This is a genomic window from Salinibacillus aidingensis, from assembly GCF_055393355.1.
In genome coordinates, this window is sequence record NZ_AP043759.1 from 1,716,660 (window position 1) to 1,774,330 (window position 57,671).

Consider the following 57,671-nt stretch of genomic DNA (forward strand, 5'->3'; position numbering starts at 1 on the left):
GATTTCCCCATCATACTCTTGGATAACATTGGCAATAATTTTCATTAAGGTAGATTTCCCAGCCCCATTAGGACCAACGATACCGAAACACTTCCCCTTGTCAAAAGTTAAACTAACACTGTTTAATGCCCTGGAATTTTTATATTGCTTTGAAACCTCCTGAACAGATAACATTTAAAGCACCACCTTTTAAAACGGATTAACTTCATTGTAGGAACATTCCCAAAATAATGGTTTTAAAGAACATAACATGTGATTATATTGGAGTCAGATGCTAATTTTGTTGTGTAAGATTTTGCCGTTATCGTTTATTTTTTATCCCGGTTCGTCTTCAATAATGTAATCTTTTAAGAAAATAAAAAAGCAGCCCATTAAAAATTTATAAAACGGACTGCTTACACTATTTTAGACCTGAAATTCCATGGTTATGAAAGCCGGTAAAGAAGATGAAATCATTCGGTATATAATGTTAGATTTTCAACATTTTCCAACCACTTTTTATGGTTCGTACCATCACGATCTGCTACCCATACATTTTTATCTGTATCAGTCAGGGACTTTCCTCTGAACCAAACAAACATTTGTTTGGAATCCAAGTACATTGGTTTATAATCTCCCAAATTCTCTGGTGGCTCTGTGATTGTTTCCTGTTGTTTGTTTGTTATATTTATGCGATGCAGCTTTGGCAATGGGTGTCTGCCGGGTTCATTTGACCATTCCCTCTCCTCCACTCGGGATGTCACCAGCGATTCGTTATCGATCCAGGAGAAATCGAGTTCGGCATAATCGTCCGGAGTAAATGTTTGGTTCACAGGCATTTCTTTAACCTTCAAGTCTTTATCCTTAAATCCTAATACAATTCTGCCTCCACCTGCAATATAGGCAAGTCGGTCTTTATCGGGAGCCCACTTCGGTTTTCCGACACCCAGAATGACCTCATCAAGCACCTTAAAAGTAGAGCCATCATTTGTCATGACGCTCACCATATTGCTGTCCATGGACCAGGAGGCGGTTGGTGAAATGATAAAGGAAGTCCATTTTCCACTCGGGGAAAAAGAAAAGTGACCAGCACCAATGGATAAAATAGAGGTCTCCCCTTTTTCGACTTCTTTCGGAATCTTAAGAAGTCGCTGGACATTCTTATGCAGTTTGACATCACTTAAAGGCGCGGTTATGGTTTTTCTATAAAGAATTGGACTTGTCCACCCATCAGGTAGCAAATCAGCCTGAGAGGACAAAAGAAAGCCACTCCCATCAGGCACCCACTGATAGCTGTTTACACCAAGCTCAACATTATAGAATCTATCCAAATCAGATATGTTTAGAACTTCATCGCTTTGAAAGGCCACGAGATTTTTTTCCGGAGACCATTTTGGATTACGTCCATTATAGAAGATTTTTTTCTTCTCCCCTGTTTGAACATGATAGACCCATATTTCCGTTTGTGCCTTTTTATAATCTCCTGGTTCAACTTCTACGTTTTTCTGATAGAGCAGCCATTGACCATCATGAGACCATTGTGGTGCAAACACATCCCCTTCTTTCGTTATTTGTATTTCTTCCTGGTTCTCATATATCCATAAGTCTCCATCACGAATAAAAGCGGCCTTCATATCCTTAAGGGCTGTTTGCTCAACAGCAAGAACAGGTGCTGAATTAAAAAATAGAAAGACAGCTGTCAGCAAAAAGATACGTACAGACAAAAAATCACCACCAATGTCGATACTCCCTATCAGTATGTATCATTGGTGGTATGTTTAACCTTCCTCTATCGTACTTTTATAAATATAAAGCGCCGTAAACCAACGCTCCTAAAATCACAAAAGCAGGATGAACCTTAACTTTTTCCAGTAAAACCAGACTGACAATGGCTAAAAAAAGTGTATGCCAGACGCCGGAACCTTCATAAGCTGTTTGAAAAAAATCAAAGGCCATAACCCCAAGAAGAATGGCAATCGTCGGTAAAATCAAGGCTGTCAGTCTTTTAACACGCGGGGAATCCTTAAATTTTAATAAAACCTTTAGTAAGGTAATCATTAAAATAAGAGATGGGGCAACGATGGCGAATACCCCAACAAGTGCTCCTAAAATTCCTCCCTGTTCAAACCCAATGAATCCGGCCATTTTTGTGGCTATAGGACCAGGCAATGCATTCGCCATGGCCAGCATCTCACTGAAATCATTGACTGTCATCCAGCCAAACCGATCGACCACTTCATTTTCCACCAGAGGTATGGAGGCTGGACCACCTCCATAACCGAGGATACCCGGAATGAAAAAGGCAATAAATATTTCCCAATAAATCATCTATGATTTTCCTTTCTCTCGTGTACCATTTTCAGCAGTGGTGTTTTTAACCACATGTTCCTCTTTACCTGACTGATCATCAGGAACAGGCTTAATCAGTGCATAAAGCAGGATTGCAGCAATTAATACAGCCGGATGTACACTGAACCATTCGATTAAAAGTAAGGATGCAGCTAACAAAACAATCGTAATCAGCCAGCCATTCGCTTTGTGAGATTTTTTTACAAAACCATACGTTAATAGAGCAAGCATTACTCCGACCACAGGAACAACAGCCTCTGTCATGCCATTTACCCAACCTAAATTACTAAACGAACTTAAGAAGGTTAATAAAATAATGATTAGTACTATAGTCGGGATGATGGTAGCCAATACCGCATTAATCATCCCAGGAATTCCGGATACTCTGTGACCAATATAACCGGCCATTTTAGTTGCAATTGGTCCAGGAAGTGAATTTCCCAATGCAAGAATATTACCAAATTCTTCATCGTCCAGCCACTTATACTTTTCAACCACCTCTTTTTGTACAAGAGGGATCGAGGATGGGCCTCCCCCGTAGCCGAAAATTCCTACTCGGAAAAAGGCTAAGAAAAGGTGCCAATGTGTCATATCTATAACCTCCGCAGGGAACTTGTCTGTCCAAATATATTATATTAGTAAGAAGATATTGCGCCATCTGTTCTTGATTCTGTTCCTCCATATAACGTACCTGTCTCGTGATCCCGCCAAATGATTTGTCCTCGCCCGAACTCACCTTTTTCTAATTCAGTTTGTATATCATGCCCTTTTCTAACCAAGCCCTCAGCAATGTAAGAAGGGAATGTTGATTCTACAGCAATTTCCTTACCTTTCCGCCACTGCCACCTGGGCGCATCAAGGGCCGCCTGTGGGTTAAGCTTAAAATCAATCATATTCACTAAGACCTGGACATGACCTTGGGGCTGCATAAAACCACCCATGACTCCAAATGGACCTATAGGTATATTATTTTTCGTTAAAAAGCCTGGTATAATGGTATGGTACGTGCGTTTTCCTCCCTTTAAGGCATTGTCATGGGAAGGATTAAGAGAAAAATTATGTCCCCGATTTTGCAGAGCAATTCCCGTACCAGGTACGACCAGCCCAGAACCAAATCCCATATAGTTACTTTGGATAAAGGATATCATATTTCCGTATTGATCTGCGGTTGCTAAATAGACCGTTCCCCCTTTTGGTGGTTGACCTGGCTTTGGTGTTAAGGCTGTATCATGTATGCAGTTTCGTCTTTTTTGCGCATAGGTATCAGAGAGGAGCTGCTCTGTTGAATGTCTCATGTCCTTCTTATCTGTAATATAGGTTTGGCCATCTGTAAATGCCAGTTTCATCGCTTCCATTTGTTTATGATATGTATCTGCAGATTCCTTTTCTGAAAAAGAAAATCCCTTTAGCATATTTAATGTCATGAGTGCAACGAGCCCCTGACCGTTAGGCGGGATTTCCCAGACATCATAACCGCGATAATTTACTGATATGGGTTCTACCCATTCCGGCCGATAAGTCTCCAAATCTTTTTTCGTTAAAAATCCATCATATTGAGTCGAAAAACGGGAAATTTTCTCAGCAATCTCCCCTTCATAAAAGGACTTTGCCTTTGTTTCAGCAATAGATCTCAACGTATCTGCATGATCTGTTGATTTCCATACTTCCCCTATTTGCGGTGGCCGTCCATGAGGTGCAAATGTATGGAACCAATGTTTGAATTCATCACCATCGAGTTCTTCCTTATATTTTTGATACGCTTTTGTCCAGAAACGACCAAGTGTTGGAGATACGGGATAGCCATTTTCCGCATAATCTATCGCAGGCTTTAACAGCTCTTTAAATGGCAGCTTTCCAAATTGATCTGATAATTCCGCCCATGCGCCTGGAGCTCCCGGTACTGTGACTGGAATCCATCCATGAACAGGAATATCATCATACCCTTTGGCCCTCACTTTCTCTATGGAAATGGAGTCTGGTGATGGGCCACTTCCATTTAAACCATACAGCTTCCCTTTTGTCCATACTAATGCAAAAGCATCACTGCCAATGCCATTAGAGGTTGGTTCCACTACCGTTAACGCAGCTGCAGTGGCAATGGCCGCATCAACAGCATTTCCTCCTTGTTTTAACATATCAAGACCAGCCTGTGCGGCAAGAGGCTGGGATGTTGCGACCATACCACGATTCGCAATGGATACCATCCGCTGCGAAGAATAAGGATAATCTAAATAATCAAAGGACTGCATTTTAAATTTTCCCACCTTCATGAAATGTTATATCTATATATATTTCACGAAAAACAGCAAAAGTCCTGTTAAAAACTCTTTTAGATATAAAAACTGCCTGGTTAAATAACCAGGCAGTTATGTTAGATCTTTTCCTCAGCCAGCTCCCTCATCGTCCCGTTCTGCTTAAAATTCGTATGCCATGATAAGGCTTTTTCCAGCACATGCGGTGTCTGACCACCTCGAGACAGAGCTTCATAATAATATTCTCTTAATTGATCGCGATAGATAGGATGGGCGCAATTTTCAATAATGAGTTCAACACGTTCTCTAGGTGCTAAACCACGTAAATCGGCGTACCCTTGCTCCGTTACTAAGACATCGACATCATGTTCCGTATGATCCACATGAGAAACAAATGGCACTACACTTGAAATATCGCCACCTTTTGCGATCGACTTAGTGACGAAAATAGCTAAACGGGCATTTCTGGCAAAATCACCAGATCCCCCTATGCCGTTCATCATTTTTGTACCTGTAACATGTGTAGAGTTGACATTCCCATAAATATCAAACTCTAATGCGGTATTAATAGATATAAGGCCGAGTCGGCGGATGATCTCAGGATGGTTCGATATTTCCTGCGGTCGCATAATTAACTTATCACGGTAGTCCTCAAAGTTATCAAAGACTTTTTTCATTTTTTCTTCTGATAGCGTAATGGAACAGCATGATGCCATGTTGACTTTACCTGCATCAATGAGATCAAAAACAGCATCCTGAAGGACCTCGGAATAGACTTCTAAATTCTCAAATTCTGATTGAACCATTCCGTGCAGAACAGCATTTGCCACTGAGCCTATACCCGATTGTAAAGGAGCAAGGCTTTCTGTAAGACGTCCAGCTTTAATCTCATTTCGTAAAAAGGTCATTAAATGATCTGCCATGATTTGGGTTTGATCATCAGGTTCAACGATTGTTGATGGCGAATCCGTCTGACTGGTGAAGACAATTCCCTTTACCTTTTTAACATCGATAGGAATTCCTGCTGTACCGATTCGATCGCTTGGATCAGTTAGCGGAATAGGTGCACGTTCTCCCTGCTTTTCTAAGCTATATATATCATGAACCCCTTTTAATTTTTCGGATTGTGCAAGGTTAATTTCTATTATGATATTCCTCGCCTTTTCAGCAAAAATTTGTGAATTCCCAACCGATGTTGTAGGTATAATCATTCCATCCTCTATCGAAATCGCTTCCAAAATAGCATAATCTACAGCCTCTATTACATTCCCCCTAAGTAATTCAGCTGTATGTGAAAGATGGTGGTCGACAAAAAAGTGCTCTCCCTGATTAATTTTCTTCCGCATAGTCGGATCAGCTTGGAAAGGGAGACGTTTTTGAATGATTCCGGCTTCTGCAAACATTTTATCAATATCTGAACCCAATGATGCACCCGTGAATACATTCACTTTAAACGATTCGTTTTCCGCACGTTTAACCAGCGCAGTCGGAACCGCTTTCACATCACCGGCACGAGTAAAACCGCTCAGACCAAGTGTCATTCCATCCTGAATCCATGCAGCCGCTTCCTCTGCCGAAACAACTTTTTCTTTCAGCTGTGCATCCTTAATGCGGTCGTAGTTGTTCCCCACAATGTAACCCCCTTCATCTTAACTTTAAGAATATTTTAACTTATGAAAGGGCTTTAACTGGAGATTATGAAGACAAACAGAAAAATCGTGTGTGAAAACCTGAAAAGATGATGTAAAACAGAATAATCAGAATCCCAGCAGCTTTCTGAAATAACTGGAATAAGATTGACTGACGGGAATAGTTGCACCATTTTTCATTTCCAGCACAAATGTAGAGTGCGTGTCGGGAAAAATCTCACGAATATGATGGACATTTACTATAAAAGAACGATGACAGCGAATGAAAATTTCCCTCGGAAGAATGTATTCGAATTCCTGTAATGCTTTATTATGGGTTCCGGCAAATTCGTCTGAATAGACATAAGTTTTGCGGTCTCGCACCTCTACGAACATAACATCATGGAAAGGTATGGGCTTCCATCCATCCTGACTTTTTACGGTAATGACAGATTTTCCTTCTGTCAGTGCCGGATAGATGGCGGTTACACAGCCTTCAATCTGGTCATTGTCGAAATATGGAACAGCCATACCGTGATAGGGAATCCCAAAAACATTCCGGTCGATAAACTCTGAAACCTTTTGCCCCGATTGAAAAGCTTTATCTGCAATGGTCCCCTGTTTAATCGGGTCCCCTGGCTTTATTTTTAAATCGATTCGTTTACTGGGACGATAATAAATATATTCTCTTGTATTGGATATCGCAATAGATACTTCATCGGAAAAAAGCTCTCCAAACACATCTAATAGTGAATCCATTGTCAGCTTCTCCATAAATGCTCCTCCCCAAAAGATGATTAAACGAAAGAATTTGTCGAATTCATTTCTTTTTCAATTATAACGTAAAATACAGAGATTTTGGGGAACTTTAACCAATAAGGACTACGCTAAAAGGAGTCGATAAAGAATGCGATATAACGAAGAAATTCCTCATGAGGAGGGGATGGACCACAGTATTGCTTTACTTCAGGAAGGCTATCTGTTCATAAAGAATCGTGCCGACCAATTTAAAACAGATCTATTTGAAACGAGAGTGCTTGGAAAAAAAGTAGTCTGTATGACTGGTCCGGAAGCGGCAAAGATCTTTTATGATCTAGACCGTTTCCAGCGTAAGTGGGCAGCTCCTTACCGTATACAACAATCCCTGTTCGGAGTAGGGGCAATACAGGGAATGGATGGACAAGCCCACCATCAACGCAAGCAGCAGTTTCTATCTCTTATGGATAAACGTAATCAAGAACGGTTAGCCGAAATGGTTACAAATGAACTCAAACACTCCATTCCCCAATGGGAGAAAGAGGAACAAGTTCGTTTCTTTAAGGAAATAAAGAACGTTCTATGCTGGGTAGCCTGTCAATGGGCGGGTGTTCCTGTTAAAGAGGAAGATATCCCTGACCTTGCTGATGATTTAATATCCATGGTTTATGCTTTCGGCAGAGTGGGTCCTGAGCATTGGAAGGGAAGAACGGCCAGAAATCGAACAGAAGGCTGGATGGAAAATATCATCGAGGATGTACGTTCCGGAAACATACCTGCAGATGAATCGTCTGCTTTATATGTAATGGCATTTCTTAAGGATGAGAAAGGTCAGCATTTGCCTGCAAAAAAAGCAGCCATTGAACTTATAAATGTACTTAGACCCATCGTTGCGATTTCAACCTATATTACATTTGCGGCTGTAGCCCTGCATGAACATCCAAAGACTAAGGAGCCGCTAAAAGAACACAATAGCAGAAATCTTGAAATGTTCGTAAATGAAGTCCGGCGCTTTTATCCTTTTGGCCCTTTTCTCGGCGCAAGGGTGAAAGAGGACTTTACCTGGAATAATTATACTTTTAAAAGAGGTACACTAGTTTTATTAGATATTTATGGGATGCATCATGATGAAAGGTTTTGGGAAACTCCTAATCAATTTGACCCGAATAACTTTAAAAACCAGGACAGGAATGACTACTCATTTATTCCTCAAGGAGGCAGTGATCCTGGAAAGGGACACCGTTGTCCGGGAGAAGGAATTACTGTGGAAGTGATGAAAGCAACGGTGGACTTTTTAGTAAATAAAATGGACTATGATGTTCCTGCTCAGGATTTCAATTATTCATTAGATGAGATGCCGACTTTACCTAAAAGCGGCTTCCTCATGACTAATGTAAAAAGGATATAAAATGAATGGCTGGCTTATCAAAAGATGCCAGCCATTCTGAACTATCGAAACTCACTCATTACCCATTTTCCTATATCATGAAAGCCTAACCGTTTATAGATCTTTCCTGCTTCAGGATTATCATAAAAGAGGCACAGATGTTTTCCTTCACTCAACAGCTCTTTGCATAATGCTGTCATACACGCACTGGCATACCCTCTTTTTTTATACTCCTCCAATGTACAGACGCCTATAATCATTGCTGAAAGACTGTTTTCAGCGGTGGTCATTGCCGAAGATACCATTTTTTCTCTATCTTCAATATAAAAGGTACGTGATACACCTTCCTCCATATTTTTCCGAATACTTTCCCCCTCAGGATCACGATTCGTAAAATCTGCAATATTCCGGTGAAGCTCAACAATACGTGGAATATCCGGGATTTCAGACTTTTTCACTTGAACATCGGGAATTTGTATATCATTTAAGGACTCACATTTTGCATAGTAGGTTTCTCTTACTTTTTCAGGTTTATGGGTTAAGTGGGAGAGAACCTGGTGAACAATGGTTGATATACCTGAGACCATCTTTTCCTCTCGTTTATCCTGATCTATAATAGCCGCGATTCCTTGTCTGTCAAAAGAATCCGGAGCATAGATAATGTAATTTTGGCGATAACGTAATAATACAGCACGAAAATATCCCTGTTCGTCAAAATCACCCCAGACGTCCTGGAAATCTTCCTCAACACCATAGGCCTCCAAATCGCCAATCAGAAACAGGTTTTCTGCCGGGCTTTTTTTAATAAATTCCATACAAGCATGAAGATCTGCTTTTGACAGTTCCCGAATCATGTAATCCCCTCCCCTATAAAATTTTGAAATTGTGTATATATTACCAGAATTCATATATTTTACAAGAAGAAATTTATATTTTCTGTTTTTGGAGTATAAGTAGAAGAATTCTACAAAAAATAAATGAAAAAAATTACCTTAATGAGGGAAGAATAATGAAGGAACTAATTATTGCTATCAATTTTTCACTCCTGCTTTTCATTGCGTCGATAAGTACGAAGAAAACATTAAATGTACTGGAAAACAGTTTTATGTATTTAGTCCTTGTATTTTTTGTGACAGGATATACAGCCGTTTATTATATTAATTTAAAGCTCTGGTCAGTTGCTGATGATCCCCAATTGTTTCTGATTTTGCGGTTATATGAATTGATAATGATTCCGTTATTATGTTTATGGTACTTTAACCTGGTAGAAGTTTGTAAAACCTGGCTATCGAGGATTGTGTTAACGATTTTAATGACAGGCATTCTGGGAATTGTCCAATTGATAATGACTTATTGGGAGGTCATACAGTATAAAAACTGGCAATTCTGGCAGTCAATTGTGACGTTTGTCGTCCTGTTAATAGTCGTGCGCTTGCTGCATGTATGGTTTCAATCAAAACTGCAAAAGGAAGGAATCAAATGACTTTACCAGAACATTTCGATCACAATGAATGGTTTGTACTTACAGGAGTTATCCTGTCTTATTTGCTGGTCTTTTTATTGCCCAGGCGTTTTCCCTTAAGTGTTATTTTGCTGGTTATGCTATGTGCCATTGTCTTTGCACGTGTTCTCGACCATATGATGGCCTCGCCTTCCCTTGATTTATATGACATTATGGATAAGGGCAACTATGAGTTGTTTGATTTAGTGCTCTATTCCTTTTACGCTCCCTTTGCCTACTTATATATCTACTTATTTGATAAGTTTAATGTAAAAGGAATTTGGACGGGGCTGTATATCCTTGTATGGTCTCTAATCGCAATTGGTTTCGAGAGGGTTAATGTGTATTTTGGTGTATTTAATTACCATGGGTGGAAGGGAGCGTATTCTTTTCCTGTATATTTGGCTGTTCAGAGTTTTACATTGCTGTTTTTCTTATATATTCAGCATCATTATAACCATCTGAAATCAACACAGGATGAACCCTAATCGATTCCGTTTGGTGAAATTACCTGAAAAAGTATATTTGTTTTAGTAAGATAATATGGTAAAAACAAAGGGCTCTGCTCATGCAGGGCCACTTTGTTTTACATACCTAATTCGTTTGTTCTATTAATTCCAGGTGATAATCCCCAACCTCACCTTCATGATATAAATTGGTGATAGATGTTGAGTACGTGGAAATCGAAGCCTGAAATTGCAGATTTTCGTCTGGGATTTTTACCGTAAAGTCATTTTCATAAAGCTTAGTTGTTACCTGATGATAATCATCACTCGTTACTTTGAAATCAAAAATAACTTTGCGAAGCCGTTTATCTTCTTTAAGAATCCATTCATGCTGTAAATATTCAGCCTGTATTCTTAAATCATCAAGTATAATTTCCGGCATAATTCTTCACTCCTATCTTATTAGTAAATTATAAGTTGTTTAATAATACATCACAAACAAAAGACTGACCCGAAAGTAAATCGGGTCAGTCTCTGTTTTATTGCACAACAATTTCATGATCTATTACTGTGACAGTAAGCTGGTCAGATTCTTCCTCTTCAAGTAACACGTCAGCTATTTTATCCTCTAATTGTTCCTGAATGACTCGGCGTAATGGACGGGCACCAAAGGCTGGATGGTAGCCAAGCTCAATTAGTTTTTCTTTGGCCGCCTGATCAATCTCTATATTGATATGCTGTTCCTCAAGCTGATTTCTCACATCTGTCAGCATTAAATCAAGAATATCTAAAAGATGATCCTTTTCTAATTGGTTAAACTCTACGATTGAGTCGAAACGGTTAAGGAATTCAGGTTTAAAGTAAGAACCAAGAGATTCGAGAATATGACTTTCCTTTTCCATATCTTCGCCTACTGTATTAAAGCCAACGGTAACCTTTTTATCCGTTACACCCGCATTACTGGTCATAATTAATACAGTATCCTTAAAGTTTACGGTTCTTCCCTGACTATCTGTCAGACGACCGTCCTCCATAATTTGCAGGAACATATGCTGCACATCTGGATGAGCCTTTTCAATTTCATCAAGCAGAATAATACTATATGGGTTGCGACGAACTTGCTCTGTTAATTGTCCGGCTTCATCATGGCCAACATATCCAGGAGGTGAACCGATAAGTTTTGAAACCGAGTGTTTCTCCATATATTCACTCATGTCCAGTCGAATCATTGAATCTTTAGATCCAAAGATTTCTTCAGCCAGAGATTTTGAAAGTTCCGTTTTACCAACCCCTGTTGGACCAACAAACAGGAAAGAACCAATAGGACGATACTGGGATTTCAATCCTGCACGACTACGGCGAATAGCTTTGGCCACTTTTTGTACAGCCTCATCCTGACCAATTACTTTTGACTGTAAATTCTCTTCAAGATGCTTCATCTTTTCTTTCTCATTTTCCTGAAGCTTACCTACCGGGATACCTGTTTTGGCTTCAATCAGACTCGTGATAAAGGCCTGATCAACAACACCAGCTTCTTCTTTTCCATCTTCAAGCTGTCTTTCCAGTTTTGCTTCCTGGTCACGTAATTTTGCAGCATCTTCATAACGTTCTTCATTTGTTGCCTGATCTTTTTGTTTACGGATAGCATTTATTCTCTTTTGAATAGCTGTTTTTTCTGTTCCTTCAGATAATAAATTCACCTTAGATCCAGCCTCATCTAACAAATCAATTGCTTTATCCGGGAGGAATCGATCCTGAATATAACGATCAGAAAGCTTCACACTGGCTTTCAACGCTTCATCGGTAAATTTAACCTGATGATAATCCTCATAACGGGATTTGAGACCATTTAATATTTCCATAGTCGCCTCAGGAGTCGGTTCCTCTACCATAACTGGCTGGAATCGTCTTTCAAGCGCTGGATCTTTTTCGATTTGCCTGTATTCTTTCAGGGTTGTTGCTCCGATTACTTGCAATTCTCCACGGGCAAGTGCAGGTTTCAGGATGTTACCTGCATCCATGGATCCTTCAGCTGAACCGGCACCAACAATCTGATGTACTTCATCAATAAACAAAATGACATTTTGCCGGGATTGCAGCTCCTGAATGATGGATTTCATTCGTTCTTCAAAGGAGCCTCGAACTCCTGTACCAGCAGTCAGAGAGGAAACGTCCATAACATACACTTCCTTATCCAATAATTTTGAAGGTACGTCTCCTTCTGCCATTTTTAGGGCGAGTCCTTCTGCAATCGCTGTTTTACCTACACCAGCTTCACCGATAAGAACAGGATTATTCTTGTTACGTCTATTTAATATTTCAATCACACGTTCGACTTCTTTGTCTCGTCCAATTACCGGATCAATGTTCCCATTTCTGGCCTGATCGGTCACATTACGGCCAAATTGATCAAGAACGCCATTTCCACCAGTACTCTGTGTTTGTGTATGGGTTGGCTGTTTCATACCAAAGGCCGCCCCATTCTCCTGACCTATTCCCTTGAATAGATCATCAAATGGGAATCCCATTCCTCCACCAAAGTCGGATGGAATATTGTGTTTCGCTTTTTCCTGTTCAAAACATGATGTACACATTTTAATATTTTTCTTTTCATTATTCATTTGGGTATAAACATTAATTTTTGCCTCATTTTGCTGACATATATCACAAAGCATCCATAAAACCTCCTTTTGAGATTTTTATTCTTTGACCTTTTTTGACCTTACACTTTTATTATAGTTTGACCTTCTTTGACTTTCAAGATATTTGTTTATGGAAATTTCTGTAGACTAAACGATTGGATATGAAAAATCAAGCAGCTTTTAATAAACTGATTTTTTAGAAGAAAACTAGTGTAAAGACAAATGGGCCTGTGATACGATGATATAGGTTATCAGTTAAGGAAGAGGGTTTTAAGTAATGACTTGGGAGATTTTTAATGCGATTGGAACCATAGCCTTTGCCATAAGTGGAGCTATCGTAGCATTAGAAGAGGATTATGATATTTTAGGAGTTTATGTCTTAGGCATGGTTACGGCTTTTGGAGGCGGAACCACCCGAAACCTGTTAATCGGTGTACCGGTATCGGAAATCTGGGATCAGGGGCCACTTTTTATGATGGCTATTTTTATTATAACGATTGTATTTTTGTTTCCTTCAGGGGCACTGAAACATTGGGGAAGGTGGGGCACATTCACGGATGCCATAGGCCTTTCCACTTTCGCGATTTTAGGAGCCATGCATGCAACAGAGATGAATCATCCGTTAAGTGCAATTATTATGGCTGCATTACTTACAGGAAGTGGTGGCGGGATTATCCGTGATTTACTTGCTGGAAGAAAACCATCTGTACTAAGAGAGGATATTTATGGTGCATGGGCTATGCTTGCAGGCTTACTGATCGGTATAGATCTGGTAAACCAGACTTGGGGGTTATACCTCTTATTTGTCGCGGTTGTTACACTCCGAATGCTTACAGTAAAGTATGGGTGGAAGCTCCCCCACAGACAGTTTACAGATCAAAAGAAGGCACATATGTAGTGAAGCTTGATTCTTGGATGAATCAAGCTTTTGCTTATACTAAATTTCTTTTATATCAAACGACACAACCCGGTCTGTGTTTGGGTTATAGACAACTGTACCACGAACGGTTATCGATTCCTGTGGGGACTGTAAAAAATAATCATATACTTCTCTCGTTTGATTATTCGTTACCGACGTTTTTTCCACGGATTGATATTCGGTTACTTTATAGTTTGGATAGGCCGTCTGCGTTACTTCTAACAGATACTTTCCCCATTTTTCCTGTTCCAGTTGAGGTGAAGGTGTGATTTGAATGTTCAGAACACCTATCTGAGGATTTACTCCTAAAGCCTCAAATGCTCTCCTGTGAAGATTAATACGATTAGGTGGATATCCTTGAACAGTATCCACTACAGTTACGATAATCTCCCTTTGATTATTGGGGTTCGTAATTTTTAACATTTGACCACAACGGTAAGGGGCATTCAGACTGACAGATGCAGTCATATATTCATTTGTGGACCATGGAATACCACACTTGGTAACCTGTCCCCCCGTTGTCCAGGTTGCCTGACCCTGTATGCTTTGCTGTCGATATGCATCCACAGCTGGAAACTGTGAATTCGGAAGTGGGTTGTACGTATATGGATGAAACGAGTAGAAGTTTTGCCCATACCCATAAAAATCGTTTGTAAACATACGCTCTCCTCCTGTCATAAGTCTCTCACTCATTGATAGTGTATGTACCCAGGAGGTTAAATCGTGATTGGAAATTAGCAAGGAACACAAAATCGACAGCTGGACGTGGCTGTATTTGGTTTAATTTAATCATTCCCCAGACGATCATTACCCAGATACAAGGCATGTACCTGGGTAATGATCATGTTATTCACTCATAAAGTTTTGATATTCTTCTTCTATTTCATTTAATGTCTGATCAAATTGCTCGCCCCAATGGTCATTCTTCGTTTGAAAAATAACATTTCCGTCCGAATCCAGCATTCCATAGCCGCGATACGCAATATCACCGTTTTTCATGCCCATTTTATCAATCACTTTTAACTCAGGATCAGCAAGAATTGGGAGACTTTCGCCAAACACTCGCTTAATTTCATCGTATAAAATCTTTTGTTCCTCAACCGTGTCCTTACTTATAATATAAGTATCAACGTTCAGGTTAAGGTCCTCCAGCGTGTCTAAATTCTGATGCAACTGAACCAGTTGCTGCTGACAAATACTTCAGGTGTAAGTGGTAATAAAAAAGAACAGGACAGGTTTTTCTCCAGGTATATTTACCTCTTCTCCTGCATGATTCTGCAGGGTAACCGGCTCATCTGCCGCTGGAGAACAAGCTGTCAGCATTACCCCAAATACGAGTAACAGGGTAACAACTTTAGACTTCATAAATAGACTCCTTCCTGAAAAAGCTTATTCATATTCCTTTTCAAATGTTTTTGTGCTTCTTACTGTATCAATCGGTCGTACCATGTCTTCAATTTCTTCCCGTTTCGCTTCTAAAAATGGAGGTAAAGATAACTTTTCCCCTAAAGTTTCATATGGTTCATCGCCCATAAAGCCGGGGCCATCTGTTGCAAATTCAAATAAAATTTGAGGTGCCACATTCGCATACAATGATTCAAAGAAGAAACGGTTGACGTATCCAGATGTCCGGAAGCCAAACTTAGCCATCCGCTCAATCCACTCTTCCAATACATCACGATCTTCTACGCGAAAGGCTGCATGGTGAACGGTACCAAACCCCTGTCTTGCCTGAGGAAGGATTGTGTTATATTCTACAATAACCCGGGCACCGTTTCCACCTTCTCCTACTTCAAACAGATGCAGGGAACCTTCCTGATCAATTTCTTTGAACTGAAGTACCGTTTCCATCATTTTTTTAAAGTAGTCAAAGTTGTCCACACGAACATGAATAGGTCCTAGGCCTGTTATAGCGAATTCTAATGGGACAGGTCCTGTTTTCCACGGAATCCCTGCCTTCACCCCATCAAGATTCTCATCTGAGATCAACTGATATTGCTGATCATCAAAATCAACAAAAGACAGGGTGTTAACACCGAATTGTTCTTTAATTCCTGAATGCTTTACTTTAAGTCTATCAAACCTTTTTTCCCAATACTCCAACGCTTCATCACTCGGTACACGGAAGGATGTTTTAAAAATTTCATTCGTACCATGCACTCCCTTGGGAATCCCGGGAAAATCAAAAAAGGTCATATCTGTACCAGGATTGCCCTCATCATCTGCAAAGAATAAATGATAGGTTTGAATATCATCCTGATTCACAGTTTTCTTAACCAAACGCATCCCCAGGATATAGGTGAAAAATTCATAGTTTTTCTCCGCACTGCTGGTTATGGCTGTGACGTGGTGCATCCCTTTTATTCCATTCATACTTAAAGCCTCCATCCAACGTTTTATTCATCATAAAGGTTAACCTGTTAAATCAATGAATATTATCTTTAAATTATTTATCTTTAATTCGAAATAAATATATCATGATTCGTATGATCTGTCAAAATCATTCATTCTAATAAGCAAAGGATTTTAAGTCCGGGAAAAGGATATAGTAAAATATAGCTAACTTTTTAAAAGAGGTGTTTATATGAAAATTGAAGTATGGTCTGATTTTGTATGTCCATTTTGTTATATAGGTAAGCGCAGATTAGAACAGGCCTTACAAAAGTCCCCTCATATTAATGATGTAGAGTTAGAATACAAAAGCTTTGAATTAGATCCAAACGCTGAGGAGTATAATGGAAAAAGCATGGCTGAGTTAATTGCCGCTAAGTATGGTATGAGTATTGAACAGGCAAATGAGAATAATGAGCGATTGCGACAACAGGCAGAAAGTGTTGGCTTAACCTATCATTTCGATACGATGAAACCGACCAACACATTTAAAGCTCATCGGCTGGCTAAATTTGCGAAGAAGCACGGAAAAGAAAAAGAAATAACAGAAAAACTACTATATGGCTATTTTACCGAATCCAAAAATTTAAGTGACGATGATGTGCTCGCAGATATAGCTGAAAATACCGGCTTAGATCGTGAGGAGTCATTAACCATCATTAAGGATGACAATGCTTATGCGGATGATGTGCGAATGGATGAAAGAATAGCCCATCAATACGGAATATCTGGTGTCCCTTTCTTTATTCTGAATCAAAAATATGCCATTTCAGGTGCACAGCCACTGGAAACCTTTATAAGTGCATTAGGTAAGGTCTGGGAGGAAGAAAATCCAAAACCCCAATTTGAGGATTTATCAGGAGAAGGAACTAATAACGCGTTTTGTGCGGACGGAAGCTGTGCTATACCGACGGATGATAAATAAAGTTAAAAACCTGGCTATTTTGCAATAGGCAGGTTTTTAACTTTTTCCATTAATTTTTGATCTGTTTTTGATGTTCGTAACAATAAACCTTTCCATTAAAACGGTCATTCGTCAAACAGTAATTCTTCACTTTTTCTGAAACCCTCTTCTGACAGATCACACATTTATACTGTTTATCAGAGGTCTTTTTTGATTGCAGGCTCTGTACATGCATTTCTCTTAATGATGAATCCGTGATATTTTCCTGGCTTAAGGTTTCATAAATTTCTATTATATTCTTTTCTGACAGTAATGGTTCACTGTGGAGACGTTTTAAACTTCTTACTTTGCGGTTTATAAACTCAGACAATTCTAAGTCATAAATAATCAGTTCATCTGATGATATCTTTCGTAATTCAGGCTCTATTTTAAATGTACATCTTTTTGTAAAGGAAACTAGAGAAATAAAGTGATTATGGAATCCAGGGTGAATAATATTCTTTATTGCCTTAATATGACCGTAATTTTGGTGGAATGGATTCATCATTTTAAAGTTCCCATTTACAGACCATGTTTTACGATTTCGTCCTCCGTAAATGGTTCCTTGATAGTTTTTGGTTTCAAGAACAAAGATTCCATATGGAGATAGAATAATATGATCGATTTGAGAATACCCTGACCTCGAACGCGGATTTTTAATCATAATGTCACTCAGGTACTTATACTCATTAGGAAGTTGATCCAATTCAATATTAATCTTGTATTCTCCTAATTCACCTTTACGGGATGCAATTCTTTTCTGGTCTTTATTTTGCTTTATCCGTTTTTGATTTTTATCACTCTTTTTTGACGTCGCTTGTTCTTTTTTTCTAAACAGATTTAAAAATGGCATCAATTAATCTCCTTTTCCTATCAAACAAGTTCCTAAAAATACCTGGCCATATGATGGTTCGTAAATTCATAGCCCATCTTTTGATATAGATATACAGCTCGTTGATTATGAGCAAACACATGCAGGCCAATCTTCTTTAATCCAAGTTTTTGTGCATAAGTATCTAACGCACTCATACTCATTTTTCCCATTCCGTTCCCTCGAAATTGTTCGTCTATGAAAAAGTCATAGATAAATGCTTCTTTACCCAAATTGGTCCATTTAATATGTAACCATAACATCCCGATATGGTTGTTATCGTGGAAAATAGACAATAATTGATGGTTTTCTGTGTTTAATCCATCTGGAAGCAGCTTAGTGAATTGATCTTGTGCTTTCTCCAGTGCCTGACTCTTGTCTAAATTCCCTGCTCTAACAGATTCTTCTGCAAATTGTTTGATTGACTTTTCAATATAATCAGAATAAACATCTTCTGTCATAGGCTCAAACTTAATATCCATTTCCTGCTCATCCTCTCCTTTGTTAAAATTTAAATAGTTTAATAGACGATCTAGCTAAAGAATATTTTACCATAAATTTCATGTAAAAACTTATAGCTAACCCTTTCACCAAAACAAGGATGACTAAAATAAGCCATCCTTGTTATGTATCCTTTACTGCTGCTGATTATTTTGACTTTGCTGTGCTTGCTGAAGCTGCTGAGTAGCTTGCTGTAATTGCTGTTGAGCCTGTTGGAATTGCTGCTGCTGTTGTGGCTGTGCAGATGCCTGTGCCTGCTGAACTTGCTGTTGGGCCTGCTGCAGCTGCTGCTGTGCTGCCTGAATGACTTGTGGATTTGCTTGCTGAGTAGCTTGCTGTACAGCCTGCTGAGCCTGCTGCACCGCCTGTTGTGCCTGCTGTGCCTGTTGTTGATTTTGTGCGATAATGAATTCCTCCTTTCGTAATTACCTTTTTATGTTTTTTAGAATGTGGTTCTTTTATTCATGTTTCTGAGAATTGTTGCAAACATATTGTTTTTCAAATAAAAAATGCATACCAGGAAATAAATCCTGGTATGCAAATCTTTAAATAGAGTGGACTTTTATAATTACCGAAAGTTTCTATTATTTTCGATTTCTCTTGAAACCAACACATAAAAAATAGTCGATACAAGGGAAATCAGTGTTACGCATAACGTACGTTTCATGTAAGAACCCCTCCCTTATTTTGTCCCATATTAAAAGAGACTAAGCTTACCTTTTTTAAGTACAAGGCCCGGGCCACCGAGCATGAATAAGTAACGGTTATCGACAACATTTTTCATCGTTTTTGCCGGTTTTCCGAATAACTGACGATCAAATACAGTTCCAATGGCTTCAGAACCACCAAGGGATGCGACTGTACCCTTGTTTTCGAACTTATATTCCTGCATAGGTCCACCGTAAATTAAAGATGCAATGTTCTGTGCTGCTGTATCTGCCTGCTGCATGGCATTCTGCGCATTTGGCGGATAAGGACGATCATTTTCTTTATCCATTACCCAGGCACAATCACCCAAAATAAAGATATCTCTGTATCCTGGAGCACGCAGATCATTATTAACTGTTACTCTACCTTTTGTAATTTCAAAGCCTGATTCTCCAAGAATAGAATTCGCTTGTACACCACCAGTCCATACAACGGTTCCGGCTTTAATTTCTTCACCTTCCCCTACGACAAAACCATCCTCTTTGCACTCTTTAATCATTGTGCCCGTTCTGAATTCTACACCACGTGCTTCCAAAGATGACTTGGCATAGGTGACCAATTCTTCATCAAAGCCTGGCAGAATACTTGGAGCAGCCTCCACATTGATGATACGTGCCTTATAACGAGGAATATCATATTTTCGGCACAGTTTTTTAACGCTTTCAGTAAGCTCACCAACAAACTCAATTCCGGTAAACCCAGAACCGCCTACTAAAATTGTCAGCAGTTCCTCTTTATTTCCTTCTTCATTCTTATAACGGGAGAATTGATACTCAATATGGTCGTAAATTAAACGACTGGAGTCAATTGTCTGAATAGCAAATGCGTTTTCTTTCATTCCTGATATGCCAAAAGTAGCACTCTCAAACCCGAGTCCTACAACAAGAATATCATACTGTAATTCGCCATTCTCAAGTACGACTGTTTTCTCATCCTTTTTAATCTCAAGAACAGAATCCTGGATAAGGTTAACCCGGTGTTTCGTATCAATGACATCACTGATCATCATACGAACCTGATTCTGATTAATCGTTCCTGCTGCTACCTGATGCAGCCAGGTGGTTTGATAGTGATAATTATGTTTATTGACAAGTACAATTTCAGCTTGTTCTGGACGTAGGAGCTTGGTTAATTTTTTTGTTGTCATCATACCTGCATATCCGGCACCCAGGACGACAACTCTTGGTTTCTGATTACTCAAAACAAATCCCCTTCCTCTATATTTGACAGCAGAATCATGTGTCAAATAATTTTTCTTTAATTAGCCTCCAATTACTACTTTATCAATAATTGAACGGTTTTTACAGTCAAAACCATTAACTTTTCATAACCTGACTAATCATCTGACATAATAAAAGTGTAATGTAATGAATGGAGGGCAGAATGATATGTTTCGATTCTTAAAGCCTATTCTTATTTCCATATTGATTTTGTGCCTTGCCCTCTTCCCCTTTGCAACTGAAGCGAAACAGGATCAATCAGAAACGATTTCTGTGAAACTGCTCGGGGTCAACGATTTTCATGGTCAATTGGAAAGTATGGAAAAAGGAGATAAAAGGCTGGGGGGTGCGCCGTACCTCGCATCCTACTTACATCAATACCAAATGGAATCTGATGAAAATACCCTGCTTGTCCATGCAGGAGATGCGGTTGGGAATAGCCCGCCCATTTCGGCCTTTTTACAGGATGAGCCGACCATTGAATTCTTAAATCGCACTGGCTTTGATGCTGGTACAGTAGGTAATCATGAATTTGATGAAGGCTTAACAGAACTGAAACGACTGATTTACGGAGGGCACCATGAAAAAACCGGCTATTTTCAGGGGGCAGATTTTCCGTATACAGTGGCTAATGTTATTGATAAAAAAACAGGTAAGCCCATCCTCCCCCCTTATATCATCAAAAAAGTACAGGGTGTTCCAATTGGAATCATTGGAGTTGTCACAACTGACACAAAATCAAGGGTTGACGAAGAACATGTCAGAAATCTCGAATTTAAAAGTATTACGGATTCCCTTAATCAAACGGTAGAAGAATTAAAAGAAAAAGGTGTAAAAACCATCGTTGTGCTGGCGCATGCTTCAGCAAACTCAAAAAAAGATGGCTCAAAGCCTTCAGGAAAAATACCGGAAATCTCACCAGAGCTTGACGATGAAATTGATGTCATTTTTGCCGGACACAACCATAAATACGCCAATACAGTTGTAGACAATAAATTGATTATCCAGGCCTACTCAAAAGGAAAAGCTTTTTCTGAAGTAGATCTTCAAATAGATCCCCTTACCGGAGATGTCATTTCTAAAAAGGGTAAGGTAATTAAAACCTTTCATAAAGGAATAAAACCTCACCCTCAGCTGAAGGAGTTTGTCAATGAACTGAAACTTATAAAACATGTCCGATGAATCTACTCATGCCCGTTGTAACAGAATCAAACCATTTATACCTCTCATGATTTCTTTATCTGCATTTTTATAAAGAATCGGCTGTATAAGCCGATTCTTAGCCTTTATTCCACTTTTATCGGGACAATCTCTCCGTCCTCAACAGCTGCCACTCGAGTATTGATTTCAAATCCGCCATTTTCATCAATACCAGGAATAACGTATACCTTTTTATCTTCTGGTAAACCGTCTAATCCGGATTGAATATTTTCATAAATCGTTTTTGCATCCTCTGTATTACCAGCTGCTTTCATCGCCTCAACAAAAATATACATAGAAACATAATGAAATCCAGCTTCAGAACCAGGGTCCTCATCATATTTCTCATGATATTTTTTCACAAATTCTTCAGTTCCGGGATAATTCGCATTAACGAGAGGCATTGTACCAATTGAACCTTCTAATGGCTTGTAGGATCCACCAATAACTTTTTTCATTTCATCCAATTTCGCCTGATCCATAATCATAAATCCACCTTCATAACCGAGATCACGTGCCTGTTGTACCACTTTTGCTGTAGGTTCAGATGGCCCGCCAACTAGCATCACATCAGGATCGTTTTCTATAGCATTGGTGAGTAAAGTGAAGAAATCCGTGTCTTTTGAAAAATCAATTGAGGCATTATGAACGACTTCCCCTCCCTGGTCTTCCCAGTGAGGAATCAAACCCTCCGCCCAATCCTTTCCATACTGTGTAACAGGTGGTAGTGCAGCCAGTTTATTTCCGAAACGATCCATCATGTACTTCGTGAAAGGTTCAACATAACCCGCATAGCTCGGAGGTATTCGAACCGTTAAAGAATTCCCTGTTTCTGTAATGGCGGGCTCACTTGTATATGCGCCAATAATAAAATTTTCCTGTTCATTAAATACTTGCAGGGCTTTAACTCCTCCGCTATGTGGAGTAAAGATAATGGGCGTATTATGTTCTTGAACTAAACGTCTCGCATTTGCTGCTGCCTCATTAGGAAGATACTGGTCATCAAGTGTTTCAAGATTAATCGTATAGGTCGTTCCATTCACTTCAAAGCCTTCGTCATTAATTTCCTCAACAGCCATTTCCAAGCCATTTAACGTATTTTCTCCATAATAGGCAGCAGCACCACTTAAAGGTCCGGTATACCCAATGTTGACAACTGCCTCACCATTTCCTCCCGCTTCTTCTCCGGAGCAAGCTGCCAAGATGAAACCAAGAATGACAAAACTAATTAAACTAAAAAATGCTTTTTTCTTCATATTCAGCCTCCTATTTATAATATTCAGATATTTATTCGCAAAAAATATCTGATCCTGCTAAGCCCCGATATAAGCTTTTCTCACCTTTTCATTGGCAAATAACTCTTCAGAACTTCCCTCAACAACAATTTTTCCATTTTCATAAACATAACCTTTGTTGGCAATTGCTAAAGCTGCATGAGCATTTTGTTCGGCTAGTAGAATAGTAGTTCCTTCCCTGTTAATTTGCTGGATACTTTCAAACATTTGATCAACAATTAGTGGAGCTAAACCAATTGACGGTTCGTCTAACAACATAAGTTTTGGCTTAGACATTAATGCTCTTCCTATTGCCAGCATTTGCTGCTGACCTCCACTTAAGGAGCCTGCCGGATTTTTTCTTTTTTCATATAAAATTGGAAATAGCTCATAGACTTCTCTAAGTGTCTGTTTAATTTTCGCTTTTCTTTTTCGATGAACATAGGCACCCATCATTAAATTTTCCTGTACTGACATTTCAGGAAACAACTTTCGATCCTCTGCACATTGAACAATCCCTTTATTTACAATTCTATCTGGCGTTTGGTCATGAATAGGCTCATTCTCCAATTTTACACTTCCTGCTGAAGTTTTTTTCAGTCCACTTATGGTTCGAAACGTTGTACTTTTACCTGCACCATTTGCACCTAAAAGTACTACAATCTCACCCTTATCCACACGAATATTTATGTCCTCCACAGGAGTGAAATTTCCATATTTTACAGACACATTTTCTAAATCAAGCACTCGTACTCCCTCCTAAATAAGCCTTTATGACTTCCTCATTACGATTAATTTCATCAGGGGGCCCTTGAGCAATTTTTTCTCCATAGTTTAATACCATGATTTGTTCTGCTAAATTCATAATCATTTGCATTTTGTGCTCGATCAAACAAATGGTCAGGCCTTTTTCAGCCATTTTTTCAATTAACTCGGATAGTTCTGCTGTTTCATCCGGATTAATGCCTGCGGTTGGCTCATCAAGAAAGACGATTTCCGGGTCGGTAGCCAGAGCAAGTGCGAATGCGACACGTTTTTTCTCTTCTTGTGAAATATTGGCAACCCGTTGATCGACGGCATGATTGAGTCCCACGAATTGCAAAACCTGAATAGCCTTTTCTTTACATTGCTCTTCTTCACGTTTTAATCGTCTAGTCCTGAATATCGAATCAAAAAGGGTCGATTTTGTTCTTAAACGGTGCCCTACTACCACATTATCGAAAACGCTTGCCTGCTCAAATAAATTAGTCGTTTGAAAGGTTCTGGCCACGCCTAATTTTGCTACTTTATTAGCACTTAAGCTGGAAATATCCCTGCCTTTAAAGATCACTTGCCCTGCAGTTGGACGATATAGCCCACTGACTAAGTTAAAAAATGTCGATTTCCCTGCACCATTAGGCCCTATAATGGCATTGATTTTACCTTTTTCAATCGTAAAATCCACATCTTTAACTGCAAATAACCCGCCAAATTGTTTCGTTAATTGTTTAGTTTCCAGTATCATCCGTCCACCTCCTAAACCTGTTCTTCCGCTTTTGTAAACTTTGCGCTTTTCTTAAGATTTCTTTTTGCATACCACTGGGAGAAGAGTCCGGAAATCCCACCAGGTGAAAAAATAACCATCAAAGTTAATAGAGGTCCAAAAATAAGCATGCGATAGTCCTGTAAAAACTGCAGATTTTGTGAAAGCCACACAATTAATAGCGTTCCAACAATTGGACCCGACAGAGTACCAATTCCGCCTACAATCATGTAAGTCAGCAAGTCAAAGGTGATGTTAATATTTCCTATATCAGGACCAATAAAGCGAATGAAACACGCATACAAAGTCCCCGCAATCCCTGCAAAAAATGTAGATAAAACGAAGGATAATAATTTGTTTTTTGTTGTAGATATGCCTAAAGATAGCGCCAGATCTTCACTGTTTCGTATTGCAATGAAGGTACGTCCGGTTAAGGAATGAATCAGTCGATAGATCACAAGGATTACGAGTAACAAAATGGCAAAAACAAAATAGTATTGTGCCAATGGAGTTGACAGGTTAACAGGACCAATATTCGAGGGAGCCGGAATACCAATAAGTCCCCGCACACCTCCTGTAAGTCCTTCCCATTTATCAACAAGCAAGTAGATAATATATCCTACACATAGCGTGTAGATTGCAAAAAAATGTTCCTTTGTTCGAAGGGCGATTAATCCAATTAAAAAACCAACGGCTGTTGTTATCATTGGTGCTATAATAAATGCCGACCAGAAGCCAAGTCCTGCTTTTACAGTGAGTAAACCGAAAGCATAGGCCCCAATCGCAAAAAATCCTGCATGTGCTAACGATAAATATCCAGTGTATCCAGCTAGTAAATTCAATCCATAAACCGCGATCATCCAGATAAAGGCTAACGTCATGACATGAAGAAAATATTCATTTTGTGTTATAAATGGGAAGAGTATGGCTAAAAGAATTAGGCCGATGACGATATTTCGACTTTTAAAAATTGATGTCATTTAGGCTTCCCCCTTTGAAAAAATCCCCTGAGGCTTAATGGTTAGAATAATAACCAAAAGTGCAAAGGAAATAATATCACTGTAATTACTAGATAGATAAGTGGCCCCAATACTTTCACTAAACCCAATAATATAGCCACCAAGTATAGCTCCAGGAATACTTCCCATACCACCAATAATAATAATGACGAAAGCTTTTAGGATGACGAGGTGCCCCATACTTGGAAATACCAGATTTATCGGTGAGGTCAGGGAAGCACCAAGTGCAGCTAAAACACCGGCAATAAAGAACGTTAGCATTGCAACCTTATTGGTATTAATCCCAACCAAATGTGCACCTTCCCGATTTTGTGCCATGGCAATAATTGTTGCGCCTGTATAGGTTCTTTTTAGAAATAAATAAAGTAAGATCATCGCTACAACAGCCGTTATCACTATAATCAGCCTTTGCATGGTTACCGTTACACCAAATAAGTCTATAACCTGCGCAAAAGGCGTTTCCATTTGCTGATAGTCAGCTCCCCAAATCAATTGGGCCAATGATTCTAAAAATAACAACATACCTATTGCGGCAACTTTATGCTGAATGGGTGTTGAGTCTTTTAACGGATGAAATACCAGTCTTTCCATTAAAACACTTATAAACCCAACAACTATAATGGAAATAAAAAGTGAGATTAAATAGTGGAATCCTAAGGAGGACATCATGGTATAGGTAATATAGGCACCAATCATATACAAAGCGCCGTGGGCAAAATTAGGAATGTGTAAAATACCGTAAACAAGAGTTAAACCCAGAGCTACCAAACTATAAACACTTCCAACAGTTAGCCCGTTAAAAAGCTGTTGAAGGAGTACATCCAAATTCCCTCTCCCCTTTCATTGACACTTATGGAAGTGTATGGCCAGAGTCTCAAACTCTAACCATACCCATAACTGAAACCGCTTCCATTTGATTGCTGATAATGATTATTTCCCTTTAAAATTCGGCTCTCGCTTTTCTTTAAAAGCCTGAACCCCTTCTTTATGACTCTCTGTTGTTACAATGGTTGCCTGTGAAATTCTTTCAAGTTCAAGAATTTCATCCAATGTAGAGTTGTAGGACTGATTCGAAATCTTTTTAATAAATTGATAGGCTTCAGATGGTCCACTGGCAATTTTATCAGCAAATTTTTCAACCTGATCTTTAAATTCCGCCAGAGGATAGGTGTGGTTTACAATACCTAATGAGTGAGCCTTTTCTGCTGTAATAGGTTCAGCTGTAAACAATAGTTCTTTCGCTAAATACGGACCGATCAATCTGGGCAGAAAATAAAGACCTCCCCCATCTGAACTAAGCCCAACTCTCGAAAAACTTAAAACAAATTTACTCCCTTCCGCTGCTAAAATCATGTCACAGGCCAGAGCGAGATTAAATCCTGCACCAGCGGCATAGCCATGAACAGCTGCGATGATAGGTTTATTCAAATCTCTCATTGCTAAAATCAGATCATTAAGATTTCCAATATGATGATAAGTAGCCAAGGAATCAGCAGAACCCATCGTTTTGACATCACCACCGGCACTAAAACCACGGCCTGCTCCGGACAATGTAACGACACGTATAGAATCGTCGCTTTTCGCTTCCTCGATCGACTCTTTAAGACCTGACATCATTTCCGGACTAAAGGCATTTAGGCTGTCAGGCCGATTAAGCGTAAGATGCATCACCCCATTGTTTTTACTAACTAGCAAATGCCTGGTTTCAGTTTGTTCCATGAATCTTTCCCCTTTCCTTTTGATATTGTTCCGCCACCACAAACCTTTTATCTTTCACATACGGAACGATTGGAAACACATCTTTTTGAGAGACAAATTCCAGTTCCTGATCAAAACCAAACTTCATTAACATTTGACCTACACTTGACGATTGCAGGACTTCTGCACTTTTATTTTGTTTACTCTTAAAAAATTCGCAGGCAGCATATGCAGAATCGGATAATGACCAGTCAGCATGTGATTGTTCAAATAAGGCATGAATGAAATGACCAGCCCCATAAAAATCTTCTACATTAAACATTCCTGATGAGCCTGAGCATACTAAGATAATGGTTTCATTTTGATAATGTTTGAGCAATTGTTCAGCTACACGTTTAGCATTTAGCAGGGAAGCAACGAATACAAACTTGGAATGTACAGAATTACGGATCGCAACCGTACCATTTGTAGTAGATAAAATCACATTCTTATCAAAAACTTTTCCCTTTAGAGCTTTAGGATTAGGAGATTGAAAACCTTTTATAGGTAATCCCTCATATTCGCCTACCAGCAGATAGGAATCCCGCTTTTCATTACGGACAATCTGTCTGGCTTCATCCCCATTCAAAACGGGTATGACTGTACGGGCTCCATATTGAAGTGCAGTAGTGATGGTTGAGGTGGCAAGTAAAATATCAAAGACAACCACAAGTTTATCTCCTTGCAGTTTTTCTTTATTTAATTCTTCTTTTTTCAATAAAACATGTATTTTCCCCATTTATAGCACCTCAAATTTCAGATTTAAATTCGCTTACTTGCCATCTCAGACGCGTAATGAATTAAATTTTTTACAAAGAGGTCTAAGTGAGCAAAGCGCTCATCCTGCGTTTGACCTTTTTTGTAACGATAATAGATTTGCTGACAAATAACCGCCAACTTGAAATAAGCAAAAGTAAGATAAAAATTCATATTTGTCACATCACGGCCGCTTTTTCTCGCATAAGACTCCATAAATTCCTTTCTCGTCATAAATCCGGAGCGGGCTGTAATTGGCTCATCCCCCAATCCTCTTTTTAGTAAATCGGAGTCATTCGCTTCAATCCAATAGCTCATGGCGACACCTAAATCTGCCAATGGATCTCCTACGGTGGTCATTTCCCAATCAAACAGCCCTATCACATCATTAAAGTCATCATTAAACATGGAATTGTTCAACTTAAAATCATAGTGGATAATAGCTGGTTCTGGAGAATGAGGGATATTATCTGCCATCCAGCTGGTTAATTGATCAATTCCGTCAATTTCATCCGTTTTAGAACGTTCATATCGTTTAATCCAGCCATGTACCTGCCTCTCGAGGAATCCTTCTGGTTTTGTTATATCTTTTAAACTCGTTTTTGTGTAATCAATACTATGAAGGTTGACTAGTGTATCAACCATCCGTTCAGATATTTGCCTGCAGAGGTCTTCTGTAACCTGTACTCCATCTGGGAAATGTGAATCTAAAACAACCCCATGTTTTCGTTCCATAACAAAAAATGGCCGGCCAATCACATTCTGATCTGCTAATACGTATGGTTTCGGTGCGGGTGAAAAATATGGATGGATTTCTTTTAAAATAGTATATTCCCGTTCCATATCATGAGCTTTGGGGGCTACAGGTCCGAGTGGTGGACGTCTGAGAACACCTTCCCACTCCCCAATTTGTAAAGCATAGGTTAAGTTAGATCTTCCTGCACCAAATTGTCTAATCTCTAACGGAGCATTGGGTAAGTCCTGAATGTGCTTTCTTAAAAAAGTTTCAATAACTTTTACGTCCAGTTCTTCTCCCTTACGAATGGGGATTGTGTCTGACATGGTTCTCCTCCTTTAAACTTATGTTTCCCGTTCAATAATGGCTGAAATTCCTTGGCCTCCGCCAATACACGCTGTTATGAGTGCAAGCTTCCCACCGGATCTTTGTAATTCATATACAGCCTTTGTCATCAAAATAGCTCCTGTTGCACCAAGTGGATGACCGTGGGCTATCGCCCCACCATTGACATTCAGCTTATCAGGGTTCATATTCAGTTCCCGGTCAACAGCAAGAACCTGTGCCGCAAATGCTTCATTTAGTTCGATCAAGTCCATATCCTCTAACGTGAATCCACTCTGTTCCAACACTTTGTGGGTAGCTGGTACTGGACCAATTCCCATTATATTTGGATCGACACCAGCAACCGCTGATTGACGGATCACAGCCAGTGGCTTTAAACCTAGTTCATCAGCTTTTTCTCTTGACATGACGACAAGTGCTGAAGCTGCATCGTTTAAACCAGAACTACTGCCTGCTGTTACTGTTCCATCCTTTTTAAAGACAGCTTTTAATTTAGACAGCCCTTCCAAGGTAGTATTTGGGCGTGGATGCTCATCCTTTACAAATTGAATAGGATTTCCCTTTCTTTGAGGAACTTCAATGGGAATCATTTGATCATCAAAACGGCCCTCTTCCATTGCACGAGCCATTCTTTGCTGACTGCGGTGTGCAAATTCATCTTGTTCTTTACGGCTAATCTCATATTTTTCAGCTAAATTTTCTGCTGTTATCCCCATAGGCGGATCACCAATATCCTTAGGCGAAAGCTGCGATTTTCGTATCTGAGGCGGAACAGGGCTATAAGGTCTTTCAGGGCGATCCATCAAATAGGGTGCTCGACTCATACTTTCTGTTCCGCCAGCTACATAAATATCTCCTGATCCAGCCTGGATGGCTTGAGCGGCGAGAACAACAGCATTTATCCCTGACCCACATTGGCGGTCAACGGTTAAACCTGGCAGATTTAATGACAATCCTGTTTGCAGAGCTGTTAATCTGGCAATATTTCCACCACCGCTTAACACATTACCCATAATGACATCATCGATATTCTCCGGCTCCACATTAGCTCGATTAATGGCTTCTTTTATCACCTCCGCTCCAAATACATGCGCCGGGACAGAAGCTAATGTACCTCCTTGTCTGGCGATTGGCGTACGGACAGCTGATACAATCACTGCATCTCGTTTCATTTATTTCTCCCTCCTATAAAGTGAAACTTCCCAGTAGGGGTTTTCTCCATCCCCCGCTGATGGTTAGTTGAACTTATCAGGAATTTACTGACCGTTTATCCTCTACTTAGTCTCGTTGGGGTACCTTCAAGACTTGAAGTAGGGTTATTACGGCCAGTTCATGCGTGATAAATTCCTGACAGAATTTCCATCCTTCATGTTTGCACGTACCTTTCCGTTTATTGATATTTTTTCAGTTCTTGTCTGGCTACGGTACGACGATGGACTTCATCAGGACCATCTGCCAAGCGTAACGTTCGAATATTGGCCCAGCTTGCTGCAAGTGGGAAATCCTCACTTACACCTGCTGCTCCTAATGCCTGGATAGCACGATCAATAATCTTCAAGGCCATATTTGGCGCTACCACCTTAATCATGGCAATTTCTGCTTTCGCTTCTTTATTTCCGACTGTATCCATCATATAAGCTGCCTTAAGAGTTAATAATCTCGCTTGCTCAATATCCATTCTTGCGTCTGCTATCCATTCTTGAATGACACCTTGTCGGGCAAGCTCTTTCCCAAATGCTTCCCGGTTCTGTACCCGCTTACATAAAATTTCTAAGGCTCTCTCTGCTGCACCGATTGTTCGCATACAATGATGAATACGTCCAGGTCCTAATCTTCCTTGTGCAATTTCGAACCCTCGACCTTCACCTAAAATCATATTTGATGCAGGTACTCTTACGTTGTTGTATTCGATTTCCGCATGACCATGTGGAGCATGATCATATCCAAAGACAGGCAATGTCCTCTTCACATTTACCCCAGGTGTATCAAGTGGTACAAGAATCATAGATTGCTGTTTATATTTTGGAGCTTCTGGATCGTTTTTCCCCATAACAATCGCAATTTTACAACGTGGGTCTCCCGCACCTGATGACCACCATTTCGTTCCATTGATGATATACTCATCTCCATCACGGATAATACTTGCTTCAATGTTCGTTGCATCTGATGAGGCCACATCCGGCTCAGTCATCGAAAAACAGGAACGAATCTTACCATCCAGAAGGGGATTTAACCACTCATCTCTGTGCTCCTTAGATCCATATCGTGCTAACACTTCCATATTTCCTGTGTCAGGCGCTGCACAATTGAATACTTCAGGTGCGATGGCAGACCTACCCATGATTTCACATAAAGGAGCGTATTCAAGATTGGAAAGCCCTGCACCGTATTCACTCTCTGGCAAAAACAAATTCCACAATCCCTGTTCCTTCGCTTTTTGCTTTAATTCCTCCATAATAGGAGGAACTTTTGCAAAACGGTTCTGTTCATCTATCTGCTCACTATATGTCTGCTCGTTTGGATACACATACTCTTCCATAAAATGATTCAGTTTTGCTTGATATTCTTTCACTATTTCTGAATATTCAAAATTCATGAGCCACACTCCTACTAATTTTAATCAGGCTCGACCTCCTATCGATTTAGACGTCTGAAACCAAAAGGATAAGAGGTCATGTGCCTGATCGTTTCAATACTTAATATTTTGCAAAACGGACTTTCCCTTTAATAACGGCTTTATCGTCCTGGTTTACAGCCGCTACTGCAAAATCCATATGTTCATTTGATTGATCGACTAAAGTGGCTTTTAAGGTAATGACATCATTTAAAAATACCATACCGGAAAAGCGAATCTGATAATCCTGAATAAATCCTTGCTCCAAATAAGGTGTAAATAGCTTACCTAAATTCCCCATCGTCCACATTCCATGTGCGATGATACCGGGAAGTCCTGCTTTTTTGGCTTCTTCATCAATTGTATGAATAGGATTAAAATCACCAGATGCTCCCGCATATTTAATTAAATCTAATCTTGAAACTGGTTCCAAGGTGACTTCTTCCAAGGTTTCATTCGGGTTCAGCTCTGCAATACTTTTCATACCGTCATCGCCTTCCTTACTGTTTCTGTAATTATGACCGTTTGTTCTTCAGTGAAAATCACTTTTCCATTAGAATCTTCCCCGAATCGTTTTAAAATAAAGAATCCCATTAGACCATTCTTACCTTGCTTTTCATAGTAATCTTTAACTTCCGAATAGCAATAGATTTTTTCTCCGACAAACAGAGGACGCTCATAATGATAAGTTTCCTCACCATGAATGAGTCCTTTTTTGGGTAATGGGAGTCCTTCAATTTCCCCGTATTCAAACACACGAGGAAAGGTTGGAGGTGCAATGTTCTGCCCATATCTGGACTTCCTGCCATACTCTTCATCAACAAAAATCGGATGTAAATCACCGATAGACTCAGCGAACCTCTTTACCAATCCGCGTTCGACAATATTTTTAATTTTTTTGGACGTTGTTCCAATATAAGCTTCCAGCATTCTCTTAAGTCCCACCCTTTTTTTAATCTTTTGGACCTCCTGCAACATAAATGACCTGGCCGTTAACGAATGAAGACTTTTCATCAGCAAAAAATGCAACTGCATTCGCAATATCCTCTGGTTTACCACTTCTGCCGACTGGAATTTGACTGACACTTGCCTGAACCAAATCCTCAAAAGAAATCCCAATTCTTTCAGCTGTTGCTTTCGTCATATCTGTTTCAATAAATCCAGGCGCAACTGCATTTGCAGTAATTCCAAATTTCCCAAGTTCGATTGCCAACGTTTTTGTGAACCCTTGCAATCCTGCTTTTGCTGTCGAGTAGTTGACTTGACCTCGATTGCCCAGCGCTGATGTAGAAGATGTATTAATAATACGACCATACTTTTGTTTAACCATATATTTTTGAGCAGCCCGAGCGGCATTAAACGATCCCTTTAAATGTACATCCATTACCTGCTCCCAGTCACTATCCGTCATTTTAAAAAGCATGTTATCACGAATAACTCCTGCATTATTAACTAAAATATCAAGAGAACCAAATTGGGAAACGACCTCTTCCATAGCGGACTCTACTTCATCTGAATGTACAACATTTGCCTTTTTCACATAAATGTCATACCCTTGTTCCTTAAATTCAGCCTGTGTTTCGTTTAATGCTTCTTCATTCACATCAATAATCGCAACTTTGGCACCATCTTCAGCAAACCTTTTGGCAACCCCTTTTCCAATTCCACGACTGCCGCCTGTTACAAATGCAACTCTGCCTTCAAATTGATTACTCATTCAAAACCCTCCCAGTTATTTTTGAAAAATTCAAACTACTATTATTCTATATGAAATCTCCAATTTTTACATGCCCTTTTAATAGATTTCTGGAAATGATGAGGCGTTGAATTTCATCTGTACCATCATAAATTCTCCATAACCTCGCTTCACGATACCAGCGTTCAATAGGTAATTCTCTTGTATAACCCATGCCGCCATGGATCTGAAGAACACGGTCTACTACTCGATTGCCCATATTTGCTCCGTAAAGTTTGGCCATTGAAGCTAAATGACGATTATCTTCGCCATTATCCAAAGTGTAAGCAGCATTTAAGACAATCCATTTTGCTGCCTCAATTTCAACTGCAGAATCTGCAATTTTCCATTGAATCGCCTGTCTGTCAGCAATTGGTCTTCCAAAGGTTTTACGTTCTTTTGCATAGTCAATGGCCATTTGGAGTAAACGTTCAGCTGTCCCTACTGCACGAGCTCCAACAATCCATCTGGCAAATCCAATCCATTCTAATCCAAGTTTATATCCACCATGTAATTCCCCTAATATATTTTCTTCAGGAACTCTTACATTATCGAAAATGAGACTGGCAGGTCCCCACTCTCCCATTGTGTGAATATATTCAGATTTCCAGCCCATTTCCCTATCAACAATGAAGCAAGTGACACCTTCGCGCCCTGTAGCTGCGTGTTTCTCTTTGTCAGTAATCGCGATGACCATTACGAAGTCTGCTTCATTACCGCCTGTAATAAAGGTTTTTTCACCATTAAGAACCCATTCATCTCCATCTTTATGAGCGGTCATTTTAATGTTTCTGGTATCTGAACCTGCATCAGGCTCTGTCATAGCAAAGCAGGATTTTTTATCCCCGTTAATCGTTGGAATGAGATATTTTTCCTTTTGCTCTTTATTTCCATAGTAAAGAATGTTGTCAGCAGAGCCCCCAAAGGTGAATGGAACAAAGGTTTTTGCTACTTCCATTGTTACGATTGCCTGCATCATTTGTCCAAGATCAGCTCCGCCATATTCTGCGGGTGTATTAATTCCCCAGAATCCAGCTTCCTTCGCCTTTAATTGCAATTCTTTCTGCTTTTCCTTTGATAAACTTGGCTTTCCTTCAAGCTCGTTTTTAAGCACTTCATTTTCGAGCGGGATTAATTCCTTTTCCACAAATTTTCGAATCGTTTCCTGTACCATCTTTTGCTCTTCTGATAATCGTAAATCCATGAAATTCACTCCTTGTAATTGTTGGTTAGAAATTAAATACTAACTAGTTAGTATGAAAAGCGACTAAGCGTTTGCTTCTTCTTTTAAGGCTCTTTTCAGAATTTTTCCTACTGCTGTTTTCGGAAGCTCATCTGCAAACTCGACAATTCGTGGGACTTTATAAGCTGCAAGTTCCTTTCTGCAATGGTCGATCACTTCTTCTTCTGTCAGCGAGGTGTTTTCTTTGCAGACGACAACGGCTTTGATTGTTTCCCCTCTGTATTTATCCGGGACTCCAATTACAGCAGCCTCAAGGACATTTGGATGTTTATAAAGAACATCTTCTACTTCAATTGGATACACGTTATAGCCACTGGCAATGATTAATTCCTTCTTCCGTCCAACAATGTAGAAGAAACCATCCTCATCCATCCTGGCTAAGTCACCTGTCGATAGCCAGCCATCTTTTAACACTTGCTGGGTTTCTTCCGGCATACCCCAGTAACCTTTCATAATTTGAGGGCCTTTCACCACTAATTCACCAACCTCACCAATAGGTAAGGTGTCTTCCCCTGTAGCTGAATCTACTATTTTGGCATCTGTATTTGGAATCGGTATTCCGATACTGCCTGCTTTTTGTAAACCGGCGATTGGATTTCGGTGAGTGACAGGTGAAGCCTCTGATAATCCGTACCCTTCCGCAACAGTTGTTCCGCTTAGTTCATTAAAGCTGTTCAGCATTTCAACTGGAAGCGGAGCAGAACCACTTATACATGTTTTTAAGACACTTAAGTCAAAGTGATGTTCTTTACAATAATTAAGCAGGGCATTATACATTGTAGGAACACCCGGGAAAATGGTTGGTTTGGTTTTTTCAATGACTTCTGCTACCTGTTCCACATCAAATTTAGGGACTAAAATTAAATTTCCGCCTATTTTAAAGTTCAAATTCATCGCGCTGGTCATTCCATAGACATGAAACAATGGGGAAATGGTAAGAATACGTTCTTCACCTAAATTCGTTTTGACTTCTGATGTTGCAGCGCTTTGTAATGTGTTAGCCACTACATTATAGTGCGTAAGCATAGCTCCCTTTGAACGACCTGTTGTTCCCCCTGTATATTGGAGAACAGCAATATCTTCCTTAGGATCAATCGGAATATCCGGAATTGGCAACCCCTTATTTTCTAAAAGACTATTAAACTTGCAATCGTTTTCAAAAGAAACGTCCACAATTGTTTTTAATGATGTTTTGTCCTTAATAGATTCGATTAAAGGGATTGTTTGATCAAGAGCAATGATTACTTCTGTTTCAGTATCGTTAAGTACGTGTAACAACTCAGATGATTTATACATAGGATTAATTTGCACAATAATAGCTCCGCATGTCAGAGCTGCATAATAACTGATTGGGTACTGAGGGCAGTTCGGTAACATGAGAGCAACCCGATCACCTTTACTAATTCCCATGTTATATAAGGCGGCTGCCATCGTTTGAATCGAATCTCCCAATTGTTCGTAAGTATAAGTTCTATGGAAAAACGTCATGGCGGTATGTTGCGCATACTTTTCGATAGACTGATTCAATAGCTCAGGGAGAGAAATCTCAGGAATTTCTATTTCCTGTGGATTTCCTTTTACTACATGTTTTAACCATGGTCTATCCATTGTTTATGACCTCCTTTTATTTATCCCGTACCAATTTAAACGTTCCAATTGCTTTTGCAAGGACCGTTCCTTCAGAATCAAACATTTCCCCTTCAGCAATGACCGTACGATAACCTTGTTTAATAACTTTTCCTTTAGCGTAAATCTCACCGCTATCACTTGGGGAAAGATAATGAATATTTAAACTGACCGTCAAACATCTGGTACCGGTTATCGATCTTATAGTCATTCCCAACACCGTATCCAGGACGGTTGCATGAACCCCTCCATGCATCGTTCTGTTCACATTTAACAGCTTTTCTTCTACGGGCAGTTTCAGGAGTACATCGCCTTCTTCAAAATGGACAATGTCTAAACCAATATGAGATATAAAGGGACTATCCTGAAAGCTCTCACGTATCTCTGCTATTGTCCTATTCAAATGCATCCCTCCTTTACAAGGTACTGCCACCATCAACGCTTATAACTTGACCGGTTATGTAATTGCTTGCATCTGTTGAAAGTAATAGAGCCACACCTTTAATAGCGTCATCATTACCAATCATTTGAAGCGGATTCTGTTCCTTTATACGGTCCCCATATCTTTCCAGTACAACTTTTGTCATTTTGGTAGGGAAGAAGCCAGGTGCAATCGCATTCACATAAATTTTATGCCTTGCCCATTTTCTAGCTAAGTCTTTTGTAAAATGAATAACTCCTGCTTTACTTGTACTATACCCAATAGTATTCAGTACTTCAGGTGGCTCCGCTTTTATACCTGCAGCTGAAGCGATGTTAATAATCTTGCCGGATTTTTGTTCAATCATATGCTTACCTGCAGCTTTTGACATGAGAAAAGTACCTGTAACATTGACCTTGATCACTTTTTCCCAGGCTTCCAGTGGCATGTTTTCCACATCTTCTCCCCATGTAGTTCCACTATTATTGACCAGGATATCAATGCCTCCAAAATCTTCTACAACCGCTGCAACTGTTTGATTGACGGATTCTTCATTGGTTACATCACACTCGTAAGCTTTAGCTTGAACCCCTTTCTTTAGTAACTCATCTGCTGTCTCTTCGCAGTTTTCCCGCTTTCTGGAGCAGACAGCAATCGAACATCCTGCGTCTGAAAGTGCTTCTGCAATTTGTTTCCCTAATCCTCTTCCACCACCTGTAATTAATGCGACTTTTCCTTTTAATTGAAACAATTCAAAGGTATTCACGGTTTATACACAACTCCTCTGCTTCTTATCTGACTAAATAAAGTTTTGTTCACTTAATTTAGATGCAAAAATCGTGCCATAATTATCAAAACAAGGAGATGAGCAAGTTCATTCTTGCTAAACCCTGCTGTTATATCAAGATTAAAAAGGATTCAAAAAATTTTAAGATATTCTTTGTATTTCCTTTTTATTTTAAAGATGATAAATAATCATTCATTTTTGAATTATTGAAGAAGAAAATTAGCAAAGACAGGGGATTCATGTTTGAATCAAAAATTCATGTTTGAATCAAAGAAAAAAGACCCTTTTCCGGGCCTTCATTTTAAGTGGATATTATATTTTTTTAATTTCCTGACGATCGTTGGCTGACTTGTATTTAGAGCTTTTGCCAATTCGTATGTATTCGTATACTTTTCTGCTGCCAGTGCAATAACCTTCTTTTCTGCCATTTCTACAGCTTCTTTTAAGGGAACAATAACATTGGCTGTCAGTTTATTCGTTGTCAGATATTCCTCAGGCAGGCTATCAATGTTAATGATATCCTCACGTGAAGTTACAGCAAGCCGTTCGATTAAATTAAAAAGTTCCCGAATATTACCCGGCCATTCATAAGATAAAAAGAAGTCCTGCAGATCATAATCAAACTCCTTATTCAACTGGTATTTATTATTTACTTCATCTAAAAACTGCTGAATAAGCGGCAGGATATCTTCCCGTCTGTTTCGGAGAGGTGGAATTTCAAGTGGGATGACATTTAAACGATAATATAAGTCCTCACGAAAATCGCTGTCTTCCACCATCTTCTGCAAATCCTTATTCGTTGCTGCAAAAATTCGTACATCAATTTTTTTAGGCTTGGTTCCGCCAACTCGCTGGATTTCTCCTTCCTGCAATACTCGAAGGAGCTTGACCTGGAGAGATAGTGGAAGTTCTCCAATCTCATCTAAAAATAAAATGCCTTTATGGGCTAATTCAAACATTCCTGGTTTACCATCACGACTGGCCCCTGTAAATGCTCCACCTTCATACCCAAACAATTCAGATTCCAATAAATCAGGAGGAATAGCCCCGCAATTTATTTTGATAAAATCCCCTTTTTGTGAACGATTACTGTTTGTATAAATATAATGTGCAAGTACATCTTTTCCGACTCCTGTTTCACCCAGAATTAAAACAGTAGCATCAATATTGGCAATACGAGTGGCTGAATCATAAATTTGTTTCATTGACTTACTTTTCGTCACAATTCCCTTTACCTGATCTGGTTTATTTTTTAATCTTTCCAATTCCTTTTTATATTGGGTATTCAATTGATTTGCTTTTCGTAATTCTATCTGTAATTTATTCAGATCAGAGAGATCCCGTATATTTGTTACTACTTTTTCGACCTCTCCATTTTCATTGAATACAGGGGTTCCAGTTAACAGGGTTTCATTCCCTTCATAGTTATTTTGAACAAGGGATACGGTTCTCTTTTCTTCTACTACTTTTCTTGTTACGGAGTTTTTCAATATGCCTCGCTTTATCAGGTCTTTGACATTTTTACCAATGTAATATTCTTTAGGAATACCTGTAATCCGTTCGATGGCTGAATTTGTTTTTAACGTAACTCCATTTTTATCCGTAATATAAATCCCATCATATGAGTTCTCAATAATGGCATCCAGTTCCCGATTTACATCTTTAAGATTCTGATTTTCCTTTTGCAGGTTTACACCGTCCAAGTAGCACACCCCCTCAGTAATTAACTTCTTTATTAGTAGCATAAATCCTCTATGTCTTTTCACTGGACTTCATGAAAGTACAGACATTGGATTACATCTGTTCCTTCACAAATCTGCTCTGACGGCTGACATGCCTTCGAAAACCTTGACATTTTAGCAAAACAAAAAAACTGCATCGTGGATAATCATATAGTAAAATAGAATGACAACAGTTATCAGGAACTCTAAGGAGAGATTAATTTGGAATTGAAGATAACTCCATCAGCCGAAATGGTATTGAAGGAACTTAATAAAAAAGGGGATCCATATCTATTGTTGTGGTATGACACAGATGATTGCGGCTGTGGCGTAAACGGCCTTCCAATGATCAGTTTTGTGGGAGAAGTGAATTCCACTTATCAGGAAGTTGATAGTAATGTTTACCCAACTTATATCAATCGACAGCAGGCCGTTTTCTTTCATCCGAAACTTAAACTTGATGTTGTTAATAACGGTACTTTTCGACTATCGAGTCCTGAAGGCATTTTAAACCCTTTCATTTCTGCATCTAAAGTAAAGAGCATGGATTTAAATGAAGGATAGAAACAAATGACAGCTTTGAACAGTGAAGTGCATACTGGCTTTGGGAAAAATTAATATAAACGCCTGGTCTGATTAGGGCACAGGCGTTTTTTACGCGTATGAATGAAAAAATTCTAATTTCCCACAAGATTCACTTATAAAAATCAGTGAGAGTCTCCCATTCTTCACGAAGCAGCCCCATACGTATGGAGTCATAAAATTTTCCGTTATAATATCGGCATCTTCTCAATCGCCCCTCAAGTTTCATTCCGAGCTTTTCACCAACTCTCATCATTCGTTCATTGCCTGACCATGTAGTAAAGCCGACTCTTTCCAAGGGTAATGTGTTAAATAGATGATTTATCCATAAGCGAAGTGCTTTTGTTCCATAACCTCCACTCCAGTAATCAGGATCATAAATGCCAATCCCCATTTCCAGCCATAATGAAGCTTTATGTTCCCAATAATAGCTGACAGTTCCAATTATCGAATGATTTACTTCGATCACCCAGCGATCCTCCTGGTCAATCCATTTATTTTTTCTTTCAAGAAACCTTTCATAGGAAACAGGAACAAGTTCAAAATAAGGAGCATCCCACTGCTTCCATAGCGGATCTTCTTCTTTGTAAATGAGCTTCCATAACCGTGGTAAGTCTCTTTGTTCAATTGGACGTATAATTAGTTCATCATCCTGATACATCTAAGGCCCTCCAAACTGCTTAAGGTTATTTTAAAATTGGGATGATATCAAGTTTAGAATAGAAAGCGTAAGCATCATACAAACTATAGATGGAATCTGCAGAAAGGTGGTATTATTCATGGCTGAGGAAACTCGGGAATATCGGACCGGACAAGGTGTTCCATTGACGGGAGAATATATCTGTCAATCAGGTGAAATAGCAAAACTAAATGAGAACGATTCTTTCCCCAGATGTCCTGTAACGGGACAGGAGACAACCTGGAAGCATGAAAATGAAGAACCTTCAAGTTAGTCCCCTATATATGTATAAGAAAGGTGAAAGTAACCCTGATGAACTGTATAAGGGTTACTTTTTCAATGGAGATGATTATTCCCATGGGTTATCCGGATACATTTCTCTTAGAAAGTAATGGATTGGAGAACCAGTTTCCGTAATACTGCCGAAAAGCTAAAAGAAATAATTTCAATGTTTACATAATATTGTTATGGTGAATTCATGATGAAATATATTTGCGTTTCAATATCATTACTCTATAAGGGCCCTTAATTCCTTCTTGATTCCTAAAATAAGTTCTAATGGAGTAACTCCATAACGTGACCATTCTCCTGCTTGATATTCTCCTGCTTTTGCATGTAAATAGACCGCTGCGATTAAGGCCTTATGAGGAGCAGCCTTCTGTGCTAAAAACGAGGCAATTAGTCCCGCCAGTACATCTCCGCTTCCTCCCTTACTTAACGCATCATGACCAACAGGGTTAATAAAAATATCTTTATCAGGAGTGGCAATAACGGACCGGTGACCTTTTAACAATAAATATACCTTATATTTATGGGCAAAGTTCCGGGCGATTTCTATCCGATTTCCCTCGACTTCTTTAACGGTTGTACCAAGAAGCCTGGCCATCTCCCCTGGATGAGGAGTAAGAATAACATTTCCATTAAGATGAGGTAAAATATCCAGTTCATGCTGCAGAAAATATAATCCATCTGCATCCACAATTAAATGCTGATCCTGAAGCATGCGCAGAAAAGCAGACATCCATTCTTCCCCATTAGGAAAACGACTTAAACCAGGACCGATAGCAATGCAGTCAAATTGGTCCATTTTTCTGCTTAAAACATCAAGAGCCTTATCATCCAAATGACCATCTCTATCTGGTAATGGAAGCATAAGCGATTCCGGATTCTGCGAGGCTGCCATCGGATACAGGCTTTCGGGGATGGCTAAAGTAACTAAACCAGCTCCAGTGTGTATAGCAGTTTTTGCAGTAAACATGGGAGCACCAATATATGGACGGGAACCACCAATAACGAGAACGTGACCAAAAGTACCTTTATTACCTTGTGGCATTCGTGCTGGGATGGAAGTCTTCGCTAAATCTTTCGTAATAACAGACGGAAGATGTAAGTCAAGCTTTTTCGCATTGGAAACAGGAACAGAAATATCCACCGTTTTCCATTCGCCTATGTACGCAGGACCCTGATTAAGAAAAAACCCCTTTTTCGGAAAAACAAATGTGATCGTTTTTGTTGCTTTAATAGCTACACTTTCTGCTCTTCCATTATCACTTCCAATCCCCGACGGAATATCAACAGCGATGATCATTTTTTCTTTAGAATATTGATTAACAGTAGCTATCATCTCATCTATTGGTTTTCGAACCGGACCTTGAACACCGGTTCCGAGTATAGCATCAACAATCACATCTGCTCCTTCAAGAAACAAAGACAGCTTATCCGGAGATTTTTCAGAGAAGTCAACGAACGGTAACCCCCGGTTTATGTATACATCAAAATGAGTTTTTGCATCTCCTTTAATACGAACTGGATTTACCATTAGACATAATTGAACATTGATCCCTGAGTCATACAAACGTCGGGCGGCCACAAATCCATCTCCACCATTATTTCCACTTCCGGCAAGAACATTCACCTTTGACTGTTTATGAGGCAGATGTTTCATCACTTCTTCGGCTACCATGGCACCGGCATTTTCCATAAGCACAGGTCCAGGTAATCCCAGTTTCTCAATCGTGTACTGATCCATCATCTGAATGTCTTTTTGACCTGCTGCATACATGTTACCGCCTCCCTGTTCCATCATTTACATCTATTATAAGGGACTATGGTCTATAAAAAAACCTGAGAGATTCAACTCCCAGGTTTTGATTAATTCCCAAACATTCTTTGTTTACGCTGATTTTCTTCATTTAAAAAGTTAATAAAAGACTGAAACCCATACTTTGGCTGTTCTTTTATTGACTTAATATATTCTGTCTTGCTGTAGTCGTTCATATGTTCACTCTTTTTAATTCTTTTAATCATTTGTTCTGTGCTTATTGTTTCTATTTGTTTCTTTACATGCTTGGATTCTTTGTAAAGGGCCAGCCCAATGGCAGCCATGAGCGCATAAATGGCTAATGTCGGCAGCATATTGAGATACCAGCCGCCGGTAAATAAATAGAATAGTAAATTAAAAATCGCAAACGTCATGAGTGGTATGGCAAAGATTATATATTTGGAGTGCTTTTTAATATAAGGTTCAATGGTTTCAGAAATAGCCTCCAGTTCCTTTTTTACAAAGTTTGGCATATGCTTAAACATCATTGGATTATTCATATCCAGCATTCTCCTTTAAAAATGGTAAGGGACTTGCGAACAGCATGAACTGTTGCCCCTGTTGCCAGTTGAGCCGGAACTGCTCTGTAATTTCGACTCTGCAGCAAAATACTGTTCCCTTTGAATGAACTTACCATTATTATAATAGAATTTGTGATTATAGTCACATAAAACGCTTACTATAATATTTTCCAAACGAAAAAACAATGATATCCTTTTCTGTTTAATTTTACTATAATAAAGGGTGAGATATGCTAATGGAGTGATCAATTATGAGTGGTATTGTTGGTTATATTGGGAATCGTTCGGCTCAGGAAATTTTGATTCATTGTTTAACGAATTTGGAATATCGAGGCTATGATTCGGCTGGCCTTGCGATTTCAAATGGCGATCACATTGAGGTTCGGAAAGAAAAGGGAAGAATTCAGGATTTGGAAGCATCATTACAATTGGATACTATGCAAAACGGTACTCTGGGTATTGGGCACACTCGGTGGGCTTCACACGGAAATCCATCGGCGGAAAACTCGCATCCTTTAACCGACGAACATGAGCAATTTTTCGTTGTTCATAATGGTATTATTGAAAACTACCACGTTTTAAAGAAGGAGCTGCTATCGGAAGGGTATTCCTTTAAAACAGATACCGATTCAGAGGTTATCCCTCATCTGCTTTCCAAATATAATACAGGTAATTTTGTTGAAACGGTTCGGATGGTATTGCCGATGTTGAAAGGATCATTTGCACTTGTGATGATGTCCGCTTTGCATCCGGATATGATTATCGGCATTTCTCAGGAAAATCCTTTGATAGTCGGGTTTGGCGAATCCCAGGCTTATCTTTCATCAGATATTTCCGCCTTACTCTCCTATACGAAAGAAACCTATCCCATAAAAAATAATGAAATGGCCATCCTGACAAGAGATGATATTTTTATAGAAACCGTTGATGGCAAACAGGTTCATCCTGATAAGGTAGCCATTGAATGGGACGAAGAGGAAATTCTGTTAAACGATTATGATCATTTTATGCTGAAGGAAATTCTTGAACAGCCTTCTTCTTTAAAAAGTACGTTAAATAACAGAATTAAAAACAAACAGGTGTATTTACCAGAGGCAGAATTATTTTTCCGTGAGCATCCCTATCAACAATTTCGTAAAATCGACATCATCGGAAATGGAACCTCGTATCATTCTGGAATCATTGGAAAGAGTATTATGGACAAATTATTATCATTTCCAGTTGAGGTTTCTCTCTCCTCGGAATTTACATATGAGCACGGTAAATTAAGTGAGCAACATTTAGTGATTGTGGTTAGTCAATCCGGAGAAACAGCGGATTCACTCACGGCGATTAAAGAGGCTAAAGCAAATGGAGCCAAAACCATTGCGATAACTAATAACAAGCGCAGTAATATTGCACGTCAGGCTGATTGCATCATTCCAATGAATGCAGGACCCGAACAGGCAGTGGCTGCAACGAAAGCCTATACATCTCAAATTACGGTTTTAAGTTTATTGGCCATTCATTTATGTAAAAAGACGGAGGAGCCTAGTCCAAATTTTATAAAGGAATTAATAGAAGCTGTTCAAACTTTGCCTGAAATTGTAAAGCAAACCTTAGTAATGACTGAGGATGCCATCGATTCCTTTGCTCAAGTCACGAATGATCAGACAAATTTATTTTTAATAGGACGCGGCCTGGATTATGTACTCGCATTAGAAGGAGCATTAAAATTACAGGAGGTAGCTTACCTTCATGCCAACGCCTATGCTGCTGGTGAGGTGAAGCATGGAACGATGGCGCTGATTACCCCTGGAGTACCAGTTATTGCTCTCGCCACACAGCCCCATTTGAAGGATAAAATGGTGAGTAATATTCGTGAGCTGAAAACAAGGGATGGCTATGTTGTTGGAATTACGAATGTCGGGGACGATGCGCTGACTGATGTCGTTGACGAAATCATGTATATTCCCGAAACACACCCGTTGATAATGCCCATTGTTGCTGCCATACCTCTCCAGCTCCTTGCCTATTATTCAGGAACTGTTAGAGGGTATAATGTGGACCGTCCCAGAAACCTGGCTAAAAGCCTGACCGTTGAATAATAAGTAAATCTTATAAATCCTTCCCGATCAGGATAGACTAAAAATAAAGTCTGCAAGAAATCCTTTTTCGGGAAGGTGAATCGAAATGAAAAAATGGCTAATGACTCTTGGACTTATTACCGGTATCATGATAAACCCTGAGTTAGCTTCAGCAAAGGAAGATGATCAGCCAAAGGGAATTACACATGATTGGGAAAAAGTACATACGTATTCAAAAGAGCATTTGGTTGACAGCTTCCAAAAGAAAGTGCAGACATTTGTCAGTTATCATTATCATGATTACCATGTTTACCGAACAATTACTGTTCACACATACCGTTGTACTCTTCACGGAGAGTATAAAACGAAAACCCATTTATCGGATAAGCGCGTAGAAAAACAACCACATTAGCGTTGACGTATTAGGCCAGTCCATAAAGGATGACTCATCCAGGAAAAAGATTCTTACAACGTTCCTTAAGTCGAATAAAAAAACAGACCCCAAATTTGCGTATCTGCACGTTCTCCCGTCAATTGCTCCCAGGCAGATTGATAAATCTCCAGCTGAGACTGGTAATACTCTTCCAGTCTCTTTTTATCTTCCCTTCTTTTTACTCGATCGGTTTTATAATCAATAATTTTCCATCTGTGGTTGACTTTATATACTAAATCTATGATCCCTTTCACATGGAAGGCTTCAACTTCATGATTGTCTGCAATTAATGAATAGAGCTCACTTCCTCTCTCCGCACGCAGACCAATCGGCACCTCAGTAAGAATCGTTTCTGCGTGCTGAAGTTCGGACCATATCTTTGATTGCTTGAATTGATTAATATAATCATATACCTCTGTTTCTTTTTCTTTTGAGAAGTTATACGCAGCAAGTAAATGTTCAATCAGCAGCTCAATCGGCTTTTCATTAACCAGGTGTTCTAAAACCGTGTGAATTATGGTTCCCCACTCTTTGCCGCCTCCTGCTTCCCGATCAATCTGTAAAACTGACTGATAATCTTTATTTGCGGTTGGACTGAAGGATTCATAGGATGGTTTTTCTGCTTGTTTCATCCAGTTATATTGGTTTTCAGTATGATTATGAGGATATTCCTCTTCTGTAATCATCCTTATCGCAGTCTCGTTTTGCTCTGACTGCTCTGTGAATCCTTTCAAATTTTCAATTAAGGGTACTTCTAAGAGTGTTTTCCAGGGATTTTTCCTATTGTTCTTTTCACTTCCACTAATAATTAAGGCTTTTTCCGCCCGGGTAGCAGCCACATACAGTATACGTTTTTCCTCTTCTGTTAAGTAGTGCAGCTCTTCCTGCTTAATCTCATTCCATTGAAAAGGCATAGCCACTGGCTTTTTATGAAACCTGCTGATGTTCTTATAGAAGGAAAAATATCCTTTGGATGAAGTATCATCCCGTTTAATGTGCTGCTTTATAGAAGATTCAGGGTTTACCTGCTTCCATGGATGAGCCAGAAAAACAATGGGGGCTTCCAATCCTTTCGATTTATGTACATTCATCACCCGAATAGCATCTGTTTCCTCCTCCATGTTTACAACTACCGTTTTCTCATCCACCATGTCTGCCAATAAAGTAAAAACATCGCGATAATCAGAAAATCCTTCTGCTTCCGTTTTTCGAAGAGCATCCAGAATCTGAAGCAGACTTTTAAACGCTCGCTTCCCGTGATTATTTAACAGCAAAAGCGGATAAAAGCCGGCATCCTCCATGATCCTCTCTATTGCTGTCGTTGGGGATAAAATCCGAACCCATTTGTGATAGGTTCTTAATCGAGTCAAAGCAGTTGTGAATTTTTCCACGGTTCTTTTATTAAGCTGATCCGGAATCGGTGAATAAATGGAGAACCTTCCTCCATTCCGTTTCCACTGATACAATTCATTATCGCTAATCCCAAAGAATACACCCCTGAGAGCTGCTGTAAACAGGACAGGATCTGAAGGGTCAGTAAATGTGCTGAGTAAAATTTTCAGTTCCTGAAACTCAATCATATCACCTATGGCCATTTCACCGCTTACACTTACTGGCATATTGTGCTCCTCCAGAATTTTGGCATAATGACCAACACTATCGTTATAGCGGGTAAGAACCATAAAATCACTGGGTGTAAAACCCTCTTCTTTACGTAACTGTTGAATGGTTCGAGCGATATTTTCTGCATCCTTTTTAATAACATCATCCTTCCTTGTAAATTCAGCTGGTACCATTAATGATTTTATTCCTGAAAAGGCCGTTTGTTTATCCTTATGATACGCATTTAATGGGAGATAAGCCGCCTGGTATGCCGTTTCTGTTTCAGGAAGCTGCTGCTCAAATACCTCATTCAGGTTTTCAGTTATACTATCTAAAGTACGAAAATTCATGGTAAGCTGAAGAACCTCACCTCCGTGTTCAACCATTAATTGTTTCACACGGTTATAGGTATCCATGTCAGCCCGGCGAAACCGGTAAATCGCCTGTTTTGGATCTCCCACTACAAACAGGGATCCTGGTAGTGGCTTACATTTTGTCCATTGTGTCTCATTTGTGTTCACACTAGTAAGGTAAAACATAATCTCAGCTTGAACAGGATCCGTATCCTGAAATTCGTCCACTAAAAGAGAGTGGTATTTTTGCTGAAAATAGTTTCTTACCTCTGCATTGTCTCTTAATAGACTTCGGGCTGTCAGCAATAAATCCTGAAAGTTGAGCAATGAACGTTCATCTTTAAGACTCTCATACTCATTTAAGGCCTGACGCAAAAAGGAAATGACATCAGAATGGATATATTCCCTCCATTGCTTTAATAATGGTACAATTTTCATTTCTGCCAGAGCCCGAATTTTATCATAAAAGTATTCAGCATCCTCTTTGTACATCCAGCGGTTATAGGTTGGCTTCAGATTTTTATCAAATTGTTCAAAAACGTCAATGATATCTTTGTCCTGTTTATGATTCATGTGCCTCATTTTCCGTAAGGCCACTGTAATAGCAGACTGCAGCTTGTCATACCCTTTTTGAGGCTCCATTTCAGGGAGTGCTCGTCCTGCTTCCTTTAACACCATCTTTAATGCTTCAAATGTCTCCTGTAATTCCGGCTTTGGTCTTCTTTCAGTCATCCACTGAACATCTTGAAAATCCTTCATCATTTTTAGATTTTCAAATTGTTCCTCGACAGGAACCCCTAATTCCAATAATTGATCAATGATTTGAGGTTCTTTCTCCTGAATCGTTTGTAAGAAACTATCCCATGACTCTTCTAATAGTTCAAGATCCTGACTTTCTTCCAATTCCTTAAAATCAATATCCAGTTTAGCTTCAATCGGACGTTCTCTTAAAAGTTTTGCACAAAAAGAGTGGACAGTACCTAAAAAGCATTGATCCATTTTCTGTAGTGCTTCCCCGAGGCATTCCCGTTTTTCTGGATCCTGTTCGGATGTCCAGGCTTTCTCAATTTCACTTTGAAAGCGTACCTTTAATTCATCAGCTGCTTTTTTCGTAAAGGTAATCGCTGCGAGTTCATGGACTTTACAGGTTTCTGTGTAGATAAGATTAACCATACGGCTTACAAGACTGGTTGTTTTTCCGGAACCGGCACCTGCTTCAATCAGAAAATTAGTGGTAAGCTCCTTCTCAATTTTTGTACGGGCCTCCTGATCCATAATTTTCTTACTCATAATTGCGCACCCCCAAGAATTTCCTGATTCCATCCGCATCAGGATCCATTTGTTTTGCCTCCAATATTTCAGGGTCATAGAAGCTTCTCCTGCAAACCGATTTAAGCTGACAAAAATGACAATCGGCAGGATCGTCTGTCATGGAAAAATGCCCACTTTTAATCACATCGGTTAAGGTTTCCAATAGATGTAACCCATTTTCTCTCTGTGAAGCATCCTGTTTTCGGCTGAACCTTCTTCCCTGTCCTTTTGATGTTGGAAAGAAGTAGGAACTTTCTTTCACAGCACCTGATTCCAATTTCAAATGCTGTTCAATCGCTAAAGCATAAATAAAATGCTGAAGCTGGCGTCCCCCCTTAAATCTTTCATAGTCCTTATAGTTATACGTGCTTCCGGTCTTATAGTCAATAATATGGTAGTTGCCGTCCTTGCCTCTGTCTACACGGTCAATCTTTCCGGATATATGAATTTTAGCCTTTGATGGGAGTGTAATCACTGCAGGCTCATATTCACCGATACCAAAGGCATATTCGAAATATAAAGCATCATGGTCTATAGCAAAATTCTCTTCCTCCTTAAGGAAAATATCACAGGCTTCCAGAATATCCTGTACTTCCCGCTGAAAAACCCGTTCGTTTGGAGGGGATTGAACCTGTTTTTGCTCTTCAATCAATTGCCAGGCAATCGTGTGTAAGTCTTCTTTATGTAAGGCGTAAGATGGCTTTTGTTTTTTCTCCTTCTGTTTCTGGTAAAAAGACTCAAAAATGCGATGAAGTAACGTTCCTCTAGTTGCAGGATCGAGCCATGCAAAAGAATGATAGATTTGCTCCTCGATCGGTTTTACCTGCAATATTTCTTCAAGAAAGTAGGCATAAGAGCATCCTGCCAGTTTCTCAAGCTTTCCTGCGGTCACGGTACGGTTCGAATTTAAACGGGGATCGTATTCACGCGTGTCGATATCAATCCGTCCATCATATTCGGTGAATGCATGTGTGTTACGTGAATAATCTGCCTGCAGACCGTACTGTAAATTCACATAATGATCCAATAATTGCTGATTCGGGTGATAAACTTCCTTTTTTGTCATATAGAGAAGCCAGAAGTCTTTATCCATAAAGGGTTGTTCAGGTATTACCCGGGCTGGTAAATCTTTTAATTCCTTAAACTCCGCGTGATGGTTCCCCGTTACCATACGATAGCACTGTAAAAACAAATAGGAAGGATTCACAGATCGGTTTTCACTCATATTAAAACTGCAATAGCTAATGGTTACAGGGCCCTGCGACAAAGCCAATAGCTGCAGCATGACATATTGATGTTCCTCCCCTTTGTTCTTCATAAGCTCCAGGTTGTTACTAAGCTTCTTTCGTTCCTGGTCAAGCAGAAGCGGGTCCTGACCGGATGAACCAGGAAACGAACGGTTATCTGCCCCGACGATAAAAAGATGTTTTCTGCTATGATAAATCCCCCTATGATAGGCATCAATGTGCAAATAACCGGGTTTAGGCCCTGATTTGCGTACACGGATAGAATCCAGACTGTTATACAGCTTTTCAAAAAGGTCATATTTGGGTAACGCTTCGACTGCATACGGAATGATGCTGTTTAAGGTCTCAAGTATGGCTTGCTGAGCTGATTGATCAATAGCTGAAACGGAATTTGCGAAGTTTTTCAGGAAAAAATGAAAGGACGTAAGGAATTCTTTTTCACGGATGACAGATTCCATAGGCGGCAACTGTTTAAATAGACGGTCAAACCAATCTTTTAACCAGGCGATATCCTGAAGCTTCCTTTGGATAGCTTCCTTGTCATTTGTGCTGTCAGCATACCATTGCCTGTACTCGTACTTCTTAAGCAGTTTGTCAAGTTGATGCTTATACCTTTTCGGTCCCCACCCAATTTCTGCTTCCCGCAAAAGGTTAATAAGACGCACATTTGACGGTGCATTCTCTGGCAAGGCAATTAATCCTTCATTGAGAAGGTGGATAAAGAAACGTGTACTGTATCGTTCATCCATCCATTGCAGCAGTCCGCGAACCAGCCTGCCTGGTCGACTTAATGATAAAGGCAATCCTTCTCCAAAAGTGACCGGCAATTGATGCTGTTCAGCTAATTGGTACAGAATCGTTACATACGGTTCCGGTCGGGTATAAAATAAAATACAGGAATCTAAACGTAGGGTTTGCTGTTTGATTTGAGCGAGGATTTGTTTGAGTTCGGTTTCCTCTGTTTTCGCGGTAAAGATAGATAGGTCTGCTTGATCCTCGGCCTCATCCAGCTTATACAAGTAACTAAAAGGACCTGGTCTTCCCCAATTGATGCTTCTAAGATTATAATGTTCAGGAGGAGAAACACCAAGAACTTCCGGCAGTGGCAGCTTATAATAATGTTCCGGGAGTATTTTTTTAAGAAAGGTGAGTTCTATATCAGATAAATGTAAATGAGATTGAAGAATATAGATAGAATTTGAAGTCTGTCTCACAACTTGAATTGCCTGTTGATATAAGCCTGCTAAATCCTGCAAATGATGAACAGCGATTAACTGTTCAAATTGAATAAAAATTTTTCTCATATCTTCAGCCTTTTCCGACGAAATGAATGCATGCGCAGGCAGGTTTTCACTTGTATAGCCGGCCATACGAAGCTCTTCTATCATCTGATAAATGCTTTGACTAAAAGAAGGGGTTACTTCCATTCCGCTAAAATAGGTTAAACTCCGGCTTTCCTGTAGTTCTTTTAATAAATAATAGATAAGGTGCTGACCCAGTACTGGTTCCAGTAGCGAAAACGATGGATTCCCATAAATCGCTATGATATCCTGTGTCATATCCTTTACCGTTTTGATTTTTAAATGGATAGAACGATAACCATTCTTCAGAAATGACTGATAGATTTGTTCTCCAACTGAATGCGAATCAACAATGAGTATTTTTTCTTCAAAGGGATGACGGGCACAAATCTGATGGAGCTCTTCAATGTGTTCCTGCATGTTCAGCCTCCTTGCAATATCTACTATAATTTCTATTATGCTGTTTTTTACCGTTGCTGGCAACATAAATTGTGTATAATTTTGGGAATGTTGGGATTTTTCATGAACAAAGGCATAACCACCGGACGTGGCCCTTCCTATTTTTTGATCCATAAAACCGCTATTTTATAACACAAAAAATGGAACGTCAGGGGTTCCGTTCCATTTTCATCATTACCCATTGCTGTTCTTGTTGGCAAGTTCTCCACGATCGGCAGTCATTGGTGGTTGTTCCATCCATCGGTTTTTGATTAAAATATTTGACCCATCTTCAGAATATTTTTGGACTTCAAGGGATAATCGGTTATACATTACACCTAAATCAACTCTTGGACTTTGAGACATTGCTGTACCATAGTAACCTATACTTAAGCCAATTAATGCTGAAGTAAAAAACATGATTAGCTTATCAGAAAAAGTAAAGGAAGTACTTGTTGTTACTTCCGATGAAATTGACATAGGTACAGGAAGATTTTCTTTTTCCAGTTTCCCCCCAAATACCTTAGTATGCTTTTTACCAATCTCGATTCCTTTTAAAAGAAACTTCTTTACTTCCTTAGACTGTGCAACCTGACTAAAGCCTGTCAAAGTCACAACTCCAAGAGCATTTCTTTTCAAGTTGGAATATAAACTGGAAATTTCGCTGGCAAGAAGAGATCGCTTTTCACCAATGATATCCAGGATAAACCCCTGCTTCTCAACATAATCAATTTCCTCAAGCTTTGGAAGTTTAGCTGACCTCTGATATAAGCCCTTTTTTAACAATAAATCCTTAGAGATTTTATATAAATGCATGGTTTCGTACATGCATTCTATATAGTAATCGGTTATATCCTGTCGAACCGATCCTGCGACAGCACCGGAGTAATTGGTCTGACCAATGATAGCCATATGATTCAGATAATTTAAAACATAAACATCTGAATAAAGTTTTGGAGCTTTTAAATCGACATCCTCGTCCAGTTTAAACCCAACTGGAATTGCATAATTTTCCGCCTGAAAAATCTCTGTAATTTTTTCAATGTGACCTTGAGACAATTCCAGAGCGTGTGAGGTAATCGATTTAATTTCTTCGTCCTCTATGTTTTTTAAAAAATAGGACAGCATACAAATACTTGCACTGTCATTTAAATATTGGGCCCATAATGGTGAAATTTCCGAGGCTGTTAACCCAATATGTTTTTCATTTTCCATCTGGTACCCTCCATATCGAGACTTTTAAGGATTATTATCCTACAAAGACTTATGAATTATGTAAAGGGATGATTGAAAGGAAAAGGACTGCCTTTCCCTTGTATGAGGAAACACAGTCCTTGGCAACTAATAAAGAAGTTCATACACTTCATGTAATTGATACCCGCGTTCATGATCACCTGATTCATTAGCATGATGAATTTCCTTTAACAGAATCTCCCTTAGTAAGCGACTTTCCTCTTCATCCAGATCTCTTGAAAAAAGATTCTCCGACGAATAGTGATTTGTTGCGATTTTGTTATCAATATCCCTGACAGCATCAATTTCCTCTGTGTAGTTTGATAAAACTTCCTGTAAATAAGATAAAGATTGATCCATCTTTATTCCTCCTAACACTTCTTTCTTATTGTTAGGATGGTTTGATACCTGGTGAATATTCACCTAAAAGAAGTGGAGATGATAACAAGTTATGCCGAAACCTGCGGGAATAAACCGAATTTTCTGTCATTGTATAGCACTTATTGTCACTCTTTGCGCTTGCCCGGGAAATATTATAATAGTCTGGCAATAAAACTGACAATTTGATCCTCAATAGACTTGCCATACTCTTCACTCTTCATATTGTTTAATATGATGGAGAAAGTCACTGTATTTCCATTAATGGTTTCCGCATAACCAGACAATGAACTAACGGTTGAGATTGTTCCGGTTTTTGCCTGAACCTGTCCGAGTAAGGGTGGTGTCTTCATACGATAACGCAGTGTGCCACCCTCCATTCGATCGTCGGAACCAGCAATTGGAAGGGAATTTTTATATATAGAGAACCAGCTTTCCTCTTGAATACGAAATAACAGCTTGGAGATTTGATTCGGTGTAACTAAATTGATATGGGATAGACCTGACCCATCACGTAAAACCATGGATTCCGTATCGAGATTATATTTTCGTAAATCCTTCTTCAAGATACTAAGTCCATGTTTCCAGCTCCCTTTTCCCTTTTTAATTCTCCCTAATTCTTTAACGAGAATTTCAGCATGACCATTGTTACTTAACTTCATAAAAGGAATAAAAAGCTCTGACAGGGGAATTGAATCCTTGGTCAAAAGGGTTTGGGCTGAGGAAGAGGCTTTTCCTAAAGAACTTTTTGAAACGGTAATTCCCTGAGCCTTGAGATTCTTTTCAAACAAATGCAACACATATTTGGCTGGATCCCAAACGGCTATCCATTCTTTTTCAGCTGCTGAATCGAGTGGAATTTGCCCTGAGATTGTAATATGGTTTGTCCCGTGTTTTCGATTAACCTCAATGTCTTTTCCTTCTTTGGCAGAGACGGTTTCAAGCTGATTATTGATGGAAACATAATTAGTTTCAGGTGTTAACGTAACTTTTGTTCTCTTCCCAACCTGATTTGCAGGAGTTATATTGGCTATAATTGTCCCCGCATCATATTCCCGGTCAGGTGAAATCGATAAGGCAGATACCTGCGCTCCATAATACGTATCCTCATCTGTCCAGGGAAGGTCCTGTGAGTAATGCTTATCATCATACCAGGTATCATCCCCTACCAGTTTACCTTTAATTTTATGTATGCCTTTTGCCTTCAGCTGTTCAGCAAAATTTGCGAGATCCTTTTCCATTAATGTGGGGTCTCCTTTTCCTCTAATATAAAGATTTCCCTTTAATACACCATTTTTTACCTGTCCATCTGTTAAAACTTCTGTGGAAAATCGGTATTCCGGCCCCAAAATAGATAAGGCTGAAGCAGCTGTCAGCAGCTTAAGATTCGAAGCAGGACGGAGTAATTTCGAGCCATTATGCTGATAAAGAAGTTCTCCTGTATTTGCATTGCGAATACTTATTCCTGCTATTGCTCCCTCTAAGTGAGTCTCATTTTGTAAAAGCTGATGAATCTGACGGGAAAATTGATCCGTCTGTGCTTCAAGCGAAGATGTACTCCTGTTCGTGCCGATTAGAGCTAGTGCCAGTACGAAAACGAGGAAAATGAATCGAAGGATATTTTTATTCATACATGTAACCTCCTTTTTATACGACATAAAAAAGCTGGAAATATTGCCTGTAATCAGACATGATTTCCAACTTATTATATTTCTATCCTATATACAGTTTTAGGTTTACATAATCATTTTATAGTATATCAATCCGCGGTATACGTATTCCCATTCTTTTGTTTCACCTTTTTTTCCTTCATAAGATGGCCCAAAGCCCGTTTGAATGCAGCTTTACTTATATGAAAGGTAGCACGAATCTCCTCAGGATCACTTTTGTCATCAAATGGCATCATCCCTTCGTTAGCATTCATATAAGCCAGAAGCGACGCAGCATCCTCTGCAATACTATTCTGTTTCAATGGACGCAAGGAAATATTTACAGAGCCATCTGACTTCACATCAATGATCCTCCCTTGTACCCTTTGACCGAGACGGGGTTCCTCTTTCCTCTCGGAATGGTGGATAAAACCCCGGTATCCATCATCGGTCAGCATTACACCTCCCTCTTTACTGGTTCTGTAAATACGTCCACTGACAGACTTATGAAGCACATCGTTTCCGGCATCCAAAAAGTCCTCACTTGTGAAAATGTCCTCTGTTGCCGGTTTCGCCAATAAACGGTTTCTTTTATCCAGATCTAAACAGACATACAGGAAATCCCCTGCTATTGGCCAGACCGATTCATACAGAGGTAAATCATCTTTGGATACAAGGATTTCTTTGTCCGTTCCAATATCCACAAACACACCCAGATTCGGGATGACATCGACGACTTCGGCCCAGTCATATTGATCTCTCCGAACAGTTGGAATTACAGCTGATGCTACTACCTCCCTTTTTTTATCCTGATACAGAAAGACATCCAGCTGTTGTACGGATGGATCGATGGTTTCAGCGGATTTTTCGACATCCATAGTGACATCAGAAACCCCATCTGTTAATATCCATATCCTCCCTTTCTTTTCTTTCACTCTTAATGACTGAATGGTTCCTGCTTTATCTTTCATATAAAACACTCCTTTTAACCCATAAACATTGACAATTTATGTATCTGCAATTATTATCACACGTAAACTCGGAATTATTTTTATTTATATCTCAACACCCATTTTTTAGGAGGATTGGATGAAAGTCTACGTGGATGCAGATGCAAGCCCAGTCAAGGATATCATTATTGCAGAGACAAAACCACTGAATATTCGTGTTGTGTTCGTTATGAGTTTTTCACATTTTTCAAATCAGATTGAAGAACCCCATGTTGAAACCGTGTATGTGGATGCTGGTGCAGATTCTGCCGATTACCGTATTATGAAGCTGGCTCAATCTGGAGATATTGTAGTGACACAGGATTATGGCCTGGCATCTCTGGCATTGGGAAAAGGTTGTATCGTTCTTCATCATAAAGGATTTCAATTTACCCAAGATAATATTGATCAAATGCTGACCATGCGTCATGCAAATGCAAAAGCCAGAAAAGCCGGATTTAAAACGAAAGGACCTAAAGCCTTTACGGAAGAAAACAGGGAGCATTTCAGGAATTTCTTTAGGAATATCATTAAAAAAGCCCCCTGAGAAAGGGAGCTTTTTTTTATTTCAAGTCCATCAGTATTTATTTGTTCATGGTTTGTTGTGCTTGAGTTACAAGGCGCTTTGTAATTTCTCCACCTACGGAACCATTAGAACGAGATGTTGAATCTGCTCCTAACTGTACTCCAAATTCCTGTGCAATTTCAGTTTTCATTTGGTTTAAAGCATTTTCAACTCCAGGTACCACTAGTTGATTGGAATTATTGCTGCGGTTTTGTTGTGCCATTATTCTAATGACCTCCTTGAGAAATTTATCGTCTTGCACCCTTAGCCTTATGGAGGATTGGATTTTATTATGCTCTTTTTGTAAATTTATTGACTGGTAATGTTTGAGAACAATGGATTTTAGTGGCCTTCATCAAAAGGTTTACGTGTAAATGCAGAATAGACATAATTGATCATACTGGTGTAATCAAACACAGGCAAATTCACTTCATCCTGTACAGCTTTAGCATAAGGAGGAAGCATACTGCATTCCAGCAAAAACATTTTAATATCAGGGTAATCAGCACATAATTGTTTTGCGGCTGTTACTACCTCAACCTGAACTTTTTCCGTATCTAAAATCCCCCATTCGTCGATAGCAAAGCTGCGGAAATTCGGCTCATTTTCCAGGCCTTTGATTACGATTGGATCCTCCATCGAATGGATGTCTATACTTGATAGCAGATTTTGATCCAATAAATTTGAATCTGCTGTTATAACTCCTATTTTTTCATCTTCTTGAATAAGATGTTTCAGGAAGTGAAATTGAAGCAGGCTGGACAGAAAAACCGGTACCTTTAAATCTCTTGATAGACGCTTTTGAAAAATAGCCATATACCCGCAGTCACCGGTAATGGCTTTCACTCCATTTTGCACAAGATTACGTGCAGCCTCAAGAAACGGGTAATAAAACTTATCATCAGACTCAACCATATTATTCGATTTTAGTCCATTTACTGTTTCATACCTCACCGGAAAGGGAAACGTATGGGCATTTCCTATATCACCAGGT

Annotated in this window: 58 protein-coding genes (2 of these 58 cut by a window edge); 11 read left to right on the top strand and 47 right to left on the bottom strand. The window is 39.4% G+C overall.

Going from position 1 to position 57,671, the window contains the following annotated elements:
- The 7 genes from ACZ5OK_RS09285 to ACZ5OK_RS09315 all read right to left on the bottom strand — a co-directional run.
- Positions 1-174, bottom strand: partial view of an ABC transporter ATP-binding protein gene (locus tag ACZ5OK_RS09285; RefSeq protein ID WP_343836204.1) — the 5' portion only. 402 nt of this gene lie to the left of the window's left edge; only the first 174 of its 576 coding nucleotides appear in the window; it begins with the start codon at positions 172-174; its stop codon lies off the left edge, out of view.
- Positions 175-452: 278 nt separating this feature from the next.
- Positions 453-1,703, bottom strand: a complete 1,251-nt coding sequence (locus ACZ5OK_RS09290) for a hypothetical protein (protein ID WP_343836208.1) — start codon at positions 1,701-1,703, stop codon at positions 453-455.
- A 76-nt stretch (positions 1,704-1,779) separates the two neighbouring features.
- Positions 1,780-2,307, bottom strand: a complete 528-nt coding sequence (locus ACZ5OK_RS09295) for a chromate transporter (protein ID WP_343836210.1) — start codon at positions 2,305-2,307, stop codon at positions 1,780-1,782.
- Positions 2,308-2,919, bottom strand: coding sequence for a chromate transporter (locus tag ACZ5OK_RS09300; protein WP_343836213.1), 612 nt, complete (start codon positions 2,917-2,919; stop codon positions 2,308-2,310).
- Positions 2,920-2,963: 44 nt separating this feature from the next.
- Positions 2,964-4,577: a gamma-glutamyltransferase family protein gene (locus ACZ5OK_RS09305; protein ID WP_343836215.1), complete on the bottom strand. Its 1,614-nt coding sequence runs from the start codon at positions 4,575-4,577 to the stop codon at positions 2,964-2,966.
- 122 nt (positions 4,578-4,699) lie between these two features.
- Positions 4,700-6,211: an acetyl-CoA hydrolase/transferase family protein gene (locus ACZ5OK_RS09310; protein WP_343836218.1), complete on the bottom strand. Its 1,512-nt coding sequence runs from the start codon at positions 6,209-6,211 to the stop codon at positions 4,700-4,702.
- Between the two features lie 126 nt (positions 6,212-6,337).
- Complete coding sequence (locus ACZ5OK_RS09315) at positions 6,338-6,982, bottom strand: LytTR family DNA-binding domain-containing protein (RefSeq protein WP_343836220.1); 645 nt, start codon at positions 6,980-6,982, stop codon at positions 6,338-6,340.
- A 133-nt stretch (positions 6,983-7,115) separates the two neighbouring features.
- On the opposite strand from ACZ5OK_RS09315, the gene ACZ5OK_RS09320 reads away from it, so the two are divergent.
- Complete coding sequence (locus tag ACZ5OK_RS09320; RefSeq protein ID WP_343836223.1) at positions 7,116-8,372, top strand: cytochrome P450; 1,257 nt, start codon at positions 7,116-7,118, stop codon at positions 8,370-8,372.
- A 41-nt stretch (positions 8,373-8,413) separates the two neighbouring features.
- Here the strand turns inward: ACZ5OK_RS09320 and ACZ5OK_RS09325 are convergent, their stop codons facing one another.
- Entirely contained in the window at positions 8,414-9,205 is a 792-nt protein-coding gene (locus ACZ5OK_RS09325; protein ID WP_343836225.1) for a GNAT family N-acetyltransferase, read from the bottom strand.
- 155 nt (positions 9,206-9,360) lie between these two features.
- On the opposite strand from ACZ5OK_RS09325, the gene ACZ5OK_RS09330 reads away from it, so the two are divergent.
- Positions 9,361-9,834, top strand: coding sequence for a hypothetical protein (locus ACZ5OK_RS09330; RefSeq protein WP_343836227.1), 474 nt, complete (start codon positions 9,361-9,363; stop codon positions 9,832-9,834).
- Positions 9,831-10,340: a hypothetical protein gene (locus ACZ5OK_RS09335; protein WP_343836228.1), complete on the top strand. Its 510-nt coding sequence runs from the start codon at positions 9,831-9,833 to the stop codon at positions 10,338-10,340. The genes ACZ5OK_RS09330 and ACZ5OK_RS09335 overlap by 4 nt, the downstream gene beginning before the upstream one ends.
- 106 nt (positions 10,341-10,446) lie before the next feature.
- Here ACZ5OK_RS09335 and ACZ5OK_RS09340 read toward each other — a convergent pair whose 3' ends face one another.
- Together ACZ5OK_RS09340 and ACZ5OK_RS09345 are read right to left on the bottom strand one after the other, a co-directional pair.
- The gene (locus ACZ5OK_RS09340; RefSeq protein WP_343836229.1) at positions 10,447-10,740 is read right to left on the bottom strand and encodes a DUF3219 family protein; all 294 of its coding nucleotides are present in this window, start codon (positions 10,738-10,740) and stop codon (positions 10,447-10,449) included.
- 97 nt (positions 10,741-10,837) lie between these two features.
- Complete coding sequence (locus tag ACZ5OK_RS09345) at positions 10,838-12,973, bottom strand: ATP-dependent Clp protease ATP-binding subunit (protein WP_343836230.1); 2,136 nt, start codon at positions 12,971-12,973, stop codon at positions 10,838-10,840.
- A gap of 244 nt (positions 12,974-13,217) precedes the next feature.
- Between ACZ5OK_RS09345 and ACZ5OK_RS09350 the strand changes: the two genes are divergently transcribed.
- Positions 13,218-13,838 (top strand): trimeric intracellular cation channel family protein, encoded by a 621-nt coding sequence (locus ACZ5OK_RS09350; protein WP_343836233.1) that lies wholly within the window; start codon positions 13,218-13,220, stop codon positions 13,836-13,838.
- A 39-nt stretch (positions 13,839-13,877) separates the two neighbouring features.
- Here ACZ5OK_RS09350 and ACZ5OK_RS09355 read toward each other — a convergent pair whose 3' ends face one another.
- The 4 genes from ACZ5OK_RS09355 to ACZ5OK_RS09370 all read right to left on the bottom strand — a co-directional run bounded on the left by ACZ5OK_RS09355 (position 13,878) and on the right by ACZ5OK_RS09370 (position 16,232).
- Entirely contained in the window at positions 13,878-14,519 is a 642-nt protein-coding gene (locus ACZ5OK_RS09355; protein WP_343836235.1) for a DUF3889 domain-containing protein, read from the bottom strand.
- 186 nt (positions 14,520-14,705) lie between these two features.
- The gene (locus ACZ5OK_RS09360) at positions 14,706-15,056 is read right to left on the bottom strand and encodes a redoxin domain-containing protein (protein ID WP_343837707.1); all 351 of its coding nucleotides are present in this window, start codon (positions 15,054-15,056) and stop codon (positions 14,706-14,708) included.
- Between the two features lie 3 nt (positions 15,057-15,059).
- Positions 15,060-15,224, bottom strand: coding sequence for a hypothetical protein (locus tag ACZ5OK_RS09365; protein ID WP_343836237.1), 165 nt, complete (start codon positions 15,222-15,224; stop codon positions 15,060-15,062).
- 24 nt (positions 15,225-15,248) lie between these two features.
- The gene (locus ACZ5OK_RS09370; protein ID WP_425542159.1) at positions 15,249-16,232 is read right to left on the bottom strand and encodes a ring-cleaving dioxygenase; all 984 of its coding nucleotides are present in this window, start codon (positions 16,230-16,232) and stop codon (positions 15,249-15,251) included.
- A 211-nt stretch (positions 16,233-16,443) separates the two neighbouring features.
- Here ACZ5OK_RS09370 and ACZ5OK_RS09375 point away from each other — a divergent pair, with 211 nt between their 5' ends.
- The gene (locus tag ACZ5OK_RS09375; RefSeq protein WP_343836241.1) at positions 16,444-17,175 is read left to right on the top strand and encodes a DsbA family oxidoreductase; all 732 of its coding nucleotides are present in this window, start codon (positions 16,444-16,446) and stop codon (positions 17,173-17,175) included.
- Between the two features lie 49 nt (positions 17,176-17,224).
- On the opposite strand, the gene ACZ5OK_RS09380 is transcribed toward ACZ5OK_RS09375, so the two are convergent.
- The 4 genes from ACZ5OK_RS09380 to ACZ5OK_RS09395 all read right to left on the bottom strand — a co-directional run bounded on the left by ACZ5OK_RS09380 (position 17,225) and on the right by ACZ5OK_RS09395 (position 20,474).
- Positions 17,225-18,046, bottom strand: a complete 822-nt coding sequence (locus ACZ5OK_RS09380) for a nuclease-related domain-containing protein (RefSeq protein WP_343836244.1) — start codon at positions 18,044-18,046, stop codon at positions 17,225-17,227.
- A gap of 32 nt (positions 18,047-18,078) precedes the next feature.
- Positions 18,079-18,525, bottom strand: coding sequence for a GNAT family N-acetyltransferase (locus tag ACZ5OK_RS09385; RefSeq protein ID WP_464758747.1), 447 nt, complete (start codon positions 18,523-18,525; stop codon positions 18,079-18,081).
- Positions 18,526-18,699: 174 nt separating this feature from the next.
- Positions 18,700-18,927: a hypothetical protein gene (locus ACZ5OK_RS09390; protein ID WP_343836249.1), complete on the bottom strand. Its 228-nt coding sequence runs from the start codon at positions 18,925-18,927 to the stop codon at positions 18,700-18,702.
- Between the two features lie 335 nt (positions 18,928-19,262).
- Complete coding sequence (locus ACZ5OK_RS09395; protein ID WP_343836251.1) at positions 19,263-20,474, bottom strand: NAD(P)/FAD-dependent oxidoreductase; 1,212 nt, start codon at positions 20,472-20,474, stop codon at positions 19,263-19,265.
- Positions 20,475-20,661: 187 nt separating this feature from the next.
- On the opposite strand from ACZ5OK_RS09395, the gene ACZ5OK_RS09400 reads away from it, so the two are divergent.
- Positions 20,662-21,675: a metallophosphoesterase gene (locus tag ACZ5OK_RS09400; protein ID WP_343836253.1), complete on the top strand. Its 1,014-nt coding sequence runs from the start codon at positions 20,662-20,664 to the stop codon at positions 21,673-21,675.
- 104 nt (positions 21,676-21,779) lie between these two features.
- Here ACZ5OK_RS09400 and ACZ5OK_RS09405 read toward each other — a convergent pair whose 3' ends face one another.
- The 18 genes from ACZ5OK_RS09405 to ACZ5OK_RS09490 all read right to left on the bottom strand — a co-directional run bounded on the left by ACZ5OK_RS09405 (position 21,780) and on the right by ACZ5OK_RS09490 (position 39,211).
- Positions 21,780-22,949, bottom strand: a complete 1,170-nt coding sequence (locus ACZ5OK_RS09405) for an ABC transporter substrate-binding protein (protein WP_343836255.1) — start codon at positions 22,947-22,949, stop codon at positions 21,780-21,782.
- 57 nt (positions 22,950-23,006) lie between these two features.
- Entirely contained in the window at positions 23,007-23,714 is a 708-nt protein-coding gene (locus tag ACZ5OK_RS09410; RefSeq protein WP_343836257.1) for an ABC transporter ATP-binding protein, read from the bottom strand.
- Positions 23,707-24,471 carry an ABC transporter ATP-binding protein gene (locus tag ACZ5OK_RS09415; RefSeq protein ID WP_343836259.1) on the bottom strand — a complete coding sequence of 255 codons (765 nt, stop codon included), beginning with the start codon at positions 24,469-24,471 and terminating at the stop codon, positions 23,707-23,709. Before ACZ5OK_RS09415 ends, ACZ5OK_RS09410 begins: the two co-directional genes overlap by 8 nt.
- 11 nt (positions 24,472-24,482) lie before the next feature.
- Positions 24,483-25,469 (bottom strand): branched-chain amino acid ABC transporter permease, encoded by a 987-nt coding sequence (locus ACZ5OK_RS09420; RefSeq protein WP_343836261.1) that lies wholly within the window; start codon positions 25,467-25,469, stop codon positions 24,483-24,485.
- Positions 25,470-26,333, bottom strand: coding sequence for a branched-chain amino acid ABC transporter permease (locus tag ACZ5OK_RS09425; protein WP_343836263.1), 864 nt, complete (start codon positions 26,331-26,333; stop codon positions 25,470-25,472).
- A 105-nt stretch (positions 26,334-26,438) separates the two neighbouring features.
- A complete protein-coding gene (locus ACZ5OK_RS09430) occupies positions 26,439-27,227 on the bottom strand; it encodes an enoyl-CoA hydratase/isomerase family protein (RefSeq protein ID WP_343836265.1) in 789 nt (262 codons plus the stop codon).
- Positions 27,214-27,984 carry a 2-phosphosulfolactate phosphatase gene (locus ACZ5OK_RS09435; protein WP_343836267.1) on the bottom strand — a complete coding sequence of 257 codons (771 nt, stop codon included), beginning with the start codon at positions 27,982-27,984 and terminating at the stop codon, positions 27,214-27,216. Before ACZ5OK_RS09435 ends, ACZ5OK_RS09430 begins: the two co-directional genes overlap by 14 nt.
- Before the next feature lie 23 nt (positions 27,985-28,007).
- A complete protein-coding gene (locus tag ACZ5OK_RS09440) occupies positions 28,008-29,063 on the bottom strand; it encodes a phosphotransferase family protein (protein WP_343836270.1) in 1,056 nt (351 codons plus the stop codon).
- A gap of 18 nt (positions 29,064-29,081) precedes the next feature.
- Positions 29,082-30,254: a thiolase family protein gene (locus ACZ5OK_RS09445; RefSeq protein WP_343836272.1), complete on the bottom strand. Its 1,173-nt coding sequence runs from the start codon at positions 30,252-30,254 to the stop codon at positions 29,082-29,084.
- A gap of 218 nt (positions 30,255-30,472) precedes the next feature.
- On the bottom strand, positions 30,473-31,678 hold the full coding sequence (locus ACZ5OK_RS09450) for an acyl-CoA dehydrogenase (protein WP_343836274.1): 1,206 nt from the start codon (positions 31,676-31,678) through the stop codon (positions 30,473-30,475).
- Positions 31,679-31,778: 100 nt separating this feature from the next.
- Positions 31,779-32,180, bottom strand: a complete 402-nt coding sequence (locus tag ACZ5OK_RS09455) for a MaoC/PaaZ C-terminal domain-containing protein (RefSeq protein ID WP_343836276.1) — start codon at positions 32,178-32,180, stop codon at positions 31,779-31,781.
- Positions 32,177-32,626 carry a MaoC family dehydratase N-terminal domain-containing protein gene (locus ACZ5OK_RS09460; protein ID WP_343837709.1) on the bottom strand — a complete coding sequence of 150 codons (450 nt, stop codon included), beginning with the start codon at positions 32,624-32,626 and terminating at the stop codon, positions 32,177-32,179. Before ACZ5OK_RS09460 ends, ACZ5OK_RS09455 begins: the two co-directional genes overlap by 4 nt.
- Before the next feature lie 22 nt (positions 32,627-32,648).
- Positions 32,649-33,413 (bottom strand): beta-ketoacyl-ACP reductase, encoded by a 765-nt coding sequence (locus tag ACZ5OK_RS09465; RefSeq protein WP_343836278.1) that lies wholly within the window; start codon positions 33,411-33,413, stop codon positions 32,649-32,651.
- Between the two features lie 46 nt (positions 33,414-33,459).
- Positions 33,460-34,635 (bottom strand): acyl-CoA dehydrogenase family protein, encoded by a 1,176-nt coding sequence (locus ACZ5OK_RS09470; RefSeq protein ID WP_343836280.1) that lies wholly within the window; start codon positions 34,633-34,635, stop codon positions 33,460-33,462.
- A 63-nt stretch (positions 34,636-34,698) separates the two neighbouring features.
- Positions 34,699-36,282, bottom strand: a complete 1,584-nt coding sequence (locus ACZ5OK_RS09475) for a long-chain-fatty-acid--CoA ligase (RefSeq protein WP_343836282.1) — start codon at positions 36,280-36,282, stop codon at positions 34,699-34,701.
- 16 nt (positions 36,283-36,298) lie between these two features.
- A complete protein-coding gene (locus ACZ5OK_RS09480; protein ID WP_343836284.1) occupies positions 36,299-36,703 on the bottom strand; it encodes a PaaI family thioesterase in 405 nt (134 codons plus the stop codon).
- A 13-nt stretch (positions 36,704-36,716) separates the two neighbouring features.
- Positions 36,717-37,487, bottom strand: coding sequence for an SDR family oxidoreductase (locus tag ACZ5OK_RS09485; RefSeq protein WP_343836286.1), 771 nt, complete (start codon positions 37,485-37,487; stop codon positions 36,717-36,719).
- A gap of 317 nt (positions 37,488-37,804) precedes the next feature.
- Positions 37,805-39,211, bottom strand: coding sequence for a sigma-54 interaction domain-containing protein (locus ACZ5OK_RS09490; RefSeq protein ID WP_343836288.1), 1,407 nt, complete (start codon positions 39,209-39,211; stop codon positions 37,805-37,807).
- Positions 39,212-39,451: 240 nt separating this feature from the next.
- On the opposite strand from ACZ5OK_RS09490, the gene ACZ5OK_RS09495 reads away from it, so the two are divergent.
- Positions 39,452-39,793: an iron-sulfur cluster biosynthesis family protein gene (locus ACZ5OK_RS09495; protein WP_343836290.1), complete on the top strand. Its 342-nt coding sequence runs from the start codon at positions 39,452-39,454 to the stop codon at positions 39,791-39,793.
- Between the two features lie 130 nt (positions 39,794-39,923).
- On the opposite strand, the gene ACZ5OK_RS09500 is transcribed toward ACZ5OK_RS09495, so the two are convergent.
- Entirely contained in the window at positions 39,924-40,472 is a 549-nt protein-coding gene (locus ACZ5OK_RS09500; RefSeq protein WP_343836292.1) for a GNAT family N-acetyltransferase, read from the bottom strand.
- 118 nt (positions 40,473-40,590) lie between these two features.
- Between ACZ5OK_RS09500 and ACZ5OK_RS09505 the strand changes: the two genes are divergently transcribed.
- Positions 40,591-40,764, top strand: a complete 174-nt coding sequence (locus tag ACZ5OK_RS09505; protein WP_202925682.1) for a hypothetical protein — start codon at positions 40,591-40,593, stop codon at positions 40,762-40,764.
- A gap of 234 nt (positions 40,765-40,998) precedes the next feature.
- Here the strand turns inward: ACZ5OK_RS09505 and ACZ5OK_RS09510 are convergent, their stop codons facing one another.
- On the bottom strand, positions 40,999-42,552 hold the full coding sequence (locus ACZ5OK_RS09510; protein WP_343836298.1) for an NAD(P)H-hydrate dehydratase: 1,554 nt from the start codon (positions 42,550-42,552) through the stop codon (positions 40,999-41,001).
- 89 nt (positions 42,553-42,641) lie between these two features.
- On the bottom strand, positions 42,642-43,091 hold the full coding sequence (locus tag ACZ5OK_RS09515) for a DUF5392 family protein (protein WP_044157649.1): 450 nt from the start codon (positions 43,089-43,091) through the stop codon (positions 42,642-42,644).
- A 272-nt stretch (positions 43,092-43,363) separates the two neighbouring features.
- On the opposite strand from ACZ5OK_RS09515, the gene glmS reads away from it, so the two are divergent.
- Together glmS and ACZ5OK_RS09525 are read left to right on the top strand one after the other, a co-directional pair.
- Positions 43,364-45,199, top strand: a complete 1,836-nt coding sequence (gene glmS / locus ACZ5OK_RS09520; RefSeq protein ID WP_343836301.1) for a glutamine--fructose-6-phosphate transaminase (isomerizing) — start codon at positions 43,364-43,366, stop codon at positions 45,197-45,199.
- 85 nt (positions 45,200-45,284) lie between these two features.
- Positions 45,285-45,590 carry a hypothetical protein gene (locus ACZ5OK_RS09525; protein ID WP_343836304.1) on the top strand — a complete coding sequence of 102 codons (306 nt, stop codon included), beginning with the start codon at positions 45,285-45,287 and terminating at the stop codon, positions 45,588-45,590.
- A gap of 65 nt (positions 45,591-45,655) precedes the next feature.
- Here ACZ5OK_RS09525 and ACZ5OK_RS09530 read toward each other — a convergent pair whose 3' ends face one another.
- From ACZ5OK_RS09530 to ACZ5OK_RS09555, 6 genes are all read right to left on the bottom strand, one after another.
- Positions 45,656-48,856 carry a UvrD-helicase domain-containing protein gene (locus ACZ5OK_RS09530; RefSeq protein ID WP_343836306.1) on the bottom strand — a complete coding sequence of 1,067 codons (3,201 nt, stop codon included), beginning with the start codon at positions 48,854-48,856 and terminating at the stop codon, positions 45,656-45,658.
- A complete protein-coding gene (locus ACZ5OK_RS09535; protein WP_343836308.1) occupies positions 48,849-51,845 on the bottom strand; it encodes a PD-(D/E)XK nuclease family protein in 2,997 nt (998 codons plus the stop codon). The genes ACZ5OK_RS09530 and ACZ5OK_RS09535 overlap by 8 nt, the downstream gene beginning before the upstream one ends.
- A gap of 213 nt (positions 51,846-52,058) precedes the next feature.
- Positions 52,059-53,078, bottom strand: coding sequence for a DUF3231 family protein (locus ACZ5OK_RS09540; RefSeq protein ID WP_343836310.1), 1,020 nt, complete (start codon positions 53,076-53,078; stop codon positions 52,059-52,061).
- Positions 53,079-53,204: 126 nt separating this feature from the next.
- A complete protein-coding gene (locus ACZ5OK_RS09545) occupies positions 53,205-53,456 on the bottom strand; it encodes a sporulation protein (RefSeq protein WP_343836312.1) in 252 nt (83 codons plus the stop codon).
- A 173-nt stretch (positions 53,457-53,629) separates the two neighbouring features.
- The gene (gene dacB / locus ACZ5OK_RS09550) at positions 53,630-55,105 is read right to left on the bottom strand and encodes a D-alanyl-D-alanine carboxypeptidase/D-alanyl-D-alanine endopeptidase (RefSeq protein WP_343836314.1); all 1,476 of its coding nucleotides are present in this window, start codon (positions 55,103-55,105) and stop codon (positions 53,630-53,632) included.
- A 128-nt stretch (positions 55,106-55,233) separates the two neighbouring features.
- Complete coding sequence (locus tag ACZ5OK_RS09555) at positions 55,234-56,094, bottom strand: S1-like domain-containing RNA-binding protein (RefSeq protein WP_343836316.1); 861 nt, start codon at positions 56,092-56,094, stop codon at positions 55,234-55,236.
- 118 nt (positions 56,095-56,212) lie between these two features.
- Between ACZ5OK_RS09555 and ACZ5OK_RS09560 the strand changes: the two genes are divergently transcribed.
- The gene (locus tag ACZ5OK_RS09560) at positions 56,213-56,659 is read left to right on the top strand and encodes a YaiI/YqxD family protein (protein WP_343836319.1); all 447 of its coding nucleotides are present in this window, start codon (positions 56,213-56,215) and stop codon (positions 56,657-56,659) included.
- A 37-nt stretch (positions 56,660-56,696) separates the two neighbouring features.
- Here ACZ5OK_RS09560 and ACZ5OK_RS09565 read toward each other — a convergent pair whose 3' ends face one another.
- Both ACZ5OK_RS09565 and ACZ5OK_RS09570 read right to left on the bottom strand, forming a co-directional pair.
- The gene (locus tag ACZ5OK_RS09565; RefSeq protein ID WP_343836322.1) at positions 56,697-56,900 is read right to left on the bottom strand and encodes an alpha/beta-type small acid-soluble spore protein; all 204 of its coding nucleotides are present in this window, start codon (positions 56,898-56,900) and stop codon (positions 56,697-56,699) included.
- 119 nt (positions 56,901-57,019) lie between these two features.
- Positions 57,020-57,671: the 3' portion of an aspartate/glutamate racemase family protein gene (locus tag ACZ5OK_RS09570; protein ID WP_343836324.1), read on the bottom strand. It continues 83 nt past the right edge of the window; the window shows 652 of its 735 coding nt (coding positions 84-735); its start codon lies beyond the right edge, outside the window; the stop codon is at positions 57,020-57,022.

What these genes read in the sequence shown, in the direction of transcription:
- ACZ5OK_RS09430 (WP_343836265.1), bottom strand. Translation starts at nt 27,227, where the DNA reads ATGGAACAAACTGAAACCAGGCATTTGCTAGTTAGTAAAAACAATGGG.
- glmS (WP_343836301.1), top strand. Translation starts at nt 43,364, where the DNA reads ATGAGTGGTATTGTTGGTTATATTGGGAATCGTTCGGCTCAGGAAATT.
- ACZ5OK_RS09335 (WP_343836228.1), top strand. Translation starts at nt 9,831, where the DNA reads ATGACTTTACCAGAACATTTCGATCACAATGAATGGTTTGTACTTACA.
- ACZ5OK_RS09505 (WP_202925682.1), top strand. Translation starts at nt 40,591, where the DNA reads ATGGCTGAGGAAACTCGGGAATATCGGACCGGACAAGGTGTTCCATTG.
- ACZ5OK_RS09470 (WP_343836280.1), bottom strand. Translation starts at nt 34,635, where the DNA reads ATGGATTTACGATTATCAGAAGAGCAAAAGATGGTACAGGAAACGATT.
- ACZ5OK_RS09500 (WP_343836292.1), bottom strand. Translation starts at nt 40,472, where the DNA reads ATGTATCAGGATGATGAACTAATTATACGTCCAATTGAACAAAGAGAC.
- dacB (WP_343836314.1), bottom strand. Translation starts at nt 55,105, where the DNA reads ATGAATAAAAATATCCTTCGATTCATTTTCCTCGTTTTCGTACTGGCA.
- ACZ5OK_RS09320 (WP_343836223.1), top strand. Translation starts at nt 7,116, where the DNA reads ATGCGATATAACGAAGAAATTCCTCATGAGGAGGGGATGGACCACAGT.
- ACZ5OK_RS09525 (WP_343836304.1), top strand. Translation starts at nt 45,285, where the DNA reads ATGAAAAAATGGCTAATGACTCTTGGACTTATTACCGGTATCATGATA.
- ACZ5OK_RS09440 (WP_343836270.1), bottom strand. Translation starts at nt 29,063, where the DNA reads ATGTCAGACACAATCCCCATTCGTAAGGGAGAAGAACTGGACGTAAAA.
- ACZ5OK_RS09450 (WP_343836274.1), bottom strand. Translation starts at nt 31,678, where the DNA reads ATGAATTTTGAATATTCAGAAATAGTGAAAGAATATCAAGCAAAACTG.
- ACZ5OK_RS09510 (WP_343836298.1), bottom strand. Translation starts at nt 42,552, where the DNA reads ATGTATGCAGCAGGTCAAAAAGACATTCAGATGATGGATCAGTACACG.
- ACZ5OK_RS09565 (WP_343836322.1), bottom strand. Translation starts at nt 56,900, where the DNA reads ATGGCACAACAAAACCGCAGCAATAATTCCAATCAACTAGTGGTACCT.
- ACZ5OK_RS09325 (WP_343836225.1), bottom strand. Translation starts at nt 9,205, where the DNA reads ATGATTCGGGAACTGTCAAAAGCAGATCTTCATGCTTGTATGGAATTT.
- ACZ5OK_RS09465 (WP_343836278.1), bottom strand. Translation starts at nt 33,413, where the DNA reads ATGAGTAATCAATTTGAAGGCAGAGTTGCATTTGTAACAGGCGGCAGT.
- ACZ5OK_RS09560 (WP_343836319.1), top strand. Translation starts at nt 56,213, where the DNA reads ATGAAAGTCTACGTGGATGCAGATGCAAGCCCAGTCAAGGATATCATT.
- ACZ5OK_RS09295 (WP_343836210.1), bottom strand. Translation starts at nt 2,307, where the DNA reads ATGATTTATTGGGAAATATTTATTGCCTTTTTCATTCCGGGTATCCTC.
- ACZ5OK_RS09415 (WP_343836259.1), bottom strand. Translation starts at nt 24,471, where the DNA reads ATGATACTGGAAACTAAACAATTAACGAAACAATTTGGCGGGTTATTT.
- ACZ5OK_RS09515 (WP_044157649.1), bottom strand. Translation starts at nt 43,091, where the DNA reads ATGAATAATCCAATGATGTTTAAGCATATGCCAAACTTTGTAAAAAAG.
- ACZ5OK_RS09540 (WP_343836310.1), bottom strand. Translation starts at nt 53,078, where the DNA reads ATGGAAAATGAAAAACATATTGGGTTAACAGCCTCGGAAATTTCACCA.
- ACZ5OK_RS09365 (WP_343836237.1), bottom strand. Translation starts at nt 15,224, where the DNA reads ATGAAGTCTAAAGTTGTTACCCTGTTACTCGTATTTGGGGTAATGCTG.
- ACZ5OK_RS09460 (WP_343837709.1), bottom strand. Translation starts at nt 32,626, where the DNA reads ATGCTGGAAGCTTATATTGGAACAACGTCCAAAAAAATTAAAAATATT.
- ACZ5OK_RS09315 (WP_343836220.1), bottom strand. Translation starts at nt 6,982, where the DNA reads ATGGAGAAGCTGACAATGGATTCACTATTAGATGTGTTTGGAGAGCTT.
- ACZ5OK_RS09380 (WP_343836244.1), bottom strand. Translation starts at nt 18,046, where the DNA reads ATGCCATTTTTAAATCTGTTTAGAAAAAAAGAACAAGCGACGTCAAAA.
- ACZ5OK_RS09445 (WP_343836272.1), bottom strand. Translation starts at nt 30,254, where the DNA reads ATGAAACGAGATGCAGTGATTGTATCAGCTGTCCGTACGCCAATCGCC.
- ACZ5OK_RS09420 (WP_343836261.1), bottom strand. Translation starts at nt 25,469, where the DNA reads ATGACATCAATTTTTAAAAGTCGAAATATCGTCATCGGCCTAATTCTT.
- ACZ5OK_RS09345 (WP_343836230.1), bottom strand. Translation starts at nt 12,973, where the DNA reads ATGCTTTGTGATATATGTCAGCAAAATGAGGCAAAAATTAATGTTTAT.
- ACZ5OK_RS09305 (WP_343836215.1), bottom strand. Translation starts at nt 4,577, where the DNA reads ATGCAGTCCTTTGATTATTTAGATTATCCTTATTCTTCGCAGCGGATG.
- ACZ5OK_RS09400 (WP_343836253.1), top strand. Translation starts at nt 20,662, where the DNA reads ATGTTTCGATTCTTAAAGCCTATTCTTATTTCCATATTGATTTTGTGC.
- ACZ5OK_RS09370 (WP_425542159.1), bottom strand. Translation starts at nt 16,232, where the DNA reads ATGAATGGAATAAAAGGGATGCACCACGTCACAGCCATAACCAGCAGT.
- ACZ5OK_RS09300 (WP_343836213.1), bottom strand. Translation starts at nt 2,919, where the DNA reads ATGACACATTGGCACCTTTTCTTAGCCTTTTTCCGAGTAGGAATTTTC.
- ACZ5OK_RS09435 (WP_343836267.1), bottom strand. Translation starts at nt 27,984, where the DNA reads ATGGGGAAAATACATGTTTTATTGAAAAAAGAAGAATTAAATAAAGAA.
- ACZ5OK_RS09385 (WP_464758747.1), bottom strand. Translation starts at nt 18,525, where the DNA reads ATGACAGAAGATGTTTATTCTGATTATATTGAAAAGTCAATCAAACAA.
- ACZ5OK_RS09375 (WP_343836241.1), top strand. Translation starts at nt 16,444, where the DNA reads ATGAAAATTGAAGTATGGTCTGATTTTGTATGTCCATTTTGTTATATA.
- ACZ5OK_RS09350 (WP_343836233.1), top strand. Translation starts at nt 13,218, where the DNA reads ATGACTTGGGAGATTTTTAATGCGATTGGAACCATAGCCTTTGCCATA.
- ACZ5OK_RS09535 (WP_343836308.1), bottom strand. Translation starts at nt 51,845, where the DNA reads ATGCAGGAACACATTGAAGAGCTCCATCAGATTTGTGCCCGTCATCCC.
- ACZ5OK_RS09455 (WP_343836276.1), bottom strand. Translation starts at nt 32,180, where the DNA reads ATGAAAAGTATTGCAGAGCTGAACCCGAATGAAACCTTGGAAGAAGTC.
- ACZ5OK_RS09405 (WP_343836255.1), bottom strand. Translation starts at nt 22,949, where the DNA reads ATGAAGAAAAAAGCATTTTTTAGTTTAATTAGTTTTGTCATTCTTGGT.
- ACZ5OK_RS09545 (WP_343836312.1), bottom strand. Translation starts at nt 53,456, where the DNA reads ATGGATCAATCTTTATCTTATTTACAGGAAGTTTTATCAAACTACACA.
- ACZ5OK_RS09330 (WP_343836227.1), top strand. Translation starts at nt 9,361, where the DNA reads ATGAAGGAACTAATTATTGCTATCAATTTTTCACTCCTGCTTTTCATT.
- ACZ5OK_RS09475 (WP_343836282.1), bottom strand. Translation starts at nt 36,282, where the DNA reads ATGGATAGACCATGGTTAAAACATGTAGTAAAAGGAAATCCACAGGAA.
- ACZ5OK_RS09340 (WP_343836229.1), bottom strand. Translation starts at nt 10,740, where the DNA reads ATGCCGGAAATTATACTTGATGATTTAAGAATACAGGCTGAATATTTA.
- ACZ5OK_RS09530 (WP_343836306.1), bottom strand. Translation starts at nt 48,856, where the DNA reads ATGAGTAAGAAAATTATGGATCAGGAGGCCCGTACAAAAATTGAGAAG.
- ACZ5OK_RS09355 (WP_343836235.1), bottom strand. Translation starts at nt 14,519, where the DNA reads ATGTTTACAAACGATTTTTATGGGTATGGGCAAAACTTCTACTCGTTT.
- ACZ5OK_RS09555 (WP_343836316.1), bottom strand. Translation starts at nt 56,094, where the DNA reads ATGAAAGATAAAGCAGGAACCATTCAGTCATTAAGAGTGAAAGAAAAG.